The 56,372-nt window shown below is 63.7% G+C and carries 57 protein-coding genes, 4 tRNA genes, 1 pseudogene and 1 riboswitch (2 of these 63 only partly in view); of the genes and pseudogenes, 24 read left to right on the top strand and 38 right to left on the bottom strand.

Features of this window, described 5'->3' with window-relative positions; all coding sequences use genetic code 11:
* Positions 1–104 carry the end of a PrsW family intramembrane metalloprotease gene (locus tag ACX80G_RS08740; RefSeq protein WP_459307247.1) on the top strand. The gene continues 1,087 nt to the left of window position 1, outside the view, so 104 of the gene's 1,191 nt are visible here — the last part of the coding sequence; its start codon lies beyond the left edge, outside the window; it ends in the stop codon at positions 102–104.
* 46 nt (positions 105–150) lie between these two features.
* Here ACX80G_RS08740 and ACX80G_RS08735 read toward each other — a convergent pair whose 3' ends face one another.
* From ACX80G_RS08735 to ACX80G_RS08670, 14 genes are all read right to left on the bottom strand, one after another.
* Entirely contained in the window at positions 151–513 is a 363-nt protein-coding gene (locus ACX80G_RS08735; RefSeq protein WP_459307246.1) for a nuclear transport factor 2 family protein, read from the bottom strand.
* A 113-nt stretch (positions 514–626) separates the two neighbouring features.
* The gene (gene nusB, locus ACX80G_RS08730; protein ID WP_459259248.1) at positions 627–1,037 is read right to left on the bottom strand and encodes a transcription antitermination factor NusB; all 411 of its coding nucleotides are present in this window, start codon (positions 1,035–1,037) and stop codon (positions 627–629) included.
* Complete coding sequence (efp, locus tag ACX80G_RS08725) at positions 1,034–1,597, bottom strand: elongation factor P (RefSeq protein ID WP_196840554.1); 564 nt, start codon at positions 1,595–1,597, stop codon at positions 1,034–1,036. The genes nusB and efp overlap by 4 nt, the downstream gene beginning before the upstream one ends.
* Positions 1,598–1,724: 127 nt before the next feature.
* A complete protein-coding gene (gene aroB, locus ACX80G_RS08720; RefSeq protein ID WP_459307245.1) occupies positions 1,725–2,834 on the bottom strand; it encodes a 3-dehydroquinate synthase in 1,110 nt (369 codons plus the stop codon).
* A complete protein-coding gene (locus tag ACX80G_RS08715; protein ID WP_459307244.1) occupies positions 2,824–3,333 on the bottom strand; it encodes a shikimate kinase in 510 nt (169 codons plus the stop codon). The genes aroB and ACX80G_RS08715 overlap by 11 nt, the downstream gene beginning before the upstream one ends.
* 41 nt (positions 3,334–3,374) lie before the next feature.
* Positions 3,375–4,574 (bottom strand): chorismate synthase, encoded by a 1,200-nt coding sequence (gene aroC / locus ACX80G_RS08710; protein ID WP_459307243.1) that lies wholly within the window; start codon positions 4,572–4,574, stop codon positions 3,375–3,377.
* Positions 4,575–4,606: 32 nt separating this feature from the next.
* A complete protein-coding gene (locus ACX80G_RS08705; protein WP_459307242.1) occupies positions 4,607–5,518 on the bottom strand; it encodes a shikimate dehydrogenase in 912 nt (303 codons plus the stop codon).
* A complete protein-coding gene (gene mltG / locus ACX80G_RS08700; RefSeq protein ID WP_459307241.1) occupies positions 5,519–6,757 on the bottom strand; it encodes an endolytic transglycosylase MltG in 1,239 nt (412 codons plus the stop codon).
* Positions 6,754–7,350 (bottom strand): Holliday junction resolvase RuvX, encoded by a 597-nt coding sequence (ruvX, locus tag ACX80G_RS08695; protein WP_459307240.1) that lies wholly within the window; start codon positions 7,348–7,350, stop codon positions 6,754–6,756. Before ruvX ends, mltG begins: the two co-directional genes overlap by 4 nt.
* A gap of 18 nt (positions 7,351–7,368) precedes the next feature.
* Positions 7,369–10,047: an alanine--tRNA ligase gene (gene alaS, locus ACX80G_RS08690; protein ID WP_459307239.1), complete on the bottom strand. Its 2,679-nt coding sequence runs from the start codon at positions 10,045–10,047 to the stop codon at positions 7,369–7,371.
* Positions 10,048–10,146: 99 nt separating this feature from the next.
* Positions 10,147–10,404 carry a DUF6167 family protein gene (locus ACX80G_RS08685; RefSeq protein WP_459307238.1) on the bottom strand — a complete coding sequence of 86 codons (258 nt, stop codon included), beginning with the start codon at positions 10,402–10,404 and terminating at the stop codon, positions 10,147–10,149.
* Positions 10,405–10,411: 7 nt separating this feature from the next.
* Positions 10,412–10,786: a DUF948 domain-containing protein gene (locus ACX80G_RS08680; RefSeq protein ID WP_459307237.1), complete on the bottom strand. Its 375-nt coding sequence runs from the start codon at positions 10,784–10,786 to the stop codon at positions 10,412–10,414.
* 146 nt (positions 10,787–10,932) lie between these two features.
* Positions 10,933–11,559 (bottom strand): 30S ribosomal protein S4, encoded by a 627-nt coding sequence (gene rpsD / locus ACX80G_RS08675; protein ID WP_019482828.1) that lies wholly within the window; start codon positions 11,557–11,559, stop codon positions 10,933–10,935.
* A 261-nt stretch (positions 11,560–11,820) separates the two neighbouring features.
* Positions 11,821–13,221 (bottom strand): replication-associated recombination protein A, encoded by a 1,401-nt coding sequence (locus ACX80G_RS08670; protein ID WP_459307236.1) that lies wholly within the window; start codon positions 13,219–13,221, stop codon positions 11,821–11,823.
* Between the two features lie 93 nt (positions 13,222–13,314).
* Between ACX80G_RS08670 and ACX80G_RS08665 the strand changes: the two genes are divergently transcribed.
* Positions 13,315–13,971, top strand: a complete 657-nt coding sequence (locus tag ACX80G_RS08665) for an acVLRF1 family peptidyl-tRNA hydrolase (protein ID WP_459307235.1) — start codon at positions 13,315–13,317, stop codon at positions 13,969–13,971.
* A gap of 84 nt (positions 13,972–14,055) precedes the next feature.
* Here ACX80G_RS08665 and rpe read toward each other — a convergent pair whose 3' ends face one another.
* The 5 genes from rpe to ACX80G_RS08640 all read right to left on the bottom strand — a co-directional run bounded on the left by rpe (position 14,056) and on the right by ACX80G_RS08640 (position 18,906).
* On the bottom strand, positions 14,056–14,745 hold the full coding sequence (gene rpe, locus ACX80G_RS08660) for a ribulose-phosphate 3-epimerase (protein ID WP_459307234.1): 690 nt from the start codon (positions 14,743–14,745) through the stop codon (positions 14,056–14,058).
* A 28-nt stretch (positions 14,746–14,773) separates the two neighbouring features.
* On the bottom strand, positions 14,774–16,291 hold the full coding sequence (locus ACX80G_RS08655; protein WP_459307233.1) for an RsmB/NOP family class I SAM-dependent RNA methyltransferase: 1,518 nt from the start codon (positions 16,289–16,291) through the stop codon (positions 14,774–14,776).
* A complete protein-coding gene (gene fmt, locus ACX80G_RS08650; RefSeq protein WP_459307232.1) occupies positions 16,288–17,241 on the bottom strand; it encodes a methionyl-tRNA formyltransferase in 954 nt (317 codons plus the stop codon). Before fmt ends, ACX80G_RS08655 begins: the two co-directional genes overlap by 4 nt.
* Complete coding sequence (gene def, locus ACX80G_RS08645) at positions 17,238–17,858, bottom strand: peptide deformylase (protein WP_459307231.1); 621 nt, start codon at positions 17,856–17,858, stop codon at positions 17,238–17,240. The genes fmt and def overlap by 4 nt, the downstream gene beginning before the upstream one ends.
* 193 nt (positions 17,859–18,051) lie before the next feature.
* The gene (locus ACX80G_RS08640; protein WP_459307230.1) at positions 18,052–18,906 is read right to left on the bottom strand and encodes a cytochrome; all 855 of its coding nucleotides are present in this window, start codon (positions 18,904–18,906) and stop codon (positions 18,052–18,054) included.
* Between the two features lie 175 nt (positions 18,907–19,081).
* Here ACX80G_RS08640 and ACX80G_RS08635 point away from each other — a divergent pair.
* The 6 genes from ACX80G_RS08635 to ACX80G_RS08610 all read left to right on the top strand — a co-directional run bounded on the left by ACX80G_RS08635 (position 19,082) and on the right by ACX80G_RS08610 (position 21,218).
* Positions 19,082–19,155: transfer RNA gene (locus tag ACX80G_RS08635), tRNA-Gly, on the top strand.
* A 54-nt stretch (positions 19,156–19,209) separates the two neighbouring features.
* Positions 19,210–19,283: transfer RNA gene (locus tag ACX80G_RS08630), tRNA-Cys, on the top strand.
* Positions 19,284–19,309: 26 nt separating this feature from the next.
* Positions 19,310–19,381 (top strand) — tRNA-Val (locus ACX80G_RS08625).
* Positions 19,382–19,503: 122 nt separating this feature from the next.
* Positions 19,504–19,920 (top strand): hypothetical protein, encoded by a 417-nt coding sequence (locus tag ACX80G_RS08620; protein ID WP_459307229.1) that lies wholly within the window; start codon positions 19,504–19,506, stop codon positions 19,918–19,920.
* 18 nt (positions 19,921–19,938) lie between these two features.
* A complete protein-coding gene (locus ACX80G_RS08615; protein WP_459307228.1) occupies positions 19,939–20,364 on the top strand; it encodes an ImmA/IrrE family metallo-endopeptidase in 426 nt (141 codons plus the stop codon).
* A gap of 452 nt (positions 20,365–20,816) precedes the next feature.
* Positions 20,817–21,218: a hypothetical protein gene (locus ACX80G_RS08610; RefSeq protein WP_459307227.1), complete on the top strand. Its 402-nt coding sequence runs from the start codon at positions 20,817–20,819 to the stop codon at positions 21,216–21,218.
* A gap of 964 nt (positions 21,219–22,182) precedes the next feature.
* On the opposite strand, the gene ACX80G_RS08605 is transcribed toward ACX80G_RS08610, so the two are convergent.
* The 7 genes and pseudogenes from ACX80G_RS08605 to ACX80G_RS17125 form a co-directional block, all read right to left on the bottom strand.
* On the bottom strand, positions 22,183–23,037 hold the full coding sequence (locus ACX80G_RS08605) for a hypothetical protein (RefSeq protein ID WP_459307226.1): 855 nt from the start codon (positions 23,035–23,037) through the stop codon (positions 22,183–22,185).
* Positions 23,038–23,220, bottom strand: coding sequence for a hypothetical protein (locus ACX80G_RS08600; protein ID WP_459307225.1), 183 nt, complete (start codon positions 23,218–23,220; stop codon positions 23,038–23,040). It lies immediately after the preceding gene.
* A gap of 9 nt (positions 23,221–23,229) precedes the next feature.
* Positions 23,230–24,876, bottom strand: a complete 1,647-nt coding sequence (locus ACX80G_RS08595) for a polysaccharide deacetylase family protein (protein ID WP_459307224.1) — start codon at positions 24,874–24,876, stop codon at positions 23,230–23,232.
* On the bottom strand, positions 24,876–25,601 hold the full coding sequence (locus ACX80G_RS08590; protein WP_459307223.1) for a DUF3631 domain-containing protein: 726 nt from the start codon (positions 25,599–25,601) through the stop codon (positions 24,876–24,878). The genes ACX80G_RS08595 and ACX80G_RS08590 overlap by 1 nt, the downstream gene beginning before the upstream one ends.
* 807 nt (positions 25,602–26,408) lie before the next feature.
* Positions 26,409–26,612, bottom strand: a complete 204-nt coding sequence (locus tag ACX80G_RS08585; protein WP_459307222.1) for a helix-turn-helix domain-containing protein — start codon at positions 26,610–26,612, stop codon at positions 26,409–26,411.
* 439 nt (positions 26,613–27,051) lie between these two features.
* On the bottom strand, positions 27,052–27,855 hold the full coding sequence (locus ACX80G_RS08580; RefSeq protein ID WP_525929871.1) for a site-specific integrase: 804 nt from the start codon (positions 27,853–27,855) through the stop codon (positions 27,052–27,054).
* A gap of 147 nt (positions 27,856–28,002) precedes the next feature.
* Positions 28,003–28,158, bottom strand: a pseudogene (locus ACX80G_RS17125) (hypothetical protein); the annotation flags it as partial.
* 226 nt (positions 28,159–28,384) lie between these two features.
* Between ACX80G_RS17125 and ACX80G_RS08575 the strand changes: the two are divergent.
* A tRNA-Gly gene (locus ACX80G_RS08575) sits at positions 28,385–28,461 on the top strand.
* 222 nt (positions 28,462–28,683) lie between these two features.
* Here ACX80G_RS08575 and ACX80G_RS08570 read toward each other — a convergent pair.
* Complete coding sequence (locus tag ACX80G_RS08570) at positions 28,684–28,998, bottom strand: DMT family transporter (protein ID WP_459307221.1); 315 nt, start codon at positions 28,996–28,998, stop codon at positions 28,684–28,686.
* Positions 28,999–29,013: 15 nt separating this feature from the next.
* A riboswitch (guanidine-III (ykkC-III) riboswitch) is annotated at positions 29,014–29,075 on the bottom strand.
* Between the two features lie 160 nt (positions 29,076–29,235).
* On the opposite strand from ACX80G_RS08570, the gene ACX80G_RS08565 reads away from it, so the two are divergent.
* Positions 29,236–29,487 (top strand): antitoxin, encoded by a 252-nt coding sequence (locus tag ACX80G_RS08565; RefSeq protein WP_459307220.1) that lies wholly within the window; start codon positions 29,236–29,238, stop codon positions 29,485–29,487.
* A 75-nt stretch (positions 29,488–29,562) separates the two neighbouring features.
* Here ACX80G_RS08565 and zapE read toward each other — a convergent pair whose 3' ends face one another.
* On the bottom strand, positions 29,563–30,612 hold the full coding sequence (gene zapE, locus ACX80G_RS08560) for a cell division protein ZapE (RefSeq protein ID WP_459307219.1): 1,050 nt from the start codon (positions 30,610–30,612) through the stop codon (positions 29,563–29,565).
* 154 nt (positions 30,613–30,766) lie between these two features.
* On the opposite strand from zapE, the gene ACX80G_RS08555 reads away from it, so the two are divergent.
* Together ACX80G_RS08555 and ACX80G_RS08550 are read left to right on the top strand one after the other, a co-directional pair.
* Positions 30,767–31,666: a sulfurtransferase gene (locus ACX80G_RS08555; RefSeq protein WP_459307218.1), complete on the top strand. Its 900-nt coding sequence runs from the start codon at positions 30,767–30,769 to the stop codon at positions 31,664–31,666.
* Positions 31,660–32,106 (top strand): SufE family protein, encoded by a 447-nt coding sequence (locus ACX80G_RS08550; protein WP_459307272.1) that lies wholly within the window; start codon positions 31,660–31,662, stop codon positions 32,104–32,106. Before ACX80G_RS08555 ends, ACX80G_RS08550 begins: the two co-directional genes overlap by 7 nt.
* Positions 32,107–32,124: 18 nt before the next feature.
* Here ACX80G_RS08550 and ACX80G_RS08545 read toward each other — a convergent pair whose 3' ends face one another.
* Positions 32,125–33,366 carry an alpha/beta hydrolase family protein gene (locus ACX80G_RS08545; RefSeq protein WP_459307217.1) on the bottom strand — a complete coding sequence of 414 codons (1,242 nt, stop codon included), beginning with the start codon at positions 33,364–33,366 and terminating at the stop codon, positions 32,125–32,127.
* 113 nt (positions 33,367–33,479) lie between these two features.
* Between ACX80G_RS08545 and ACX80G_RS08540 the strand changes: the two genes are divergently transcribed.
* The 4 genes from ACX80G_RS08540 to ACX80G_RS08525 all read left to right on the top strand — a co-directional run bounded on the left by ACX80G_RS08540 (position 33,480) and on the right by ACX80G_RS08525 (position 36,693).
* Positions 33,480–33,971, top strand: coding sequence for a putative universal stress family protein (locus tag ACX80G_RS08540; protein WP_459307216.1), 492 nt, complete (start codon positions 33,480–33,482; stop codon positions 33,969–33,971).
* 14 nt (positions 33,972–33,985) lie between these two features.
* Complete coding sequence (gene msrB, locus ACX80G_RS08535; protein ID WP_459307215.1) at positions 33,986–34,408, top strand: peptide-methionine (R)-S-oxide reductase MsrB; 423 nt, start codon at positions 33,986–33,988, stop codon at positions 34,406–34,408.
* A gap of 129 nt (positions 34,409–34,537) precedes the next feature.
* On the top strand, positions 34,538–35,944 hold the full coding sequence (locus tag ACX80G_RS08530; protein ID WP_459307214.1) for a DUF6421 family protein: 1,407 nt from the start codon (positions 34,538–34,540) through the stop codon (positions 35,942–35,944).
* Entirely contained in the window at positions 35,941–36,693 is a 753-nt protein-coding gene (locus ACX80G_RS08525) for an SDR family NAD(P)-dependent oxidoreductase (RefSeq protein WP_459307213.1), read from the top strand. The genes ACX80G_RS08530 and ACX80G_RS08525 overlap by 4 nt, the downstream gene beginning before the upstream one ends.
* A 12-nt stretch (positions 36,694–36,705) precedes the next feature.
* Here ACX80G_RS08525 and ACX80G_RS08520 read toward each other — a convergent pair whose 3' ends face one another.
* Entirely contained in the window at positions 36,706–38,337 is a 1,632-nt protein-coding gene (locus ACX80G_RS08520) for a sulfatase-like hydrolase/transferase (protein WP_459307212.1), read from the bottom strand.
* Between the two features lie 156 nt (positions 38,338–38,493).
* On the opposite strand from ACX80G_RS08520, the gene ACX80G_RS08515 reads away from it, so the two are divergent.
* The 5 genes from ACX80G_RS08515 (at position 38,494) to ACX80G_RS08495 (ending at position 45,202) form a co-directional block, all read left to right on the top strand.
* Entirely contained in the window at positions 38,494–39,579 is a 1,086-nt protein-coding gene (locus ACX80G_RS08515) for a threonine aldolase family protein (RefSeq protein WP_459307211.1), read from the top strand.
* 140 nt (positions 39,580–39,719) lie between these two features.
* Entirely contained in the window at positions 39,720–40,328 is a 609-nt protein-coding gene (locus ACX80G_RS08510) for a DUF3000 domain-containing protein (RefSeq protein ID WP_459307271.1), read from the top strand.
* Positions 40,329–40,410: 82 nt separating this feature from the next.
* Complete coding sequence (locus ACX80G_RS08505) at positions 40,411–41,718, top strand: HRDC domain-containing protein (RefSeq protein WP_459307210.1); 1,308 nt, start codon at positions 40,411–40,413, stop codon at positions 41,716–41,718.
* A 116-nt stretch (positions 41,719–41,834) separates the two neighbouring features.
* A complete protein-coding gene (locus ACX80G_RS08500; protein WP_459307209.1) occupies positions 41,835–43,094 on the top strand; it encodes a thiolase family protein in 1,260 nt (419 codons plus the stop codon).
* Entirely contained in the window at positions 43,091–45,202 is a 2,112-nt protein-coding gene (locus ACX80G_RS08495) for a 3-hydroxyacyl-CoA dehydrogenase NAD-binding domain-containing protein (RefSeq protein ID WP_459307208.1), read from the top strand. Before ACX80G_RS08500 ends, ACX80G_RS08495 begins: the two co-directional genes overlap by 4 nt.
* 100 nt (positions 45,203–45,302) lie before the next feature.
* Here ACX80G_RS08495 and ACX80G_RS08490 read toward each other — a convergent pair whose 3' ends face one another.
* Positions 45,303–46,613: an ABC transporter permease gene (locus tag ACX80G_RS08490; RefSeq protein WP_459307207.1), complete on the bottom strand. Its 1,311-nt coding sequence runs from the start codon at positions 46,611–46,613 to the stop codon at positions 45,303–45,305.
* On the bottom strand, positions 46,610–47,278 hold the full coding sequence (locus ACX80G_RS08485) for an ABC transporter ATP-binding protein (protein WP_459307206.1): 669 nt from the start codon (positions 47,276–47,278) through the stop codon (positions 46,610–46,612). The genes ACX80G_RS08490 and ACX80G_RS08485 overlap by 4 nt, the downstream gene beginning before the upstream one ends.
* 196 nt (positions 47,279–47,474) lie before the next feature.
* On the opposite strand from ACX80G_RS08485, the gene ACX80G_RS08480 reads away from it, so the two are divergent.
* Together ACX80G_RS08480 and ACX80G_RS08475 are read left to right on the top strand one after the other, a co-directional pair.
* The gene (locus ACX80G_RS08480; RefSeq protein ID WP_459307205.1) at positions 47,475–48,764 is read left to right on the top strand and encodes a sensor histidine kinase; all 1,290 of its coding nucleotides are present in this window, start codon (positions 47,475–47,477) and stop codon (positions 48,762–48,764) included.
* Complete coding sequence (locus ACX80G_RS08475; RefSeq protein WP_459307204.1) at positions 48,670–49,353, top strand: response regulator transcription factor; 684 nt, start codon at positions 48,670–48,672, stop codon at positions 49,351–49,353. Before ACX80G_RS08480 ends, ACX80G_RS08475 begins: the two co-directional genes overlap by 95 nt.
* Here ACX80G_RS08475 and ACX80G_RS08470 read toward each other — a convergent pair.
* Positions 49,350–49,778: a hypothetical protein gene (locus ACX80G_RS08470; RefSeq protein ID WP_459307203.1), complete on the bottom strand. Its 429-nt coding sequence runs from the start codon at positions 49,776–49,778 to the stop codon at positions 49,350–49,352. The two genes, ACX80G_RS08475 and ACX80G_RS08470, sit on opposite strands and share 4 nt — an antisense overlap.
* Before the next feature lie 84 nt (positions 49,779–49,862).
* Between ACX80G_RS08470 and ACX80G_RS08465 the strand changes: the two genes are divergently transcribed.
* Complete coding sequence (locus ACX80G_RS08465; protein ID WP_459307202.1) at positions 49,863–51,626, top strand: putative bifunctional diguanylate cyclase/phosphodiesterase; 1,764 nt, start codon at positions 49,863–49,865, stop codon at positions 51,624–51,626.
* 215 nt (positions 51,627–51,841) lie between these two features.
* Here ACX80G_RS08465 and ACX80G_RS08460 read toward each other — a convergent pair whose 3' ends face one another.
* From ACX80G_RS08460 to ileS, 5 genes are all read right to left on the bottom strand, one after another.
* Positions 51,842–52,807: an aldo/keto reductase gene (locus ACX80G_RS08460; RefSeq protein ID WP_459307201.1), complete on the bottom strand. Its 966-nt coding sequence runs from the start codon at positions 52,805–52,807 to the stop codon at positions 51,842–51,844.
* 71 nt (positions 52,808–52,878) lie between these two features.
* Complete coding sequence (gene ndk / locus ACX80G_RS08455) at positions 52,879–53,295, bottom strand: nucleoside-diphosphate kinase (RefSeq protein WP_459307200.1); 417 nt, start codon at positions 53,293–53,295, stop codon at positions 52,879–52,881.
* A gap of 41 nt (positions 53,296–53,336) precedes the next feature.
* Positions 53,337–53,810: a DUF4233 domain-containing protein gene (locus ACX80G_RS08450; RefSeq protein WP_459307199.1), complete on the bottom strand. Its 474-nt coding sequence runs from the start codon at positions 53,808–53,810 to the stop codon at positions 53,337–53,339.
* A gap of 12 nt (positions 53,811–53,822) precedes the next feature.
* Positions 53,823–55,217 (bottom strand): bifunctional folylpolyglutamate synthase/dihydrofolate synthase, encoded by a 1,395-nt coding sequence (locus tag ACX80G_RS08445; protein ID WP_459307198.1) that lies wholly within the window; start codon positions 55,215–55,217, stop codon positions 53,823–53,825.
* On the bottom strand, positions 55,214–56,372 hold the 3' end of the coding sequence (gene ileS / locus ACX80G_RS08440; protein ID WP_459307197.1) for an isoleucine--tRNA ligase. The gene runs 2,207 nt beyond the window's last position; 1,159 of the gene's 3,366 nt are visible here — the last part of the coding sequence; its start codon lies beyond the right edge, outside the window — the gene reads right to left on this strand; the stop codon is at positions 55,214–55,216. Before ileS ends, ACX80G_RS08445 begins: the two co-directional genes overlap by 4 nt.

The raw sequence follows: 56,372 nt of genomic DNA, 5'->3' as shown, positions 1-56,372 counted from the left end.
ACGATGTCACGCTCAACACCGCGCGGGAGCAGCAACTGCTGGCTGACGTCACCCGGCTCCGCCACGAACTGTTGACGACGGCAGCGGGCAACGCCAGCCGCTGAGACGGGACCTGGCCTCCACGTCGCCGGCGCAGTCACCGGATCCAGCTCAGCTGCCCCAGGCTGTGACCGCTACCTGCCTGACGATCTTGCCCTCGCTGTCCAGATCGGCGGTGGCCATACACAGGACGTCCGTGCCGTCGTCGTACCGGCAGGCCTCTGTGTAGGCCAGCTGGTTCCCGCTCACCACGGGATTTTCCAACCGGTGCGTCATCTCCCGTGAGCACACATCGCGGAGGTGCTCCGCGATCTGTTCACTGCCCCGGTAGGTGCGCGGTCGCGCCGGTGGGTGGTCGTTGTCCACCTCGGTGAGCTCCGCGTTCTCCGCGTAGAGCGAGGCGAGGAGGGTGGCGTCGCGACCCTCAAGGCCGCGACGGAGCGTATCGACCCCGAATGCAGATTCAGTTTTCATCACATAACTCCCTGCCAGTGATTCCAGTAATAACCAATGTTATTACCGATTTCCGGGCAAGGCTATCGTGATATTCGCGGACCCGGGCGACGAAGGATGAGGCAGGGGTGCTGTTAGGCCAGTAGGGTCGGCTTGAGCTGCTGCAGGCGCCCCAGCAGGCCGTTGACGAAGGCTGGCGATTCGTCGGTGGAGAGCATTTTGGCGAGTTCAACTGCTTCGCTGACGGCGACGCCGTCGGGCACGTCCGCGTTGTAAAGCAACTCCCAGGCACCCACCCGGAGGATCATCCGGTCCACTGCTGGCATCCGGTCGAGGGTCCAGCCCTGCGAGTAGGTGCCGAGGAACTCGTCGATCTGCTCGCCCTGGGTCATGACGCCCTCGATGATGTCCACCGAATAGGGGGCCACCACCGTGTCGGTCTTCTCCCGCCGGGCTTTGAGCGCCTCGAGCGGTGAGACGGAGCGCTGCTCCGCCTCGAAAAGGATGTCCAGTGCCCTGCGGCGGGCTTTACTGCGGGCACTCACTCGTTGACGCGTCCCAAGTAATCGCCGGTTCGGGTGTCGACCTTGACCTTGGTGCCGGTCTCCAGGAACAGCGGGACCTGGATGTCGTAGCCGGTTTCGACGGTGGCTGGCTTGGTGCCACCGGTGGAGCGGTCGCCCTGCAGGCCGGGCTCGGTGTAGGTCACCTCAAGAACCACCGACGGCGGCAGCTCAACGTAGAGGGCCGATCCCTCGTGCATGGCGATCGTGACCATGAGGCTCTCGAGCATGAAGTTCTCGGCCTGGCCGACGGTCTTGCCGGGAACGGTGAGCTGATCGAAATCCGAGGTGTCCATGAAAACGAAGTCTTCTCCGTCTTTGTACAGGTACTGGTAGTCACGGCGGTCCACTGTGGCGGTCTCGATCTTCAACCCGGCGTTGAACGTCTTGTCGACTACCTTGCCCGACAGGATGTTGCGCAGCTTGGTGCGGACAAAGGCACCACCCTTGCCCGGCTTGACGTGCTGGAACTCGAGAACGTTCCACAAGTTGCCTTCGAGCTTGAGCACCGTGCCGTTTTTGATGTCGTTTGTGGTAGCCACAGGGTCTCTTTCGTGTTAACACATCGGCGTCCGGGCAGGAGTATCCGGAGGCCACATGCGGTGAGGTGGGAAAAGTCCAGAGCCCATTCTACCTTGTGTGGTGTGGACTCCGGGTGCGGTGCGGTAATCAGGAGGCAATCTCCTGGTAGGCGGCAAACAGCAGTGAGGTGTCGGGCACCTCGAGCATCCCGGGGCGGGCGACGTCGTCGAGCACCACGAACCGCAGGAGGTCACCGCGTGACTTCTTGTCCCGGCGCATCCCGTCCAGCAGTGCCGCCCACCGGTCCCGGCGATAGGTTACCGGCAGTTCGAGGAGCTCAAGAACGCTGCGGTGGCGGTCGGCTGTCTCGTCGCTGAGCCGGCCGACCATGCGGGAGAGCTCGGCAGCGAAAACCAACCCTACCGACACGGCAGCGCCGTGCCGCCACGAGTAGCGTTCAGCCAGTTCGATCGAATGGCCCAGGGTGTGCCCGTAGTTGAGGAATTCCCGGCGACCCTGATCCCTAAGGTCCTCCGATACGAACTCGGCCTTCACCGCGACGGCGCGTTCGATGAGTTCGCGGACCGTCGCGGAACCGGCGTCGGACACCGCCGCGGGATCAGCCTCGATCAGCTCCAGAATGCGCGGATCGGCGATGAAGCCGCATTTGACCACCTCGGCCATGCCGGTGAGCAGCTCGTTGCGCGGCAGTGTCGCCAGGGCGTCGAGATCCGCCAGGACGGCTGCCGGCGGGTGAAACGCTCCGACCAGGTTTTTGCCCTCGGCCGTGTTGATGCCGGTCTTCCCCCCGACGGCGGCGTCCACCATGCCGAGCAGGCTCGTGGGAAGGTGCACCACCTTGACGCCACGCAGCCAGGTGGCAGCGACGAAGCCGGCCAGGTCGGTGACCGCTCCCCCACCCACCGCGACGACGGCGTCGGACCGGGTGAAGTCGTTCTGCCCCAGAACCTGCCAGCAGAAGGCCGCCACCTGAATGTGCTTGCCCTCTTCGGCGTCGGGAATCTCTGCTGTCACAGCGGTGAACCCGGCGTCGGCCAACTCGGCGCGCACCGTGTCTCCGGTGCTCCTGAGCGCCCGCGGGTGGATTACCAGGACCCGTCGCACCCGCTCGCCCAGGACAGCAGGGAGCCGTTCGAGTAGCCCGTGGCCGATGACCACTTCGTAATTCTCGGCGGCGGTGGTCCCCGTAACTCTGATGGTTGTCGGTTCATTGGTGACTATCGGCTCATTGGCCATGGCTGTCCCCTCCTTTGTTCTGGTTCAGCTGAAGATGTTCGGTGAGCTCGGTGACGAGCTGATCAATGCTCAGGCCCCGGGTGTCGAGCACATGATCGGCCAGGCGCTCGTAGATCGGCCGGCGTTCCCGATCCATCCGGGTCCAGGCTTCGAGCGGGTCGTCCGCCAGGAGTGGCCTGCTCCGGTCGCGGGTAATCCGGCGTCGCACGGTGGCAAGGTCAGCGTCGAGGAAGACGACCCGCGCGCCGGCAAGTAGGATGCGGGTGCCATTGTCGAGGACGGCGCCGCCGCCCAGCGAGACCACCTGGTTGGCGGGGGCGCCCCCGAGCACCTCAGCGACGACGCGTGCCTCAAGCGCTCTGAACGCCGGCTCACCCTGCCGAGCGAAGATCATGCTGATCCGCCCGTGCCGCCGGACGATGAGCTGGTCGGTGTCCACGAAGGTCCAGCCGAGGCGCGCGGCGAGGCTGGCACCGACAGCTGATTTGCCGGTAGCCATCAGTCCGATAAAAACCACCGGCCCGACGGCGGGTGAGGGCATCAGTTCCCGGCCGAATTCAGCGATGTTGGGATGGCCGTCAGGTAGGATTCGAGGTTGCGTGAGGTCTCCTGGACCGAGTCCCCGCCAAACTTTTCGGTCACCGCTTCGGCGATCACGAGGGCTACCATCGCCTCAGCGACCACGCCCGCCGCTGGGACGGCACACACGTCGGAGCGCTGGTGGTGGGCGCGGGCCGCGTCCCCGGTGCTGACATCGATGGTGCGCAGTGCCCGTGGGACGGTAGCGATCGGCTTCATGGCGGCGCGCACCCGGAGGGTGTCGCCGATACTCATACCCCCCTCGATACCGCCGGCGCGGTTGCTGGTGCGTTCGATCATGCCCGAGTCGCCGCGCACCATCTCGTCGTGGGCTTTGGACCCTCGCCGCGCCGCGGTGAGGAACCCATCGCCGACCTCGACGCCTTTGATGGCCTGGATGCCCATCAGCGCAGCAGCGAGCCGGGAATCGAGCCGCCGGTCCCAGTGCACGTAACTTCCCAGGCCCGGTGGCAGTCCATAGACCACTACCTCAACCACACCACCGAGGGTTTCGCCCTCCTTGTGGGCGGCATCCACCTCGGACACCATAGCCAGGGAGGTTTCCCGGTCAAAGCAGCGCAACGGATCCTGGTCGAGCGCGAGCACATCGGTGGGGCGGGGCAGCTCCGAGCCTTCGGGAACCGCAACCGAGCCGACGGCCACCGTGTGACTGACGAGGCTGATGCCAAGTGCCGAGAGGAACCGTGCGGCTACTTCCCCCAGGGCAACCCGCGCGGCTGTTTCCCGGGCGCTGGCACGTTCGAGGACCGGCCGTGCCTCGTCGAACCCGTACTTCTGCATTCCGGTGAAGTCGGCGTGGCCCGGCCGCGGGCGGGTGAGCGGCGAGTTCCGGGCCAGCGCGGCCAGATCGGAGGGATCCACCGGGTCGGCTGACATAATCTGGTCCCACTTGGGCCATTCGGTGTTGCCCACCTGGACGGCGACAGGTCCGCCCTGGGTGATCCCGTGACGGACGCCTCCGATGATGCTGACCTGGTCCTGCTCGAATTTCATCCGGGCACCCCGACCGTAGCCGAGCCGTCTGCGGGCCAGTGCCGCCTGGATGTCACTGCTCGTGATCTCCACGCCTGCAGGCATTCCTTCAATAATTCCCACCAGTGCCGGTCCGTGGGATTCTCCGGCAGTTAACCAACGCAACATGCTTCCAATCCTGCCACGGTAACTGTACTGTTTCAGCGCGCGGGGGCCCCGACTGCGTCACACATGACTTTTAGGACCGTTGCATCACCGGTGAAAGCGGCTCCCGAGAACAGTCTGACCTGCTCCACCGCCTGGTAGATGAGCATCTCCAGACCCGGAACGATGACACCTCCATGGGAGTGCCAGGCGCTGGCGAGGGAACTCGGCCAGGGAACGTAGGCGGCGTCGAGCAGTACCGGCGGCATCGTCGCCGGTGCCTGGGGTGTACTGAGGAGTTTTCCGGCGAGGTCGTCGGCTCCGTGCGGGGGGAGCGTCGAGATGACGACGTCGGCGTTCCGGACGCTGTGGAGTGCACCGCTCCATTCGCGGAGCTCGACGCTGAGGTTCAGGGTCCGCCCCAGGGCTTGCAGGGGGGCGGCCCGTTCCAGTGAGCGGACGACGACAGTGGTCTGGCCCGCGCCAAGTTGCTGCAGTGCCGCCAGCGACGCTGCAGCAGTTCCCCCGCCGCCCAGGATGACCGCCGAGCGGGGCGGGTGGACTACTCCGCCGTACCTGAGGGCGCCGACGATGCCTGCGACGTCGGTGTTGTGGCCGGTCAGCACACGCTCCGGGCCGGCGCCGTCGGCTGTCACGGTGTTCAGGACGTTGAGCACCGTGGCTGGTCCGCTCAACCGGTCCACGAGGGGAACCATTGCCGCCTTGTGCGGCATGGTGACCGACAGGCCGCACCAGAGCTCGTCGGCGCGGAACTGATCGACGAATGACGCCAGGTCCGGCGGCAGCACCTCGATGGCGTCGTAGCTGCAGTCGAAGCCCAGGGAGGCGTAGGCTGCGCGGTGCAGAGCGGGTGATCGGGAGTGCCCGATGGGGCTCCCGATCACTGCGGCCCGCCGCTGGCGGGTGCCGTCAGGGGTGCCGGCGGCGGAGTGCGCCGACAGGAGCACCTAGCTGCACCTGCCGGGGTTGTCGGAGCACCAGGCCTGATATTCGGCAACGTAGACAGCATGTTCGGCGAGCGTCTCGGAGAACTTCGTTTCGCCCGTGTCGAGGTCAACCGTGACCCAGTAGTAGAAGGGCACGTCGGCGGGGTTGACCGCCGCAGCGATCGCCTCGGCTCCCGGGGACCCGATCGGTCCGACCGGCAGCCCCGGGTTGGCGAACGTGTTGTACGGGTTGGATTCATCGGCCCGTTCCTCTTCGGTGAAGTCGAAACTCCGCCGGTCCAGGCCATATGTGACAGTCGCGTCGGACTGGATGAGCCCGTTCGTCTCGGTGTTGTCTTCCTGCAACCGGTTCTCGATGGCACCCGACACCGCAGCGTAGTCGGCTTCACCCGCCTCGGCTTCGATGATGCTGCCGATGGTGAGGATGTCGAACTGCTCCGCTGGTTCGGTGACCCCGGCGTCCGCCAGCAGGGCAAACGAGGCATCAACCATGATCTGGATCATCTCGGCCGGCGTCGCGTCGACGTCGAACCTGTACTCCCCGGGGGCGAGGTAGCCCTCAAGGCTCGTTGCGTCGTCGGGCAGACCGAACTGGGCGGGTGCCGCGGCCAGCTCATCGAATTCTTCACGGGGAATGGCTGTCGATTCAGCCAGAATGTCCAGGGTTTCGCCTTGACGAAGGCCCTGCGCGACGGCGGCGTAGTTCACCTGATTCGATTCGACGTCGAGTAGCGCGAGGGCGGCGCCCTCGGAGGACATCTGGTAGCTCAGCTCATACTCGCCGGGCTGCACCTCACGACCGTCTGCCACCTGTTGCAGCGCCGCAACAAATTCAGACCCGTCAGCGACAATGTCTTCCGTTTCGAGGCCCGTGCCGATAGCCAACGGACCGGCACCCTCGGGAACTGTGAAGACCACGCTGCCCTCACCGGGTCCTGCGTAGTCGGTGATGTCGTCAAGACCGAGCAGGTCACGCAGCATGAGGGACACGGCGACAACCACGCCGATGAACGCGAGGACAACCACCAGCATGACCACAGTACGGCGTCGGCGGCGTCGCTGTTTGGCCTTGGAGGGGCGGCGGCTGCGCCCCTGACTGGACCGCGGTTCGAAGAACTGCTCCACCGGCTGGACTGCGTCGTCGTGAGGACCGTCCGCCACGTCGTCGTGCTGACCATCGTCGGCGTGACGACCAGGTTCGCTGTCGGCGGCCGGGAACTGGGGGTGGTGATGGCTCACAGTTCCAGGTTCCTTTCGCGGCTGTTCTCCGTAATGTCTGGCTCCTTGGTAAGGGTCAGCGGATCCCCTGGTGAGGAGGTCCGCTGTCGTGCTGCGACGGGATCCCCCACATCCCGCAGCTGTGACCGTTGCATGTCGATGGCGTGCTGGAGGATTTCCACAGCTGCCACCTGATCTACCACCTTACGATGGTTGCGGGTATTCAAGCCAGCTTGACGCAAAGACCTGTGCGCTGACACTGTGCTCAGCCGCTCGTCGATGAGCCGGACGCTGACGGGTAGACCGGCCCGTTCAATGGCATTCGCGAGCTCCAGCGCATACCCCCGCGCCATCTCGGTCGACGCCGACTCGGTTCCGCTGAGGTTCCGTGGCAGACCGACAAAAACCTGGACCGCTGCGCGCTCGGTAATCTCCCGGACCAGGATATTGAGGTCAGACTTCTTCTTCAGGTCCCGTTTCATGGTCCGCACCGGGGTGGCGATCAGGGATCCGCTGTCGCTGCTGGCCACCCCCACCCTGACCATTCCGACGTCGACGCCAAGCTTGACGCCGCGGGGGTAGCCTTCGGTGGGAGTGCCTGGGTGGTCGGTCATTGACGCCTCGGATACCGGTCAGCGGGACGCGACAGCGGCCCGGATGGCCGTCAGGGCGGCGCCCACCTGGGTGGGATCGGAACCGCCGCCCTGGGCGACGTCGTCCTTGCCGCCGCCGCCGCCGCCGAGAATCCCAGCGGCCACCCGCACCAGGGCGCCGGCCTTCACTCCGGCCGCGCGGGCTTCCTCATTGGTCGCCACCAGCACCATGGGCCGGGCGTTGCTTACCCCGGCGGTTGCCACCACAGCGGCACCCGATCCGAGCCGGTTCCTCAGATCCAGTGCCAGGGTCCGCAGGTCATCGGCACCGCCGATTGTTCCGGCGTCGTGGGCGAGGAGGCGGACACCGTCGACGTCGACGGTGCTGCCCGTAAGCGCGGCAGCCGAGGCGCTCAGGGCCTCCTTGCGGAGCCGCTCGAGTTCCTTTTCGGCGGCCTTGAGCCTGGCCAGGGTGGCTGCCACGCGTTCCGGGAGCTGCACTGACGGCACCCTGAGCAGATCGGACAGCTCGGTGACCAGTGCGCGCTCGGCCGCAAGATGACGGAACGCATCCATGCCGACCAGGGCCTCGACCCGGCGGTTGCCTGAGCCCACCGACTGTTCGCCGAGCAGGGTGAGGGAACCGATCAGCGACGTCGACCCGACGTGGGTGCCGCCGCAGAGTTCGCGTGACCAGTCGCCGTCGATCTCGACCACCCTGACGGTGTCGCCGTAGGCTTCACCGAACAGGGCCGTCGCGCCGAGGGCTTTCGCCTCGTCGAGCTTCATCAACCTGGTTTCCACCGTGTGGTTGTTGCGGATGGCGATATTGGAGACCTCTTCGATCTCCGATCTGGCGCCCGCGCTGATGCCCTCGCCCCAGGAAAAGTCGAACCGCAGGTAGCCGGCCTTATTGAAGGAGCCGCGCTGCAGCGCCTCGGGGCCGAGGATCTGATGCAGTGCGGCATGCACAATGTGGGTACCCGAGTGGGCCTGCTCCCCCGCGTGGCGACGCTGCCGGTCCACAGCTGCCACGACCGGAGCGCCAACCGACAGCTCGCCCTCCCTGACGACGGCGCGGTGGACGCTCAACCCTTTGACGGGGCGCTGGACATCAAGCACCTCGACGACGAAACCGTTGCCGGTGATCAGTCCGACGTCGGCGGCCTGGCCACCGGCTTCCGCGTAGAACGGCGTCTGGTCGAGGAGGAGGTCGATTTCTTCGCCCTGGGAGGCTACGGGCACGGCCACGCCGCCACTCACTATCGCCACGACGAGCGACTCGGTCGTGAGCTCGTCATACCCGGTGAAGACGGTCTGGCCGCCGGCCAGCAGCTCAGTGAAGACCGAAAGGTCGGCCTGACCGGCTTTCTTGCCGCGGGCGTCGGCCTGCGCACGCTGACGCTGTTCGAGCATCAGTGTCCGGAACCCGCCGGCGTCGACGGCCAGACCCGCTTCGGCAGCCATTTCGAGGGTCAGATCGATGGGGAACCCGAACGTGTCGTGCAGGGCGAATGCGTCCTCGCCGGACAGGGGGCGGCCGGCAGCCTTGGATTCCTGGACCGCTCCCTCCAGGCGCGCGGTGCCCGAGGCGATGGTGCGCAGGAACGCGCGCTCCTCGGCGTAGGCGATCCGGCTGATCCGCTCGAAGTCTTTCTCCACCTCCGGGTAGGTGCCCTTCATGGCATCCCGGGACGCTGGCAGCAGCTCGGGCAGGCAGGCGCGTTCGACGCCGAGCAGGCGCATGGCGCGCACGGCGCGGCGGATGAGACGGCGCAGCACGTATCCGCGGCCCTCGTTGGAGGGGGTGACGCCGTCGGCGATGAGCATCAGTGCTGACCGGATGTGGTCGGCGACGACCCGCATGCGGACATCGTCGGTGTGGTGCGGGTCGGTGTCCGATTCGGCGCTCGTATAGGCCTTGCCCGACAGCTCGGCGGCACGATCGAGGACCGGACGGACCTGGTCGGTTTCATACATGTTTTCGACACCCTGCAGGACCAGGGCGAGACGCTCCAGGCCCAGGCCGGTATCAATGTTCTTTGCTGGCAGCTCACCGGCGATATCGAAGTCTTCCTTGCTGCGAACCGCGGACAGCTGGTACTGCATGAAGACCAGGTTCCAGATTTCAATGTATCGGGGCGAGTCGGTCTCGGGTCCGCCAGCAATGCCGTACTCGGGTCCCCGGTCGTAGAAGATTTCCGAGCAGGGCCCGCCGGGGCCGGGCTGGCCGGTACTCCAGTAGTTCTCGGCTTCGCCAAGCTTCTGGATCCGCTCGGCCGGAACGCCCACCTGGTCGCGCCAGATGGCGAGGGCTTCGTCGTCGTCCTTATAGACGGTGACCCAGAGGCGGTCGGGGTCAAGCCCGAAACCGCCGTCGTCGAGGGACGAGGTCAGGAGTTCCCACGCCATCGGAATGGCGCCTTCCTTGAAGTAGTCACCGAAGGAAAAGTTGCCGCACATCTGGAAGAACGTGCCGTGGCGGGCCGTTTTGCCGACCTCCTCAATGTCTCCGGTCCTGATGCATTTCTGGATGCTGGTGGCTCGGTCAAACGGCGCCTTCTCGCGGGCCGTCAGATACGGGATGAAAGGAACCATGCCGGCGATGTTGAACAACAGGGACGGGTCGGTCGACACCAGGGACGCCGACGGCACAACCGTGTGCCCCTTGCCTTCGAAATAGGCGAGCCAGCGGCGTGCGATCTCATGGGATTTCATGGAAGCTATCAGTCCTTACGATCTGTTCAGTGAGGGATCCCGTGGATAGCGTCTCACTGGATCCGCAGTGCAGGGCCGGCTGAGGAGCCAGCGGACGGGTTACTGGCTGACCCGGTCGGGACGGGTGGCGGCTGGGTCGATACCGAGGGCCGCGCGGAGGTCCGACTCGCGCTCCTGCATTCCGGAGCGCAGGGTGTCGGCGAAATGGGCGATACCGTCCGTGACCTCGCCCATCGCTCGGTTCAGCCCGGCTGGTCCGTAGCTGTCGGCAACCGAAGACAGCTTGCGCACGGCGATTACACCGATAGCGACACCAGCGCCCATCCAGATAACTCGCATAATCATTGTATTTTTCATGGCTTCCTCAACGGCTGCGACGGCGGGGGGCGGGCCTGCTTCGACCGGCCAGGGCGGTACGAACCCCATAGGAGAACGCCGCCACCTTGATCAGCGGCGCACCGACGGTGGCGGCGACCAGTGAGGACAGGGCGGAGAGGTTGGCTGTCGCGTCGGAGACGTTGGACGTGATTCCATCAACATTCTTCAGCTGCTGATGCGTGGTGGTAACAGTGCTCGTCACCTCTTCGATCAGGGGCGTGGCCTCGTTGCTGAGGCTCCTGATGCTTGTCCGCAGTTCGTCAAAAACCTTACCGAGCTTCCACACCGGCACAGCGAGCAGTGCTACCAGCACCGCAAACACACCGGCTGCGATGAGGCCGGCGATATCTCCACCAGACATGGATCGTGTCTCCTTTTGAATCAGGTAGGCCGCCTGGGCCTCGATAGCTCGGCGGCGATAACTTACCTCTGTACCTTACCTACTCAAAGGCCCGCGGCGTATGCCGCGGGCCTTTGAACAGGGTCCATGCTGAAATAGCTCAGGAATCAGCGTGCGTAGTACTCCACCACGAGCTGCTCTTCACAGGTCACGGGGACCTCGGAGCGCTTGGGCCGGCGCACCAGGCGAGCCTGAAGCTTGTCCAGCTGAACCTCGAGGTAGCCGGGAACTGCTGGCAACACGTCGCGGTGCGCGCCTGCGGCGGCAACCTGCAGCGGGTCGAGGACCTCACTGCGAGGGTGAACGTGAATGAGCTGTCCTTCGGCGACGCGGTAGGACGGACGGTCAACGCGTGAACCGTCAACCATGATGTGACGGTGAACAACCAGCTGACGGGCCTGCGCGCTAGTGCGGGCGAAGCCGGCGCGGAGCACCAGAGCATCGAGACGCATTTCGAGCAGTTCAATCAGGTTCTCACCAGTCAGGCCCTTGGTGCGGCGTGCTTCTTCGAAGACCCGGGTCATCTGGGCTTCGCGGATGCCGTACTGGGCGCGCAGACGCTGTTTTTCGCGCAACCGTACAGCGTAGTCACTGTCCTGCTTGCGGCGGGCGCGTCCGTGCTGGCCGGGCGCGTAGGGCCGACGTTCCAGATACTTTTCAGCCTTTGGGGTCAAAGCGATGCCGAGGGCTCGCGAAATGCGAACCTTACGGCGGGCACGTGTGTTGTTAGCCACGAATACCTTCCATTATTTTTGCGGCAAAGCAGCTCTCCCATTCAGCCGGTCTGACCCAGCTGAACGGTAGGCACTTTCAGTGTCGCTGGCCTCCACTTGCGGAGAGCCGGGAGTAGCCGCTTCCCGGTACTACAGTTCGCCCGCACACAGACCACACCGAAGGGAGACCGCCGAAGCGGATATCCAGTAGATGATGGGCGCGCTCAACGCGACTTGCCAGTCAACCAACAATCCTAGCAGTGCCAGACGGGCACTGGAGAATCACTTCCCCCTGATGATCCGCCGGAGCCGCGCCAGCCGCGAACCGATGTCCCGTTCAGCACCCCGGTCGGTGGGCAAGTAGTAGTCGTGCCCTGCCAGATCGTCGGGGGCGTACTGCTGGGCGGCGATGCCGTGGGGCTCATCGTGCGAATACACGTAGCCGCTGCCGTGGCCCAGTTGCTTCGCTCCCGGATAGTGGGCGTCCCGTAAATGTTGTGGGATGCCCTGGCCTCGGCCCGCCCTCACATCGGCGACAGCTGCGTTGATTCCGTTATAGGAGGCGTTGGACTTGGGTGCGGTGGCGATGTGCACCACCGCCTCGGCCAGGATGATCCGGCCCTCGGGCATACCGATCAGCGCCACTGCCTGGGCGGCAGCAACAGCCGTCTGCAGCGCCGTCGGGTCAGCCATACCAACATCCTCGGCCGCCGAAATCATGAGCCGCCGAGCCACGAACCGGGGGTCCTCCCCCGCCTCGAGCATCTTCGCCAGATAGTGGAGCGCAGCGTCGACGTCGGACCCCCGCAAGGACTTGATGAACGCACTGGCGACGTCGTAATGCTGGTCTCCGGCGCGGTCATACCGCAGCGCAGCCACGTCGACTGCCTTCTCGGCGTGCTCAAGCTCCACCACTACCGGTGCGCTCGGATCGGCGGAGGCCGAATGGGCAACTCCTGCGGCCGCTTCCAACGCCGTCAGACCACGGCGGGCATCCCCGGCGGCGAGCCTGACCAGGTGCTCCATCGCGCCGTCGCTGATCCGCACCGACCCGTCGAGGCCCCGCGGATCCTCGGCTGCCCGGGCTAGGAGGTTCGCGATGTCAACCTCGGTGAGGGGTTTCAGGGTCTGCAAAAGCGACCTGGACAACAGCGGCGACACCACCGAAAACGAAGGGTTCTCGGTGGTCGCCGCGATCAGGACCACCCACCGGTTCTCAACCCCAGGCAGCAATGCGTCTTGCTGCGCTTTGTTGAACCGGTGGATCTCGTCGAGGAACAGCACTGTGGTGGTGCGGTGCAGGTCGCGGGCGGTCAGCGCCTCGTCCATGACCCGGCGAACGTCCTTCACACCCGCGGTGATCGCCGAGAGTTCAACGAAGGTTCTGCCGCGACCCCGCGCAATGACATGGGCGAGGGTGGTCTTTCCCGTTCCCGGGGGTCCCCACAGGATGACTGACGACGGTCCGGCCGGCCCCGTGCGGTCGGCGTCGCCGGCCAGGCTGCGCAGCGGTGAACCCGGGCCGAGTAGATGCTGCTGACCGACCACTTCGTCGATGGAGCGCGGTCTCATTCTGACGGCGAGCGGGCTCCGGTGGCGTTCAGCACTGCTGGCGCTGCGGGTGGGCGCGGCGTCGTCGTCCTCGTCGTCAGCTCCGTAGGCGGCACTGAATAGATCATTCACACAGCCAAGGCTACTGTGAAGCACTGACGGCAGGAGCATCGGCGGCCGCACTACAGCGGGGGTGCACGCCATCGGCGTGGAGAGGGAGTAGTCATGGGATCACCGCGCCACGTGTTGGTGCCGCCCGAACGGCTGCCCGGCTGGGTGGACCGGTTCGTCGCCGGGAACGGCGGGTTGGCGTGCACGGCTGAGCTTGATGCGGAGGTCCGCTCGCGCGGCGGGCTGATGCTGCGCGGGACCAACGGGTGCGTAGCCCTCCTGGAACCGCCCGGGGAAGCTGCTGCCGGCTCCGGCCCCGACAGCACGACCGTCGATGACCTGATTGCCTTGGCCACCAGTCAGCGCCTCGTCGGGCTGGTGCTGGTGCGGCGGGGCGGTTACGCGGTGGGCGTTGCCGAGAATGGCAGGTTGATCGCGTCGAAGACCGGCACCAAATATGTGCAGTCCCGGACCGCTGCCGGTGGCTGGTCACAGCAGCGGTTCGCGCGGCGTCGGGCGAACCAGGCGTCAGGGCTGGCCGACGCGGCGGCGACGCACACGGCACGGCTGTTCGGGGAGCATCGTCCGGGTTTGCTGCAGTTGGGCGGCGACCGGCCGCTGTCCGCCGAGACCCTGGCAAACCCCCTGCTGCGCAGCTATCATTCCCTGCCGCAGCTGAAGTTTCTCGTGGTGCCCGATCCGCGGCTCGACATCCTGCAGCAGGCGGCAATCGATGCCCGCTCGATCAGGATCACCATTATTGATGCCTGACCTCCCACAGACGCAGGGCGGTCTCCCTTGGCCCGGTTCCGACTGGCCTTGATTCTGTGCGGCCCTGTTCCGTGCGGCGAGGAACTATCGGCGCTCGTCTGCAGCGCGCTTTTCTGCGGCGCGCTGCGCCGCAGCGCGGAGACTCACGACGGCGGCGTCGGGATCTGCTGCGCCGTAGACGGCCGACCCTGCAACGAAGACAGTGGCCCCGGCGTCGGCGGCGCGCAGGATGGTGTCCTCGGTGATCCCGCCGTCGACCTGGATGGCAACCGCGAGGCCGCTTCCTTGGACCGCGTCGGCGGCCCGGCGGATCTTGGGCAGCATGACGTCGAGGAACGGCTGTCCGCCGAATCCTGGTTCGACGGTCATGATGAGCAGGAGGTCCAGTTCACCCAGCAGGTCCAGGTACGGTTCAACCGGCGTTGCCGGGCGCAGCGCCAGCCCTGCTTTCGAGCCGATGCTGCGGAGTTCACGGGCCAGCCGGATCGGCGCGGCGGCAGCCTCGGCGTGGAAGGTCACCGAGGCGGCACCCACCTCGGCGTAACCGGGGGCCCACCGGTCGGCGTCGTCAATCATCAGGTGGACGTCCAGCGGGAGAGCACTGACCTCCTGGATCCGTTTGACGACCGGCAGGCCCAGCGTGAGGTTGGGAACAAAGCTGTTGTCCATCACATCCACGTGCACCGCATCGGCCGAGGCGATACGTGCCAGCTCAGTCTGGAGGTTCGCGAAGTCGGCGGACAGGATGCTTGGGTTGATGCAGCAGGCGGTCATGGCGCTCCTTCGGCGGGGGTCAGTGTTTTTAAGCGGTGCGACGGATCAATGCGAGATACATGGCGTCGGTGCCATGAATGTGAGGCCACAACTGGGCTGTGGACCCGTGACCGGCCGCTAGCGCACCGGTGAGGCTGACGCCGTCGAGCGCCGCCCCGGCGTCGATGAGTTCGACGTCGTCGCGGCGGCGCAGGCAGTCCTGAATCACCGCTGAGGTCTCGGCCGGGTGGGGTGAACAGGTGACATAGGCCACCACCCCGCCGGGTCGGACGGCCCGAAGGGCCGCGGCGAGGAGTTCACGCTGCAGTGTCCCGAGGGCAGCAATGTCGGAGGGCTTCCGTCGCCAGCGGGCTTCCGGCCGACGGCGGAGCGCACCAAGTCCGGTGCAGGGGGCGTCGACGAGGACCCGGTCGAAGGTGTCGGGAAGCTCGTCAGCGACGGTCCGACCATCGCCGACGCGCACGGTCCAGACTGCGGGATCGAGCGGCCGGAGGGCCTGCCGCACCAGTTGGGCGCGGTGCTCGGCCGGTTCGTTGGCCACCAGGGTGTGGCCGCGCTGCTGAGCGAGGGCACCGAGCAGGGCTGATTTCCCCCCCGGGCCTGCGCACAGGTCGAGCCATTGCTCGGACTTGCGCCCGGTCTCGACGGCGCCGTTCAGTTCCACGGCGGCCAGGGCTCGGGCGACCAGCTGGGACCCGGCATCCTGCACCCGGGTGGTGCCGACCCGGATGCTTTCCAGTCGGCCCACGTCACCGGCGGAGAACAAGGCTGACCCTTCGGCGAGTTCACCGGGTTCGGCTCCCGCTTCGATGGCCTCATCGAGGGACCCCAGTCCGGGGAGGGCCAGCAGGTTGACCACCGGTGCAGCATTGTTGGCGGCCAGCAGGGTCTCGATCTCCGAGACGTCGCGGCCGTGGTCCACGAGAGCCTGGCGGAGGGCGCGGACAATCCACTCGGGGTGGCTGTGCGTGAGTGAGCTGATTTTGGTGGCGTCGGTCAGGCCGGTCGTAAGTTCAGCAATCCATTGGTCAAGGGTCTTCGCTGAGACCCGGCGCAGGACCGCGTTGATGAGGGCCGACGGTCCGGCGCCAATCACCGCGCGGGCCAGGCCCACCGTCTGGTCCAGGGCGGCGTGGGCTGGTACCCGCATCGCGAGCAGCTGATGAGTGCCGATCCGCAGGGCGTCGAGGATCGCCGGGTCAAGCTTCTCCAGGGGTCGATCGACGCAGGTCGCCAGCACCGCGTCATACGTGCCCTGCCCGCGCAGCGCCCCGTAAGCCAACTCGGTGGCGAACCCGGCGTCACGTTTGTCAAGGCGATGCTTCCTGATGCTGACGGGCAGCACGAGGTTGGCGTAGGCGTCATCGGCAGCGACAGCGCGCAACACTTCGAACGCCACCAGCCTCGCCGGGTCGGCACGCCGGGTCCGCTCCGAGGGCGCAGCGGTGGAGAACCCACGCGGTTCTGGCCGGTTGCGCTCACGGCCGGCAGCGTTACGACGCCGTTCCGGTCCGCCGGTGCTGCCTTGTCCCTGTTGGTTGTTCACGAGAAAACCAGCTCTCCTTGTTGGAGGGCGCCGCGCGCCCAATCCTGTGCACGCATTGGCTTTTTCCCGGCGGGCTGGACATCGCCGAGGACGACGGCGGTCGAGCCTGTACCCACCAGCACTGAAGTCCCGTCGAGTGTGACTTCGCCCGGCGCCAGGTCCGGGACTACGTCCGACGCCGGCGCGGAGTCCGATACTGACCGGGTTGCTAGTGAGACCGGACCGACCTTCACCCGCTGGTCACCGAGCCGGGTCCAGGCGCCCGGTTCGGGCGTCACCCCGTTGATCCTGCGCCGGACGGTAAGGGCCGGCTGGGACCAGTCCACCCGTGCGTCGTCGATCATCAGCTTCGGAGCCAGACTGACGGCCCCCTGCTGGGGAACCGCCTCGGCCCGGCCCGCGGCGACAGCGGACAGGGTCTGTACCAGAAGGACAGCCCCGCTGTGGGACAACCGGTCCAGCAGCTCGCCGCTGGTGTCGCTGGGCCGCACGGCTTCGGTCATGGTCCCGTAGACCGGCCCGGTATCAAGGCCCACCTCAAGGCGGAAGGTGGATGCGCCAGTGAGTTCGTCCCCGGCGATCACCGCGTGCTGCACCGGAGCCGCACCGCGCCAGGCCGGCAGCAGCGAGAAGTGAAGGTTGATCCAGCCGTGCACCGGGAGGTCGAGGGCACCTGACGGAACCAGCCCGCCATACGCGACAATCGCCGCCACGTCGACGCCGAGTGCGGCGATCTGTTCAATGATGGGGCCGTCGATGCGGTTGGCGCGAAGAACCTGAAGGTCCAGTTCCGCGGCCCGGGCGGCCACCGGGCTGGGCGTCATGACCCGTTTCCGCCCGAGTGGTGCGTCTTCGCGGGTCAGCACAGCGACGACGTCGAACCCTGCCTGGACCAGCGCGTCGAGGGACGGCACCGCGACGGTCGGGGTGCCGGCGAAGATCACCCTCATGGCTGCCTGGTTCCGTGGCCGGTTGGCCGTCCGGTTGGCTGTCCGGCGGCCTGCGCCGTGGCAGATCCGAATCCAAAACTGGAGCCGATGGACTGCGCCCGTTCCCGTGCCGTTCGGTCTGCGACGGCCGAGTAGGTGGAGCTTCGGATGGCGCGCATGGCAGCTTTCCGGTGCTCCCCCACCAGCCGTTGAATGTAAAGCGAGCCGTTGAGGTGGTCGGTTTCGTGCTGGAAGCACCGGGCCAGCATACCCGTCGCTTCGTACTCGACCGCCTGTCCATCGACGTCCAACCCGGTCACCCTGGCCCAGTTGGCCCGCTCCACCGGGTAGCCGAGCCCGGGGATGGACAGGCAACCTTCTGTGTCGTCGGGTGCCACCTCGGCGCCCACGTTGAGGAGTGGGTTCACTACATACCCCGAGGCGTTGCCGATCCTGAAGGTGAACACCCGCAAACTGATCCCCACCTGGGGGGCAGCAAGACCGGCGCCCTGCACATCGTCCATCGTTTCCGTCATGTCAGCGACCAGCCTGGCGAGATCGGGGCCGAACCCGGTGACCTCTGCAGCAGGGGTTCTCAGTACCGGGTCGCCGATGATCCGAATGCTCAAGACGGCCATGCTTTACGTGGTCCTAACGTTTGTGGAGGCTTCATATATGGAGACTTCATGTGGGAACTTTGCTGCGAAAACTTCACCGGGTGTTGACGGTTCACTACTGCCGATTGTTCACCGGCTGATAACTTCCGGGGCTCACTGCCATTCTAGGCGGGAACCAGGAGGCTCCTGAGCTGGCCAGTGGTTTGCCCGGCTGTCAGCCCGCGGCCGGCACCGGTGGTGGGCCAATGGGGAGCAGCGCGCGCCCGGCGGCCGCGGCGTCAAGCCCAGCCTCCCACGACCGTCTCAGCGCGCAGAACCGGAACCAGTGCTCTTTCAGGACGTCGGGGTTGGCCCGCATGGCCCGCACTTCAGTCTTCCCGATCGCCACTCCCAACAGGATCAGTTCGTGGTCGTACTTCCACGGCTCCCAGGACCCCGCTTCGCCGTCGATCAGGCTCTCCTGAGCCTTCATTCCGGCGACCAGTTGCATCACCACTTTGTCGTCCAGTGGCTTGACCTGGCCATCACGATCGGTGTTTTTGGTCTTGAAGTCGATCAGGCACATCCGCCCGCCGATCTCGGCGAGCAGATCAAGAGTTCCGGCGTAGCCCACCTCCTGATTCCACACGGTCAGCTCCGCCGCGATGGGCCGCACCTGGTACAGCGTCCACCATTCGTCGAAGCGGGCGGCGAAGGCCTCCTCGCCGTTTTCGACGAGGGCCAGCCGGGCGGCGTCGACGTCGTGAGACTGTTCGAGATCCCGCAGCGCAACCTGCTCGCAGTAGTAGTGCACTCGGGTGCCGCGACCGGCTGCCTCATCCCGGTACCGTTCGGCGGCGACCGAGGCATCCTTGACCACCGTCCGAAGCTGTGACGGATTGCCGAGCGCCGCGGGCACCCGGGGATCATTGGCGACGGCGTTGGCGGCCATATAGCCGATCCACCCATCAAGCGACGTCGTCGCCTGAGAGATGACGGTGGTGATCGACGGAACGATTGGGCGGTCAGAGGTCGATCGGGAGTACATGCGTCCGTGCTCAGTCGAATGAGCCAGCAGCGGTTGAGTCATGCTTCCAGTCTGACACCGGACACCGGACAATCTACATTCGGCCGGTAGCCGACGCTGTCGGACGCGGATTGGACGAACCCCATTTCCTCCTATAGAGTTTTTACTCGTTGGAAAGCGACGAATAACCCCGCAAATCAAGCGATTTACCGTGGGTTATAAGACCTAACCCAACAATGCGGACGTAGCTCAGCTGGCTAGAGCACCACCTTGCCAAGGTGGATGTCGCGGGTTCGAATCCCGTCGTCCGCTCGCAAGTCACTGTAACCGCTGAAGTACATTCGGTGGTCCTGGTTTACCAGGCACGGTGGGGTGGCCGAGAGGCGAGGCAGCGGCCTGCAAAGCCGTATACGCGGGTTCGAATCCCGTCCCCACCTCCAGTACGCGATCTTGCACCCATTTAGATGGGCGATTGGCGCAGCGGTAGCGCGCTTCCCTGACACGGAAGAGGTCACTGGTTCGATCCCAGTATCGCCCACTAGCATTACCCCTAGTCAGAACCTCATTTCGGATAATCTGACTCGCACCGTGCAACACACGTGCAATACAGTTCCGGTGGCAGCCGCGTAAATCGCCCGCCACGACAGGAACAGGTGCCCCATGAACAGCACAATCGCCTACGATCCCACCGCCGCGCAGCTCGCCAACCTGGAGAGTTTGGGAATCAAGACAGTCCAGGATCTAATCAGGTACGCGCTGAAACGGGGAATGAACCCATCCGCCTTACTGGAACAGGATCTTGGAGCGCCAAGCGTGGACTCGATCCCAGAATCAGCAGATCACCCCGTATGGTGCACTGATCCAGAGTGCGAAGGCCCTGGGGATCACTCCGCCTCAATCAAGTCCGGCCTCTTCGGCTCGGAAGGTCAGTCAATCGATGCGGATATCAACATGCGTGACGGCAAGCCGGTAGTCGCTATCTTCGGTCTGGATGACGACTTCGGACGGCCTGTTGAGCACATGAAAGCCGTTGCCCAGTTCCTTACCGCCGTCTGCAACAAGGTTGAGGCCGGATGAGCGCCCCCGCCCCAGTAAATGTATGACCCCTGGCAAGATGTTGAGTCGAACCTGAACCTTGAAGTCGTCTTGACGCTTCTACCAGAGGGCATGGCCGGCTGTACTGACGGCCAGACCATCTACATGGAAGAGCGACTGACGGCACGGGAACAGCGCTGCGTCCTCACGCATGAACTTGTCCACGTGTTCGCGGGGCACACTGGCACCCAGCCGGAAACCGTCGAGGAATCGGTGCGGCAAGAGACGGCGCGGATCCTGATAAGCCATGAGGCGCTGTCTAGTACACTGCGCAGGTCACGGTCGGTAGCCGAGATAGCCGAGGACTTGGACGTAACAGTCCTAGTGCTGAAGGATCGGGCGAAGTTTCTCAGCCCGCTTGAGCAGCATTGCATCGAAAAAACGCAAGACGGTCGAGATAATCTTCGCGCTCTACGGAATCAATAAGAACGTTCGGGCAGGTCAACCGGAACTGTCACCGGCGAGAACTACAGTCAGGTGCCGTGGGAGATAGCAAACGGTACGGCGCTGGGTACGTCGATAAGTGGATTGACGGCTGGGTGATGCGGGAAGAACCCATGATGCTCACCGCCGCCGAACTGGACCTAGACCGCAACCCGTCCCACGACTTCCCAGAGCCGCGCCGCGTCTACGCCTGGATCCGTTACCCATCACGGGCAGTCCAGGTGAAGGCTCATGCCGTTGCTTGGACCCGCACAGCAGTAAAGATACGGTTCACAGAACCCAAGGTACAGACGCAGCGAGAGGGATGGGTATGGACTAATGCGGTAACGCCGGGTAGCCACAAACCGGCCCCACGCCATCCGCTCTAAACTGCGGTCGGGCCGGCGGTAGGTGTACGCTGCGAAGGCAACTCAATCAGACCTACGTGGAGAATCATGAGCATTGATCCTGTTCTATCAGCCTTACTGGCCGGAATCGTTGAGGGCGGAGACGGCGACGGAAGCATCTCGCTCTCCGTTGTCACCCCGGGCGCGATTGTAAGTGGCAGCGCGACCTCAGCAGCCGACTGGCAAACGAGACAGATCCAAGACGCGGATGCTGGCGGGAACGAAAAAGCGGGCGGGATACTTCACCATGTTCATGCGTCGATAAATGAACAGCTCAATTCGACCAAGACCAATCGCGAAGATCGGAACCGCGTCTTCGGCAACTACATCCATTTTGTTGATGCAACGATATTCAGTGGCGGGCAGGCTCTGCGGGCAGGTCACATCAGGATTGCGGCAGATAGCGTATGTGGATGGACTCTCATTTCTTACACAACCACGGGTACCTAACCTGTCACACCCTCCGTATAGCCTGATTGGATGGACCTTACAGCCGGACCCCTTCAAGTAGAACTAATTGGTGCTTGGTGGGAGCAAATCATCCCCGTCGCCGCTCTCCTTATCTCCCTATTTGCTGTCGGGCTTACTTTGGCATTCCGCTACAGTGACCGTCTCCGCCTCAAAGTCGAGACAGCCTGGTCAACCATGCTTGACCACGATATGCGGACCGTCGAGGGCTACGATCGCGTTTCGGTAGAAGTTACAAACATGAGCCGCGCTACCACAACCGAAATCACCCGGCTGACGCTACAAATGAAGGGGCGAAGCGCGTTCGCTTATATGGAACCGGGACCCGGTGATTCGGACCTACCCGCTGTAATCGGGCCGGGACAAAGCGTCTCACTTAGCTATCGAGCAAGGGGCCTCGGGATCTCTTTGAATAACCGGGCGAAAGACTCATCTTGGGTGCGGGCGATGGCAGTCAGCGGCCACAGGGTTGTGCTCGGTAAAAAGGACCGAAAACTTGCTACATCGCTGCGGGAGTACGCAGCTTTGAATCCATACGACGGCAGCTAGCACCCCTAATACCCCCGGGGCCCGGACACCCTTCCCCCTCCCTAGACTTCGCTCCTCTGACATAGCGCAATTCGCACTCATGACATTTTTTCCACACGCCCTCAGAACCCGCAGTGGCCCTCAGTACGTGGAAAAAACATACGGGGGGATATTCTTCGCTATGCCAGAGGAGCGAAGTTTGGGGGCGGGGGCAGGGTGGGTGGCGTGGGGGTCGTAGGGAGTCGTCTCACGCGCACGTGAGAAAGGTTTGGATATCGTACGCACTGTCAGGCCCTATGCCGCTAGTGCCGGCGTAATGGTGCTGGAAGGGTGGTGTGCCCTGTCGTTGGTTGGTGCCTTTTTCGGCGGGTTGCCGTCCTGCTAATGAACACGGCAACCCGCCGAATCTCGGATGCGGTTAGTTGGTGACGAATCCGCGTGTGCGAGGCGAATTGATGCCCGGTGCTACTTGGTCGGCAGTTGGTCCGCTGTGCTTCACAGTGTCTTCAGGGTCGGTTTCGATGGGCATCCATTGCCCTCTGCCGACCTCTTCGTACCGAGTTTCGATTGGCTGGGTCTGGCGATATTCGGTGTAAGTGGCGAGGTCGCAGGCTCGGATGGTCGCACCGAGTTTCACCAGCGCGGCCCACCGTCCGGTCCTACCCTCTGCCTCCCATGCTTCCCATACCCGGCGGCGGTGCAGTTTGCCGGGGTTGACTGTGAGGGCTAGCAGTCCGTCATTGTTGGTGATTCGAGTGCCAGCGAGTTTCGCCGCTGCTGTGAGGGCTGGTATTTGGGCGTCCAGTTCCGCTGCGGTTACCCCTGCCACGGTCCAGGCGTCCCGCTTTTCCTGGGTGGCGTGCAGTAGTTGCTCGGGCGGGGTTTCCGGGTCGAGGATAGTGGCGGCTTCGGTGTACCTGGTTGCGGTTTCGTTGAACCGTTCGGCGAGGGCCTCATAGTTGTCCTCTGCGGTTTTCTCATATTCGCGGACCAATACCGGGTAGACGGCTGCGGATGTCGAGTTGTGGACATCGGCTGTTGTGGTGCTAGGTGCGAGTTCGGCTAGGGCTAGGGCGTGAAGTTCCGCGATCCGATCCGGTGACGCCTTCGCAAGGATTGCGGCAGCGAGCTGCGCCTGTGCGGTGGACTCCCGTCCGGTGTAAGCGTGCCACCTGTCGAGGACCCGCTGGTATTCGGTGGTGACCGTCCCGCCGGCCTCGGTGATGACGGCGATTTGGGAAGTGAAGTCCTGAAGAGTGCTGATGACGTTCATTTAGTTGTGTTCCTTTATTGTCGGTGTGTTCAAGTGCTCAAGGATCATTCCGGTGAGCGTTTGGTCATCGTTCAGCGCGACGGCTGGCGGTGTATCGAGCGTTGGTTCGGTGTGTGGTGTGACGCCGCGTAGGGCGTGGTCAATGAGTTGTTCCACGCTGTGGCAGGTGCAGGTTTCTGGCATTGTGACTCCTTAGATGCTTCGCAGGCGAATGTCGGCTACGTCAACGATTCCGCCCGACACTCTGCCGACAGCAACAGTGAGGTCGCCGGTAAAGTTGGCCGGGATGGTGATTGGCTTGCGGACTTCGACCCAGTTCGGCGACGCGGCGAGGGTGTGATCCTTTGATGCTGTAATGCCGGTTCCGGTGGCGGCAGTTCGGACGACAGCACCAGTAGCCGCACGAACCTGATAGACGAGTTCGCGTGTCCCGCCGAGAAACGCTTCTTTGCGTGAGAAGCCGACAGCCTGAGTGATCGGCGTCCCAGTGGTTGTCGTGGCGTAAGTGATGCCGCTGACAGTGGTTGTCGCCCATGCGACAGTGTTTAGCCAGCCGATAAACGCATCCTTGAAGTACCCGTTGCTCATCAGATTGTGCCGGTAGTCGGATTCCGGGTCAGCCAGCAGCATCCCGGTAGGCGTGAGGACTTCAATCTGCCCGCTGTCCCGAAGTGATGCGACATTCGCGAATACTTCGTCAACCTGGGCGGTCGTCATATTGCCGACCGTGTCAACGTTCGCCGAATGCAACATCAGTTGAACACCCATGCGTGAGTTCACTGCCCCACGGATTACACCGTCAACCCATGCCGGAGTCTGCGCGTCAATTGTCGCGTGCCCAAAACCAATAGGCATGTCAGCCGGTAGTGGACGATACAGCCCGGGAAGGTAGCCACTCACTGCCGCATGGTAGGCGAGTACCAGTTGGCCGGCGTATGTGTTCCAATGCTGCTCAAGTGTTTCGGCAGGCGCGTATCCATCGAACCCGCCAGCAGCAACGCCAGGTGGTGCCCAGCCCTCAACAGTCAAGGCAGGCATACCGGCTTTGAGCTCATCCAGTGCGGTGACGATTTCCTTCAAGATCGGCTCGGGACCGGATGCGCTGATGTGATCCCTGCCGTGGTTCCAGACTTCCCCGCCGTTATCGACGCACCACGCGGAGAGTTGCGCGAAGGTTGACGCGTTGCCGGGGTTAGCGATCTGCGCCGAGTTCGTAGCCTGCGACCATGGCAGGTTGTACTTCTGGAGTAGCGGCAGGATCTTGGTGCCGAAGTTCGTCAGCCCGTGATCGAAGCGGAAGGAAACGGCAGACTTACCACTAGTGCCGATGACACCGCCGCGGCGAGCCTTGAACGCTGAGATGAGCATCGTCCGGTGGGACTGCGCTTCGCCGGCGTGGAGCTTGTCAATCTTGTCCCACTTAGTCCATAGCCCAGTTGAACCCTGCGACCTGTAGAAAATACCGGCGCCCGCGTAACCGACGAAGAGATGCGTCGCTGCTGGAGAATTGGGATTCTCACTACTCCCGACAATCAGCCGACCCGCGATGTCGCCGGGGGCGTTGGTGAAGTTTTGGCCGGTATAGGGAACCGGATACGAACCAGTCTCGGTTAGCGTATTCCAGTCCGTGTTGGCCGCGATGAACGGGCGGGCGAACTTCTTAGCCGCCAGTTCAGCGTCCGTGTAGGCCTTGGAATCTGCTGTGGACTGTCCCTGAGAACGCCCGAGCGCGTCATCGGTAGCGATCTGTATTGCGCGGGTGTCAGCAACTGTTGCTACCTGCTGATCGCCCGCAATGGTTAGCAGGCCCTTGGTGCCAATAGGAATCAAGTTGGGCATTAGATAGCCTCTTTCAAAGTTGGGATATTGGGCGTCGGTTCGGCGGTTCCGTCAGTCCCGTCGGTTACTGGGAGAGGGGTGATGTTCATCCGACGGAAGGCGACGGTAAACTGATGTCGGAAGTAGCCACGCTTAGAGTCACCTTGCCGGGTGGAATGAATCTTGAAAGCTTGGACGAGCATTCTTCCGAACCTTTGAACAGTTAGTGCTTTCCCGAATTTCGACATCAGACCCCACATTTGTGGGTTGTGATAGATCAGTGTTTCGACGAGTCGAGCGGATGAAACGAAGGTCTCCCCTTCCGGCCATATCCCGTGAATGTCTTTCAGGAGAATTACGGCTGGGGGAAGACTGGTCATTCCGTCTTCCCTATCCATTTCGACTTCTGCAATGTCGCGGATAATCAATTGACGGGCTTTGTCTACCCATTCGTCACCCGCAGCGGATGCAACTCTCATAATTGGGTTCCACCGTTCTTTGATGCGTCCAATGCACCCGTCCGGGAGTGCTGGGCGAACTGCTTTTACGTATTCACGCACTTCATCGGCTGCTGCTGCCAGCCTGGATCCGAGATGTTGCGCGTGCTCTTCGATTTCTTCCCAATCGGACGACTCGACTACCCCTTGCAGGTCAGGCATGAGGAGTACACGGATACACCTGGATTTGGTGTCGTCGGGAAGTGCCGGCGAGTTTCCGGCCATTGCCACGGGTGAGAAAGTCGGCATCTCCGCTACCTCCCAATTCCCTCCCTTACTCGGCACGAGTACCGGGCGAGTTGCGCCTCGCTTGTATCCCGAGTTGAGGACTGCAATTAGTTCCCCTACGCCTTCTTTCTTGGGATCCAGTGACCGGTCTACTTCATCAATGAGAATGGTTCGTATCCCATTGCTGAGCATCCGGGTTAGGAGAGCTGGTGAAGATAGGGACGCCGCTTGAATTGGATTCAGACAAAGCCTGTTCAGATGTTCCAATACAGTTGTTTTGCCCGATCCGGGCATTGTCGAGTCAAGTTGGAGTCTGGGCGTGGAGTAGGTTTCGTAGGCAAGGTGTGTATGGAAGGCCCAGAGGGTGAGTAGGTCTAGGTCGAGGTCTTCCATGACGCTTACGAAGCGTGCCAACCATGCCCGTATCTCGGTCAGTAACTGTCCTGTCGGTTCAACCGACGGACCCCCTTCAGGAACCGACGGGACCGACGAAAGCGACGAACCGACGGGCGAATTGCCCGTGTCTCCCCAGTAATCGGGTGGTGGCTCATCCGTCCACGGCTCAAAATTCGGCAAGTTGCGGTCCTCCTGTCGCTGCTTCAATCCAGGCATTCAGAATGTGACTGTCGTTGCCTTCGACTTCCCAATAAAGATCAGCTCGAAGAAATCCGGCGCTGACTTGAGGCATGTGTTTGCCTACCTTCAATCGGACTAGTGAGCCCGGTGCGAGTTCTTGGATGGCGTCCCGGTTCCGGCGCTCGAACTCGTAGAAGTTGTATCCGTAGTTGCTGGGGTAGGCGGCAAGGTCTAGGTTCAGTACCGCCCGGATCAATTGCCGGTGCCTGTCGTTGGCATTGCGCGGAACATTTCGTCTAGTTCGTTGAGGTCTACCCTGATTTGCCGGGGTCCGACTCGGTAGCCGGTGAGTAGCCCTTGGGCAATGTAGCGGCGGATGGTGCGCGTTGAGAGGTTGGTGTATTCGGCGGACTCGGTGAGAGACACATACCGCGTCGAATGCGATGCGTTTTTCATTTTGGATCCTTAAATGACGAAGGCCGGAACGTTGCCTGTTCCGGCCTGGTGATGGTGTTTATCCGTTAAATGCGAAACCCCTCACGGCGTGCGTAAGGGGTGTTAGGTGGGGTCTAGGTTTTGGGCATAAAAAATGCCCTCATCTCCGACGCGAACTGTCGGGCGATTTGGGCTAGCTTTAGTGGCTTACAGCCTTGCGGCTTGCCGTGAACGACGGACCTGGCACTACTGGCACGTAAATAGAATCATTCTGAGGCGGTGTGCCTGCTGCCAAACGGCAGTCTTTATTGCTGCTCCGAGGGACGAACCCAAAGGGTGGTGTTGAATCTCCCGGCAAGGTACACGGGGTAGTTTTTCCGACACTTACGGCTAAGCAAGACCAACATTACCGGAAGCCGTCGATAACTGCAACGATGTCATTCAATGTCCTGACACAGCGTTACTGGCCACCAACTGCCAGCTCCGACAATCGGGCGGCAATGATCGCATCACGCCCGTCTGCTGCGTGCTGATACCGGAGCGCAGCAGACGATGTTGAGTGACCGAGACGGGCCATAAGTTCGGCCAGTGTTGCGCCCGTAGACGCCGCCAGAACCGCGCCAGTATGCCGGAGGTCATGCCAGCGCAGATCGTCACGGCCAGCGACCTTCCGGGCCTTATAGAACGACTTGTAGAGGGTCGACGGTGCAAGGTGCTCGCCGGTTACAGTCGGAAAGATCAGCCCTTGCCGTCCGGGTGCAGCGAAGTTATCCACATGCGCCTGCACAAGCGGAATAAGATGCGGCGGAATCGAGACATCGCGAACGCCGGCATCAGATTTAGGCTTGCCAACTTCAATGCGCCCATCAACACGCACCACTCCCCTACGGACGTGAATCACACCGCGCTTTATATCGATGTCGGCTCGCCGCAGCTCGGTCAACTCACCGAACCGCAAACCGCACCAGGCCGCTAACAACGTCAGCGCCCGATACTTTTCAGGCATCGCGCTAACCAGGGCTTCAATCTGCGGAAGAGTAGCCGGCTTGATTTTGTGGACCCGCTTTGAGTTCCCTGCGCCGCGAATATGGCAAGGGTTCACCGCAAGCAATTCATCCTCGACGGCGGTCTGCAAGATCGTTCGCAGGAGCCCGTAGGCGTGCGCCCTGTAGGTCGGGGTGTCGTTGCCCATTCCGGCGTACCACGTGCGCACCAGAGGCGCTGTGAGGGCTTTCAATGGGATCGCTTCGAGGGTTGGGTTCAACCGTGTTTCTAGGAGCTTGGAATAGTGCTGACGGGTCCGTGGTGCTAGGTCTCGCTGGGCCAACCATCTCTCCGCGAATGGCCCAAACGTCTCCACGGCCTTTTTCATTGGCTGCGCACCCGTCCATTCCTCATTTTGAATCTGGCGGCGGACGCTGACTAGCCAGCCTTCAGCATCTTCGCGTGTTTCGAAGGTGTGGGGCGCGTTGTGTTTTTGCAGGTCTGGGCCAAGATAGTGGGCTTGATACCGCTTAGAGGGTAGCTTCCTGATTGCTCCGAAACTTCGACGCTGACGTGATGGCATGATGCCCCCTGGTTCGTGCAACTATCGTGCAATAACAGAGTAACCCTATGTCCATTTGTGTCTGAGCGTGTCAGGCGATACTGTTTAGGAACGGTGCAGGTCACAGCGACTTTCACCTACTGCCACCAAGTGATCGCGATACTAAACAAAACTGGTTCGATCCCAGTATCGCCCACTCAAAGCGGTTCCCAGTGATTCTCCGGAATCCACCGGGTACCGCTTTTTCGCGGACGTAGCTCAGCTGGCTAGAGCACCACCTTGCCAAGGTGGATGTCGCGGGTTCGAATCCCGTCGTCCGCTCCACATCCCCAGCACACGGGCTCCGATCGACACAAATGACCGCCAGCACGCGGTCTCACAGGTCATGAGCGTCTATGCCCAGCAACTGTCCGCTGATAGTGGGCACCTGTGCTGCTCCACGGCCGGGAATCCCACTCACCGGCACCCATCATTGGGAATATCTAGACATTCCCAATGACCACGCCCCATGGGTGGGAAACCCTGCACGAGAACGCCACACGGATGTCAGTGCAGCAGCTTCAAGCCGATCACGCAGGCAACAATCCCCAGGACCAACAGCACTTTAACGACTGACGCAGATTCGCCGTCGAACATCATCGCGTAGGCCACGGTCAGGGACGCGCCGATCCCTACCCAGACCGCATAGGCGGTCCCCACGGGAAGGGTTCGCATGGCCCACGCCAGACCGGCCATGCTGAGCGTGACCGCGATACCGAAAATGATGGTGGGGACTAGCCGGGTGAACCCTTCGGACTTCCCCAAGGCCGTAGCCCAGACGGCTTCGAGCACACCCGATACCACTAAAACGATCCATGCCATGACTGTCTCACTCCTGAAACGCCGTCTTGTCGCTGACCGGGTACGGCGCACCTCGTCCGGGTGCCATCTGGCCCTTCAAGGCTGTCACACCCCTGGCCCCGGAGCAATCTCCGGCCCGAATACGCCCATGGCGGATACCCAGCTACAGCACAGGCTTTCTCCTTGGAACTGTCACCCCGGCGTTCTAAGATACTTATCAGTGGGAGCATCAGGTTCCCGGATCGAAAGGAGGTGCCTGTGTCTATATTTGACGGGCTCAAGGGCAAGGCCGGGATGCTGAAGGAAAAGGCAACCGAACTGGTGGGCGAGAACTCTGGAAAGATCAAGGACGGTATCGGTCACGCTGGCAACTTTGTTGACAGCAAGACCGGTGGCAAGTACGCCGACAAGATCGACAAGGTTCAGTCCAAAGCCTCCGAAATGGTCGATAAGACCGACCGCGGGGACACCAACCGGCCAGCTGGCCCCGGGACTCCCCCGGCCGTATAAGACCTGTTGCTCGAGAAGAAAGTGCCGGTCCTGCCGCGAGGCAGCGCCGGCACTTTCTGCGTTCAGGAACAGTGCCTACGGGCTGGTGCGCTCCAGCTCGCTGCCCTGACGCGCCAACGCGGTCAACCGTGATACCGCGCGGTGGTACTTCTTCATGTACCCGCCGGTCATCATTTCTTCGGTGAAGAGCTGGTCGAAGGCGACGCCGCTGGCCAGCACGGGGATATCCTTGTCATAGATCCTGTCGGCGAGGACCACGAAACGGAGTGCGACAGCCTGCTCCGAGATGGTCGCCACGTGGTGCCAGGCGATGAAATCCACCCCGTCGATCAGCTGCCGGTACCGGCTTGGGTGCACGCCGGCGAGATGCTTGACCAGGTCGCTGAAAGAGTCCTCGGCGAGCAACCCGTCGGGGCCGCCCTTGAGGTCGCGAACCCGGTCGTGGAGGCCTGCCTCGGTGAAGGGAACCGGCGCCTCGGGGAGCCCACGGTGGCGGTAGTCCTCACCATCGATCCGGAGCACATCAAACTGGTCGGCGAGCACCTGGATTTCCCGTTGGAAGTCGACGGCGGCGAATCGTCCGTCGCCCAGCGAGCCCGGGAGGGTGTTCGACGTCGCAGCGAGCTTCACTCCCGCGTCGGCGAGTTCGCGCATCAGCCGGGACATCAGGACCGTGTCGCCTGGATCGTCGAGTTCAAACTCATCAATACAGACCAGCGCATACCCGGAGAGGGCGTCGACCGCCCGCCGGAACGACAGGGCGCCCACCAGGTTAGTGTACTCGACGAACGTCCCGAAGGCCTTCTTGCCGGTGGTGGCATGCCAAAGTGACGCCAACAGGTGGGTTTTTCCCACCCCGAAACCGCCGTCCAGGTAGATCCCCGCCCGGGCCCGAGCCTTCTTCGCGCCGAACAGCTTACGCAAGCCCGTCGGTTCCGGCTGGTTGACCATGTCGGCAAACTCGGACAGCGCTTTGACTGCAGCGGCCTGCGACGGCTGACCGGGATCCGGGCGGTAGCTGTCAAAGGAGACGTCGCCGAATCGTGGGGACGGATAGAAGCCCGTCAGAAGTTCGTCGACCGAAACTTTGGGGGTCCGTTGGGAAAGCTGTTCGATAGTTGCCACGGTAAGCAAGAATACGGCACTCCCCCCTGGCCGGGCGCCCTCATGCCGCCCGCCGGTGAGCAATCATGGCGCACTGTGGACGCCCCGGAAAAAATTGTGGGTGCCCGTGGTTAGGCTAGTAGAGACCACACATACATCACGAGGAAGGCCACGGATGTCAGTCGCAGCAGATCCCAATGAGAAATTCGCTCACTATGCCCACCCGGAACGGCTCGTCACCACGGACTGGCTGGCGGAGAATCTTGATACCCCGTCGCTGGTCGTCGTCGAATCCGATGAGGATGTGCTGCTCTACAACACCGGCCACATCCAGGGAGCGGTGAAGGTGGACTGGCACACCGATCTCAATGATGAGGTCACCCGCGATTACGTTGACGGCGCAGCGTTTGCCCGGTTGATGTCAACCAAGGGCATCTCCCGGGACTCGACGGTGGTGATTTACGGCGACAAGAGCAACTGGTGGGCCGCCTACGCGCTCTGGGTGTTCACCCTGTTCGGCCACGAGGACGTCCGGTTGCTCGACGGTGGCCGCGACAAGTGGTTGGCCGAGGGAAGGCCAACCACCACCGAGGTGCCCGCCGCCCAGACCACCGACTACCCGGTAGTGGAACGCAACGACCCTCCCATCCGCGCCTATCTGAGTGACGTCCTGGATCATTTCGGAAAGCCTCTGATCGACGTCCGCTCAGTGGAGGAGTACACCGGTGCACGCACCCATATGCCTGCCTACCCCGAGGAGGGCGCACTCCGGGGGGGCCATATTCCATCGGCCGCGTCGGTGCCGTGGGCCCGCGCCGCCGCCGAGGACGGCACCTTCCGAAGTAGGAGTGAGCTCGACGCCATCTACCGCGACGAGGTTGGCTTGAAGGATGACGACGACGTTGTTGCCTACTGCCGGATCGGGGAACGGTCCAGCCACACCTGGTTTGTCCTGTTCCACCTGCTGGGGTTCACCAAGGTACGCAATTACGACGGGTCCTGGACCGAGTGGGGCAACGCTGTGCGGGTCCCCATCGTCAAAGGTGAAGAGCGCGGCGAGGTTCCGGTATCGTGACCACGCCGCTTCCCAACAAGTTGGAAGAGATTGTCGAGGACTTTCAGGCTCTCGACGAACCCGACCGGCTGCAATTGTTGCTCGAGTTCTCTCAGGGGCTCCCCGAACTCCCACAACACCTTCGGGAGCACCCGGAGTTGCTGCAACAGGTGGTCGAATGCCAGACGCCCCTATTCCTTAACGTCGAGATCGGCGGGGACCCCGAGCGGATTGTGCACCTGCACTTTTCAGCGCCACCGGAGGCGCCCACCACCCGTGGGTTCGCTGGCGTGCTGCTGGAGGGCCTGGACGGGCTGCCTTCCGCTGATATCCTCGCCGTCCCCGACGATGTACCGGATCGGCTGGGGCTCACCCGGGCCATCACCCCGCTGCGCATGCGCGGAATGACCGCGATGCTGGGTCGGATCAAACGGACGGTGCGGGCCGGGCAGCCGGCCTAGCCCGGCTTCCTCGCGCGGTCAGGCCCGGACGCCCGGCCGGGCACGACCGTGAAGGACCGGGGCGAGCCAGGCGGCCACCGTCTGCTCCCACTTCACCGGGTCGACGTTCCACTCCTTGGTGTGCCGGGCCCGGTGAAACCGTTCGAAGGTCACGAAAGCCGGGTTTTTTTCGGCTAGTTCGGCTGATGGACCCACCGGGACGAATTCGTCGTCCTCGCTGTGAATGATCAGGGTCGGGATGGTCAGCTGCTCGGCGCGGGCCACCCAGTCCAGACTCTTCAGGTCGAGCGGCGCCGCCAGCCCGGTGACTTTACGGCCCGCGCGGTTGGTCAAGAGCCATTGGCCCAGCCGGCCGATCGACGCCGGGATGCGGTTGAGCTGCGCGTGATGTGCGAGGACCTCGATCCAGTTGACCACCGGACCATCGAGCACAAGTGCCTTGATCCGCTGGCGGTGCCGGGAAAGGTCGGCGGTCTGGAGGCAGATCGCGCCGCCCATCGACCAGCCGAAAAGCACCACGCCCTCGGCGCCGTGGGCCACTGCGTAGTCAATGGCCGCCTCGACATCGCGCCATTCGGTCATCCCCAGCCCATACCTGCCGTCGGCAGCGTACGGGGCTTCGCCGTCGTTCCGGTACGAGGCCAGCAGGCAGGTCATCCCGAGCGAGCGCGCCAGCCGCACGGCCCGCAGGCCCTCGGTCCGCTGCACTCCCCGGCCATGGACCATCACCGCCCAATCTTTAGATAATCCCTCCGCCCGGATCAGCCAGGCGGGGGCTACTCCCCCCTCGACAGGAATACCCACCTCCTCCTCGGCGAAGCCAAGCGATGACGGCGAAGGGTAGACCGCACCGCTCCACCATCCCCGGGTAGCGCCGGGCAGCCGGCCCGAGTAGACGGCCTCCACCTCGCGCTGAACGGTTCCCTCACGAGGAACGTAGGACCGGATTGCTCCGATCCGGGCGTGCCCGCGGCCGCCGTCGAAGTAGAGGCTGTACGTTCCCTCGACCGTGGTGTCGTCGTTTGCCGGGAGGATGACCTGTTGTCCCGTGCCTGTTCCGATCACCGCAAGAATGTCGAGGTTCTCATCTCTCACGCGTGCCGGTGTGACCACCTGCCGTGCGAAGTGGGCGGCAAGACCTGAGGTGGCGGCAGCGACCGTTGACCCGACGGCACCACCAATCCCGACCCCAAGCATGGTCCATTTGACCCAGGGTGCGGTTTCGGTCGGCGCCGACGACGGGACGCGAAGTTTAGGCATACCCCATTCTTGCCTGACGTTCCACGGATCGTCGACACACAGGGCGGGGTGTCGCGCCGGCCCCATGGTGCCGGTTGCTAGGGCGCGGGCGGCTTGAGCACTAGTCTTGGCTCATGGCCGAGACGATAGTGGTACTGACCGAAGAAAGCCTCAACGACGCTGATGCAAAGAATCTGTCGACCCTTGTCGGTGACGAGCCGGCCACGTTGCTGGTGTTGATCCCTGACGACCGCCACAAGAATGTGCTGGCCGAGTTCTTTCACCATCTGAGCCTCCTGGAATTTTCCGGTGCGTTCCGCGATCTGTCCCAGGGGCAGCCTTCGGCACAGGAGTCACGGGTCAGCGCAGAGGCGGCGCTTGAGGCATCGATGCGGGTGGCTGAGTCCCACGGACTTCCGGCGCGCGGGTTCGTCGCGTCTGGCAACGCCGTCGAAGCCTTGGTGGAGGCAGTCGCCGAACATGACGCCCGCCAGGCTGTCGTTATCACCCGTCCACACGCCGTCGCCGACACGCTGCACACCGACTGGGCTAATCAGGCACAGGACCGGCTGGGAGTGCCTGTGCTGCACCTCTACTCCGGTTCGGGATTTATCGGCGGTTCCTAGGCGTTGAAGAAACCATGAGCACAACAGAACCCAGCGATGTCCCTGTCCAGAAGACCGACGACGAGTGGCGTTCAGAGCTGACAGCTGAGGAATACCGCGTCCTTCGCCAGGCCGGCACGGAACGTCCCTATACCGGCGAGTACTACGAAAACGACACCAAAGGTGTCTACCAGTGTCGCGCGTGCGGCCATGAGCTGTTCACCAGCAACGAGAAGTTCGATTCGCATTGTGGCTGGCCGTCCTTCTGGGCCCCGCTGGCTGAGGACACCGTCCGATACCTGCATGACACGTCCATGGGCATGAAGCGTACCGAGGTCCGGTGCGCGAACTGCGATTCGCACCTGGGCCACCTTTTCGAGGGCGAGGGTTACGGCACCCCCACCGATCAGCGGTTCTGCATCAACTCGGTCTCCATGAAACTGGTCGAACAGGCCTAGGCCGCTGGCGATCGGGAGGTCCAGCACATCTGGGCCTCCCGTCCGGGCAGAGCCCGAGCTGCATAAGAGTTACTTAGGCTTGCAGTCTTTTTCGGTAAGTAAACCTTTTTAGTTGCTACGCTCGCTTCTATGACCTCGACGACCATAGACACCAGCCCCACCGCGGCCGGACCCGCCACGCTTCCTGCCGTCTCGTGCGCTGAGGCGCCCGAGAAGTCACTGGCCTGGCATCAGCTCAAGACCGCGGCCTCGACGTTGCAGGCCCTCCAGGTTAAGGACGGGTCCGTCCCGGAGCCGTCGGACCTCCCCGCCGCAGCTGGGTTGGTCACCGCCATCATTGACGCCATCGAGACCCTGTCGCCGGCCTTCCCTCACGACGCCGCCTACCTCGGCGCCCTGGTCGGGGATTTCCGCGCCTGGCAGGCGACGAGTTTCGGTGTGCCCGACTTCCTCAATTCCCTCCTGCAGTTCCAGCCACAGCAGCACCGGGTCGACGGTCTGCGGCATCTGGTGGTGTTCCCGATGTACACCCAGAACGGAAGCACCAACCGACTGGTCGAAGCAGTCCTAATCGAGGTGCTCTGGCCGGAATTCATCGCCGAACTGGAAGCCGGCGATTACTCCAACAGACTCTTCGTCCCGATCCGGTTCCTCGACTTCACCGCCGGATATGACACCAACTCGGCTGTCCTCTTCCCCGAGACGGTTGCCGTCAGCACCACTCCGCAGTTCACCTGGGGCGCCATCTTCGCCGACCGTGAAGCGGCACGCTTCCGCCGGGTGGTCACCGCCGCAGCCGACATCACCAAACTGGAGCTCCCGGCAGAAGCCGCTGAACTGGTTGCGGACCAGCAGCTCGCCGAGCGCACCTTTGTCATGTGGGACCTCATTCACGACCGCACCCACATGCGCGGGGACCTGCCCTTCGACCCGTTCATGATCAAGCAGCGGATGCCCTACTTCCTGTACTCCCTCGAGGAACTCAGGTGTGACCTGACCGCCTTCCGCGAATCGGTGAAGATTGCCCATAACGAATCAGAGCCGGACGAAACCCGCCGCCACGCCCGGCTGGTGCAGTACGCGGTCATCTTCGACAGGATCTTCCGCTTCTCCATCACCGGCAGCAGGGTCAGGAACTACGACGGGCTGGGGGGTCAGCTCCTGTTCGCATGGCTGCACCAGCACCACGTGCTGCACTGGACCGACAGCCGCCTCAGCATTGACTGGGACGAGGTTCCCGACGTCGTCATTGCCCTCGGTGAGAAGATCGAGGAGCTGTACTGGCGGTCCATCGACCGCCCGAAGACTGCCCACTGGCTTGCCGCCTATGACCTGGTCACCGAAACGGTGACGCCCCACCCTGCGTCGGTGTGGGCTAAAGGTCCCGACGCTCTCGAACTGACCGGCCCGCCCCGCGGGCTGACCGACGCCGTCCTGGACGACGAATTCCCGCTCTCCATGTTCTTTGAGGCCCTTGACCGCAAGATGAAGCAGGTTATCGAGTCGACCGCCGGGATCACCGGAACCGCCGCGTGAACGCCGGTGCCCCCACGCTGGACGGCCTGACCGTTGTCGTGGCCGGCGCCGCGGGGGCATCGGGCATCGCCTGCGTCACCCTGCTGAGGCAGCACGGTGCTTCAGTGGTGGCCGTCGGCTCGGATAAGGGCAGGCTGGACCGCGCCCTGGGACACCTCAAGGAGGTGGACCGCAGGGTCTGCGACCTCGCCGACGCACCGGCAGTCGATGACCTGGCCCGCGCGCTCACGGCCGACTACCCCTCGATCGATGGCCTCATTCACTTGGTGGGAGGGTGGCGCGGCGGCAGCGGGATCACCGGACAGTCCGACGACGACTACGAGGCCCTTCACACCAGCGGGCTCACCACCCTCAGAAACACCAGCCGTGCCTTCTACGCAGCACTTGTTGCCTCCCGGACCGGCCGGCTGGCGATCGTCTCCTCCACCGCCGTGGACAGCCCGACGGCGGCTGTCGCCTCCTATGCGGCGGTCAAGGCGGCCGCGGAAACCTGGACCCGGGCGGTGGCCGACGGATTTCGGCGCGACCAGCAGACAGCGGATGGCTCCAGCACCACCGCCTCGGGCCCGACGTCGGCGGCCACCATTGTGGTAGTCAAGGCACTCGTCGACGACGCGATGCGAACCGCCCACCCGGACCGCACGTTCCCCGGCTACACCCACGTCGATGACCTCGCGGCGGCGGTAGTCGGACTCTTCGCCGAGGACGCGCCAGCCATCAATGGCCAGCGCATCGTCCTGGCGGGCTAAAGACGGGCGGCGCTATTGCTCGGCGGCGTCCTCGCCAGCCCAGGCATTCGCGTAAAACTGCTGAGAGAGCGACTTCACCAGCTCGGCATAGGGTCCCGGCCGCAAGGCCTGTGCTGAGTCGGCCGGGACCTTCGAAGCGAAAGCTGACACGCCCAACCCTGCCTCCTGATCTACGGCGGTCAGTCCGACGGCGTCCAGGATTGTCGGATACATGTTTAACTGGTCCATTCGGGGCCGCAGGATGCCGCCCCTGTCCCTGCCCGGAACCCAGATCCGATTGAAGATGGTGCGGTCGGGGTTGTTCGCCAGCTGCTCCTGGAAAGCATGTCCGCCTCCCAGCTGCTTAAGGTGGTCACCCATAATCACCACGGCGGTGTCGTCGAGATAGCCCTGCCGCCGCAGATGGTCCACAAATCCGGCCACCTGCGTCAGGGAACAGGCGAACACGGAGGTGACCTCACTCTGCGTATCCACAGAGCAGTAGTCAAAGATATGCACCGGCTCATGGGTATCGAGCGTCAGCAGGGAGAGGTTGAACGGCCGGCCGGTCCTTTCCGCCTCGGCGTGCAGTTCGTCGACCTCGTCCCTGGCGTTCGCCAGGAGGCGTTCATCGCTGAGGCCCCAGTCACTGCGGAAGGCCTTTTTCGGCTCGCCGGCGGCGCGCCAGTGGGATAGATCCTTTACCCTCGAGTAACCGTGGTTGCCCAGGAAGACGTTCTTCGCGGCGAAGGAAGAGTTGGCCCCACCCAGGAAAACGTTCGTGTAGCCGTGCCCGGCCAGGACATCGCCCAGGCAGGTGGATCCACCGAGGTAGGTGTCGACGTTGCCGCCGAGAGCGTTGTATGCGCCGCCGCCCGAGGCGGCGCCAATGCCCTTCAGCGGGATGCCGCACTGCGTCGAGACGAGTCCGGACATGGTCCAGCCTCCCCCCTCGTACTGCGTGAGGTCGGCCACGCTCTGCCAGCCGTCTGATGCGTCGGTCACCGCCTTGAGGGGAGCAAAGGCGTCCTTCTCGAAGAGCTGGTCGTCTGCGAGGGTGGCCTCACCGGATTCGAGATAGATCAGCACCAGGTTGCGCTTGTTGGCGTCGTCGGTGACGATTGGCTCCACATAGAAGTCACCGACGTCGTACTCGGAATTGGCCGCGTCAATGTAGTCCCTCACGCCCACGGTGCTGGCAAAAGCGCTGGTACCGCCGACAACTATCGCGGCGACCAGGCTGGAGGAGATGGTGCGCGTGATCCACGGCGAGCGACGAGGACGGAGGCTGTCGCCGGTGCGGCGGCGCTTGCGGCGCCGCACCGATCGCCACAGGGCTATCCCGACCGTGATGAGCAGGGGCAACACCCCGATTCCCAGAACACTGATCCAGACAATGGATCCGCCACCGCCGTCGGTTTCCACTGACACAATGTTCAGGAGCATCTGGTTGACGGAAATTTCGCCCCAGTGGGAACGAATGATGACGGCGGCCATGAGCAGTGCGATGCCCGCGCCGATGAGAAAGTGCACCACAATGAGTCCCACGACGACGCCGGTTCGTCGGATCACGTGAAGAGTACGGTCGAGCATGGCACCCCCTGCCGTCCAGGTGCCTGCATAGTCACCGAACACCCTTGACATCCGGCCCGTCTTCGGGCTCACAGCAGCGTAGTCCCGTTTCCCGTCTTGTTCAACAGAAATTCAACTGTTCGTCGTGAATCGTTCACCGCGCCGTTATGTGAGTGGTGTGACCGGCCGTGAGTGGACTTATCTGCCGAGGACTTTTAACGGACACGCCAGCTGAGTGATAATTGAGACGTGACTGAAACAATTGCGCCCTCTGCCTCCCTTCACAACCCCCACGTTCGCGGCTTCGCGTCGGATAACTACTCGGGTGTTCACCCCGAAGTCCTCGCTGCTCTGGCCGCCGCGAACGGCGGCCACCAGACCGCCTACGGCGACGACGTGTACACCCAGCGCCTCCAGGAAATCATGCGGGAACACTTTGGCCCGGGCACCGAAGTGTTTCCCGTTTTCAACGGAACTGGCGCCAACGTCCTCAGCCTGCAGTCCCTGCTGCCGCGATGGGGTGCTGTCATCTGCGCCCAGACCGCTCATATCAATAAGGACGAGAACGGGGCGCCCGAGCGTATCGGCGGGATCAAGCTCCTTGCAGTCCCCACCCCCGACGGCAAACTCACCCCGGAGCTGATCGACAGTGAAGCCTGGGGCTGGGGCGACGAGCACCGGGCGCAGCCCCTGGTTGTGTCCATCACGCAGACCACCGAGCTGGGAACCCTTTACACGGTTGAAGAGATCAGGGCGATCGCCGATCACGTGCACGCCCGTGGCATGCACCTGCACCTGGATGGTGCACGGATTGCCAATGCTGCGGCGGCCCTGAACCTGCCGTTGAGGGCCTTTACCCGGGACGCCGGCGTCGACATACTCACCTTCGGTGGGACCAAGAACGGACTCCTGTTCGGGGAATGCATTGTGGTCCTAAACCCTCAGGCGTCCACCGGGCTGACCTACCTCCGCAAAATGAACATGCAACTCGCCTCCAAAATGCGCTTCATCTCGGCCCAGCTGATCGCACTGCTGGAGGACGGGCTGTGGTTACGCTCAGCAGCCCACTCCAATGCAATGGCGGCCCGCCTCACGGCGCTGGTCAGCGAAATTCCCGGGGTGCAGCTCACGCAGCAGACAGCAGCCAATGCAGTCTTCGCGGTACTCCCCCGAGACGCAGCAGACCGGGTCCGCGAAGAGTTCACGTTTTACGACTGGGATGTCGTCACCGGCGAGGTGCGCTGGATGTGCTCCTTCGACACGACCGCCGAGGACGTGGACGCCTTCGCTGCCGCAATCCGCAGAGAGACAGCGGCCAGCGGGGACCAGAGCTAGGGCGCCCCCGCCCCCGCCCACCATCCGGATCGCTCCACCCCGCTGGCCCCATCTGGCTTCCTCCACCGGCGAGCCTGCCCGACGCGAAGGGCTGCATGCCATAGCCTTCGTGAGTGAGCGCAATTGGCGATCTAACCACGATGCCCCGTGACTTCCGGTCAGCCCTGACGGAACTCCGGCAGGCGAACTGCCGCAGCGAGATCCGGCTTGACGAAATTCCAGCCCCCTCGCGGCTAGCCCCGTATGCAGTGGCCCTGGGCGCGGAGGTCTTCCAGGCGGGACCGCAACGACTTCCGGTACACGGACCATCGAGAGCCGCATTCGCTGGAACAGAGCAGGAAGAATTGGCGACAGGGCGGTTCATCCTCCTTCATGACCCGAACGGTTCTGAGCTATGGGACGGCACCTTTCGGATTGTCACCTACATTCGGGCGCAACTCGAACCCGAGATGGGCAACGACTCGCTCCTGGGCTCGGTCGCGTGGACCTGGCTGGTGGAAGCCCTCCAGAACCACGGTGCCGAGTACGGATCCGCGGGCGGGACAGCCACCCGAATCCTGTCGGAAAGCTACGGGACCCTGACCGACAGACCGGACAGCATCGACATCGAGCTGCGTGCCTCTTGGACTCCTGACTCATCGATGGTGGCGAATCATCTTGAGGCCTGGGCTGACATGGTCTGCACCTTCGCGGGCCTGCCACCGCTCCCGGACGGTGTGGTGTCGCTGCCAAACCGGCGCAGAAACTAGCGCCAACGCACCGATGACCCATCCGAAGCTCGGCGAGATGCTGGCACGGCCGCCCAAACCGCGCGGCTAGACTGGATCAATCATGACCTCGCAGACTTCTGAGCCCACTGACGATCCCATTCCAGGTAGTGACGCACCCCTGCCGGACGTCGCGGAGCCTCTCCCGCTCCTCAAAGAACCCAAAGACGGGGTGCCGCTGGTCATCGACACCCAGGCCGGCCTCGAACGAGCGGCGCGGGCTTTGGCGCGGGGAACCGGCCCGGCCGGAGTCGATGCAGAGCGGGCTTCAGGGTTCCGCTACGGGCAACGCGCGTTTTTGGTGCAGATCCGCCGTGAAGGATCCGGCACCTGGCTGATCGACCCTGAGCCCTTCACTGACCTGCGCATCATCGATGAGGCGCTGCAGGGTGTCGAATGGATCCTTCACGCAGCGACCCAGGACCTCCCCTGCCTCTCAGAGCTAGGCATGTGGCCCGACCGCTTGTTCGACACCGAACTCGCGGCACGCATTGCGGGGCTGCCCCGGGTGGGACTGGCAGCGGTCATCGAAAGTCTGCTGGGCTACACTCTCGCCAAGGAACATTCTGCGGCCGACTGGTCCCGACGCCCTCTCCCCGAGCCATGGCTACGCTATGCGGCGCTCGACGTCGAAGTGCTCACCGAACTGCGCAGCGAACTGATCGACCTCCTGGCCCGAGAGGGCAAGCTCGACTTCGCCGAGCAGGAGTTCGAGCACATCCGCAACACCCCGCCCGCCGAGCCGCGCGTCGATCCCTGGCGTAGGAATTCGGGGCTGCATCAGATCCGTGACCGCCGCCAGCTGGCGGCGGTGCGTCAGCTGTGGTTGGAACGGGAGGATTTGGCGAAGAACCGGGACATTGCCCCCGGCAGGCTGATCCCCGATTCGGCAATCCTCGCGGCCGCCAAGGCCATGCCAGCGACAGTTCCCCAACTCCTGGGCACCAGCGGGTTTCATGGCCGCGCCGCGGCACGTGAGGCGCCGCGCTGGCTGCGCTGCATCAGCGACGCCCGATCACAAACGGAGCTGCCCGAACTCCAGCTTCCCACTAACTCACCGCCGCCACCGCGGGTCTGGGCCGACAAGGATCCCGAGGCTGCGGCGCGACTGGCAACCGCACGCCCCCGGCTGGCAGCCATCGCAGAGTCCCTGAATCTGCCGATCGAGAATTTGCTGACGCCGGATTATCTGCGGCGAGTGGCCTGGCGGCCGCCAGCCGAAATCACCCTCGAGTCGCTCAGCGCGGCGCTTGCGGACCTGGGCGCCCGCCCGTGGCAGGTCGAGACGACCGCAGCAGTGCTGACCGTGGCCTTCCTTGATCCCGATCCCCTGCCCGAGAAAGTCGCCAGAACCGCCAACTCCTCCAGCTAGAGCGGGCTCAACAATGGCTGTCTCTCCCTGCCGTCCTTGCGGCCTAAGTTACCCGCTAGTAACATAGGGTCGAATCGTCATCTCAGATCGAACAAAGATTCAATGAGGAGCAACAGGTGAGCACCACTACAGTGCCAGCACAGACCGGTGCAGGCCGCCGGATCAGGGACGTCGTTTTTGTCGACGGCGTCCGGACTCCGTTCGGCAAAGCCGGCGAAAAGGGCATCTACGCGGGCGTCCGTGCAGACGACCTGGTGGTGAAGTGCATCCGCGACCTGATGCGTCGCAACCCCACGCTTCCTCCAGAGCGGATTGACGACGTCGCCATCGCCGCCACCACTCAGACCGGGGACCAGGGCCTCACCATCGGGCGGACCGCCGCCCTCCTGGCAGGTCTCCCCCGTTCGGTCCCCGGCTTCGCTATCGACCGGATGTGCGCCGGCGCCATGACCGCGGTGACGACGACGGCGTCGGGCATCGCGTTTGGCGCCTACGACGTGGTGATCGCTGGCGGCGTCGAGCACATGGGTAACCACCCGATGGGCGCTGACACCGACCCGAATCCCCGATTCATGTCCGAGCGGCTGGTTGACCCTGCCGCCCTAAACATGGGCAACACGGCTGAGAACCTGCACGACCGCTTCCCCGCCATCACCAAGGACCGCGCCGACGCGTACGCCGTTGCCAGTCAGACGAAGCTTGCAGCCGCCTACGCCAGCGGCCAGATCCAGCCTGATCTGGTTCCCGTCGCCTCCCGGAAGGACGGCACAGGCTGGACCGTCAACACCGTCGACGAACCGCCCCGCCCCGGCACTACCACCGAGGACCTTGCCGCACTGCGCACCCCCTTCCGTTCCCACGGCCGGGTCACCGCTGGCAACGCTGCCGGGCTGAACGACGGCGCCACGGCCGCGTTGCTCGCCTCTTCGGATGCCGCGGCGGAGCTGGGTTTGCCTGCCAAAATGCGCCTGGTCGCCTACGCTTTCGCCGGCGTCGAGCCTGAGGTGATGGGGATCGGCCCGGTTCCCGCCACGGAGAAGGCACTGCGGCAGGCCGGTCTGTCCATCGACGACATTGGCTTGTTTGAAATCAACGAGGCGTTCGCCGTCCAGGTGCTCTCGTTCCTGGACCACTTCGGCATCGCCGACGACGATCCCCGCGTCAACCGTTACGGTGGCGCCATCGCCGTCGGGCATCCGCTGGCCTCCTCGGGTGTGCGGCTGATGCTGCAGCTTGCCCGCCAGTTCGACGAGGACCCATCGGTGCGGTACGGCATGACCACCATGTGCATCGGCCTGGGCATGGGTGCCACCGTCATCTGGGAGAACCCCCACCACCCCGACTACTCGTCGACCGCAGCGGAGGACGCAGCATGAGCTTTGACCGTTATGAAGAACTCGCAGCGCTGGTCCCTGACGAGGTGATCACCCACTCCTACGTTCAGGACATTCCGCTAGCCCACGACGCCGGTATCCTCGCCCTCATCACCCTGGATAACGGGCTGGACCACACCAAACCCACCACCCTCGGCCCGAACACGCTGATCGGGCTGGGCCGGGTCCTTGAGGGGCTCAAAGCCCGCGCCGCGAACGGCGAACTGGCCGCCGTGGGCATCACCGGAAAACCACACTTCCTGGTGGCCGGCGCCGACCTGTCGGCGGTCAAGTCGCTCAGGGCTGCCCACTACGGCCGGCTGATGGCCGAACTGGGCCACGAAGCCTACAACCTGCTCGGCACTCTGGGCGTCCCCAGCTTCGCCTTCATCAACGGTGTGGCACTCGGTGGCGGCCTGGAGGTTGCCCTTGCAGCCGACTACCGCACCATTTCCACCGGGGCCAAGGGCATTGGTCTGCCCGAAGCCTTCATCGGCCTGGTTCCGGGCTGGGGTGGGGTCTACCGACTTCCGCGCCTGATTGGACCCGCCGCGGCGGTGAAGGTCATGATTGAGAACCCACTGAGCAATAACCGGATGCTCGACGGGCGGGCCGCTTTCGGGATGGGCATCGCCGATGTCCTGCTCGAGCCGGCCGACTTCCTTGAGCAATCACTCGCCTGGGCGGCCGAGGTGCTCAACGACCCGTCGGCTGTTCATACCCGCCGCGCCGGCCCTGCCACGTACACGGACGGCGACTGGGATGCGGCGGCCGCCGCGGGGCGTGCCTTCGTTGCTGCCAAGACCTCCAACGCTGCACCAGCACCGGGTAGGGTGCTGGACCTGTTTGAGGCCGGGAAGAGCTTCACCGGCGAAGAGTCAGCCGCCGCCGAGTGCGCGGCACTGACCGAGCTCATGCAGACCCCAGAGTTCCACTCGACCGTCTACGCCTTCCTGGATCTGGTTCAGAAGCGGGCCAAGCGCCCGGCCGGCGCACCCGACCGCAAACTGGCGCGCAAGGTGACGAAGGTCGGCGTCGTTGGCGCAGGCTTGATGGCCGGACAACTCGCTCTGCTGTTCGCCCGTCAGCTCAAGGTCCCGGTGGTCCTCACCGACATCGACCAGCAGCGCGTCGATAAGGGCGTGGCCTATGTTCATGCCGAGGTGGACAAGCTGCTGTCAAAGCAGCGGCTCTCTGCCGATGCGGCAAACCGCACGAAGGCGCTGGTCACCGGGTCGGTCTCCAAGGAGGCGTTCGCCGATGCGGACTTCGTCATCGAGGCCGTCTTTGAGGAGCTGGGCGTCAAGAAGACTGTCTTCGCCGAGGTGGAAGCTGTGGTGTCGTCCGAGTGCATTCTCGCCACCAACACCTCCTCGCTGTCCGTCACTGAGATGGCGGCGGACCTGGGCCACCCGGAGCGGGTGGTGGGGTTCCACTTCTTTAACCCGGTGGCTGCGATGCCACTGCTGGAGATTGTCAAGGCTCCGCACACCGACGACGCCGTCCTGGCGACGGCCTTTGCACTGGCCAAGGAACTGAAGAAATCTGCGGTGCTGGTCCAGGATGCGACAGCGTTTGTGGTGAACCGGATTCTTGGCCGGATGTTCGGTGAGATCACTGCTGTCTTCGACGAGGGCACCGATGCGGCGACCGCCGATGATGCGCTGCGCCCGATGGGGTTGCCGATGACTCCGTTCAGGCTGCTAGCCCTGGTGGGCCTGCCGGTCGGCCAGCATGTGCAGGAGTCCCTGCATGCTGCGTTCGGCGACCGTTTCCACGTTTCAGGGAACCAGCAGAAACTGATCGACGCGGGGATCAAGGGCCTCTGGGTGAAGGGGGACGACGGCGCTGAGACGGTTCCGCCGTCAACTCTGGCGTTGATGTCGCGCGGAGATTCGGCGTCAGACAGCGCCGAGGTGCTGCGCCGGACCCAGGATGCGCTTGCTGATGAGATTGGCCGGATGCTTGCTGAGGGTGTGGTTGCTGCTCCCGAAGATATTGACCTGTGCGTCATCCTGGGTGCTGGCTGGCCATTCCACCTCGGCGGCATCACCCCGTACCTGGATCGGGTGGGGGCCTCCGAGCGGGTCAACGGGAAGACCTTCCACTAGCCGGGCTGGCACGACACCCCCACCACCAAACGACCCGGCGTCCGCACCTGTCAGATGCCGACGGCGGGTCGTTGTCGTTCCAAGGCGGACCTTACCGGGTCTATTCGTACCGCAGCGATTCTACCGGATCGGCTTTCGCTGCCCGTGCTGCGGGCAGGGTGCCCGCGAGCAACGCAATGCCCATCACCATCAGGATGATGACCCCGATGGACAGCGGGTCGAATGCGATCAGAGTGAGCCCGGGCAGGTCGGCCAGCAGCGAGCCGGCGAGAGCAGCGCTGATACCTATCCCCGCGAGAATCGCTCCCGCGGCTCCGATCGCGCTGCCGAGGAATCCGATGAAGGCTGCCTCAAGGCTGAAAAGACCGAACACCTTGCCGCTGCCCATCCCCATGGCCTTCATCAACCCGATCTCACGGGTGCGTTCCTGCACCGACGTAAGAAGTGTATTGACGATCCCGCAGCTGGCCGCCAGCAGCGCGATGACTGCGAAGGCATTCAAAACGAGCACTATCCCATCGATCACCGTCTTGACTGTTCCCAACTGGTCGGCGGCCGTAGCGCCCGTATAGCCCGCATCCGCAAGAACTGTTTTCAGGTCGGCGATCTGCTCCTCGCTTGCGGCCGGGTCGAACCAGACCGTTGCCTGGGCATACAGCTCCGCCTGACCCGCAGGCACCCCGATCTTTTGCGTCTGAAACAGTTCCTCGGTCAGTGAATCATTCGGCACAATCGCGGGCCCCGCTGGCGAGGCGATACTCTCCTCAGCTACGCCGCTGACCGTCGCTTCGATCACGTGCTGGGTGCGCAGCGAATCGGTCAGGGCGATCGTGACGGTCTGCCCGACGGCGTCGTCGTTGCCTGTAAATCCGAGCGCCTCCACATAGGAGGCAGGCAGCGCGAACTGGAACTCGCTCCCACTGGTGGACGGCTCGACGCCGGCGAGGAGATTGAGCGTCTGGCCGGCGACCAGACCGCCGATGCCGACAACATATCTGGTCCCGTCGCCGGCCTGAATGTAGTCGGCGGAGATTGCCTTGGTGGCCTCGACGTCGAGCACTCCGGCTATCCCCGCCAGCCCCTCAAGGTCATCCGGGTTCAGGGCCACCACTGTGGCACCGGGAGGACCCGGCTGGGCGCTTTCGATGGAGTCCGGGTTGTACTCGGTCGGACCCGAGTCAGCGGCGCCGAAGGGGGAGCCGGCATCTGATGGTTTCGTGACTGTCATGGTGTCGGAGGCACCCACGCCCGAGACGGTGTCGTCGATGTAGGAGTTGATGCCGGTACCCAGGCCGTTCGTGAGAGTCAGCGTGAACGCACCGACGAAGATCGCGAGGATCGTCAGGATGGTCCGGGTCTTCGACCGGAAAGTGCTCGACACAGCGGTTCCGACCAGGTCCACGATCCTCATGCCGCCACCGCTTCCGACCTGTTGACCAACTGGCCATCGCGGATGAGGATGCGGCGGTCGCACCTCGCTGCCAAGTCCTCGTCATGGGTCACCACGACCAGGGTGATACCGTTCTCGCGGTTGAGGGTAAGCAGCATGTCTTCGACCACCGCGCCAGTGCCGGTATCGAGATTGCCCGTCGGCTCATCGGCGAAGATGATGCGGGGAGTGTTCACCAGGGCACGGGCGATCACTGCCCGCTGTTTCTGGCCACCCGACAGGGTGGCCGCCTTACTGGTCGCCTTGTCAGCGAGCTCCAGTTGCTCCAACACTGCCATCGCCCGTCGCCGCCGTTCCACGCGACCGGCACCGGCAATCTTCAGGGGCAGCACCACGTTCTCCAGGACCGAAGCGTTGGCTGTCAGGAAGAACTGCTGGAAGACGAATCCGAAGATCCTATTACGTGTCCGGTCCAGCTGGCTGCCCCGGAGGGTGCTGGTATCGATGCCCTCGAGTTCCACCGCGCCGGAGCTCGGAACGTCAAGCAGGGCAAGCACATGCATCAACGTCGACTTACCCGATCCGCTTTTGCCGACAATCGCCACGCTTTCGCCTTCGAAGACGTCCAGGCTCACGCCCCTAAGAGCATCGAAGCGGTTTTGTCCGCGCCCGTACGATTTACTCACGTCCTTGACCGACATGATCGGTATCATCAGTGGTTCTCCTCACCAGATCCAGGCGTTTCCTTGACCCTTCCAGTGTCCCCACCGGAAACAACCGACGCGTCCCCCAACTGCGGACACCTGGCGTACCCTGACCGCGGTAGGTCGGGTACTCCGTGGGGTTGAGTCGCCCTGAGTAGATTCCCGGCATACTGAAGGAATGACCGACGCAAAGGAGTGGCCGCCTGAACGGCGCCGTCCACCCCGTCGTCCACCGTTTTGGGTGGGCGATCTCGGTGCAGCTTTGCTCATCATCGCCGCAGCGTTCGCCCCGTTTCCGGGGTCAGAATTCCGCCCGGGAAGCGGACTGGCAACCGTTCTGGTCATCGCCCCGGCCCTCGTGTTGCCTCTGAGACGCCGGTGGCCTGTTCCGGTGTTGGTTGCAGTCGTCGCGCTCTACGGTGCGGCGTGCCTCGCCGGCACCCTCTCGCCGGGCATAGTTGTCGCCGCCGCTATCGCGATCTTCGGGGTCGCCAGCACAACCACCCGACCAATTACCCTGATCGTGGCGTTTGCCACCCTGCCCGCCGTCGTCCTCTTCAGTCAGTTCGCTTCCGTCGGGAACATCGGTGAACCACCAGTCCTCCAGTTTGCCTTCATGATCGCTTTCGCCTCGGCGGCTGGAGATGCCTCGCGGTCACGGCAGGAGTACATCACGGCCATGACCGAGAGAGCGGAACGAGCCGAACAGACACGGGACGCGGAGGCCAGCCGCCGCGTGGCGGAGGAGCGGCTGCGGATCGCCCGCGACCTGCACGACGCCGTCGCCCATCAGATCTCGGTGATTAGTCTCAACGCCGGTGTCGCCTCGTCGGCACTCGAAACCCGTCCCGAGCGGGCCCGCGAGGCACTCGGGACCATCCGCAGTGCGTCTCGAACGGTGCTGAGCGAAATTGGGACACTTCTTGAGGTACTCCGCACCGACGACCGCAACGAAGACGCGAACATCCCGCAGCCCGGGCTTGATCGGCTTGATGATCTTCTGGCCCAGTTCTCTACTGTGGGACTTGTCAGCACCACCCGAGTCGATGGTCAGCTGTCGCGAGTAGGCAGCGCCACCGGGCTGGTGGCCTACCGCGTGATCCAGGAGGGCCTGACCAATGCGCACAAGCACGGCTCGGAGCACCGCGCGCACGTCCTGATCGTCGTCACAAAAGCCGATGTGACAATCATTGTCACTAATCCGGTTCACCCCGACGTAGCCCCACTTCATGACGACCAATCACCTCCCGGAGGTCACGGACTGCTGGGGATCAGTGAACGTGTCGCCGCTGTCCGCGGGACTGTCCAGGCCGGGAGCACCCCTGACGGCTGGCGCGTCTTGGCGACACTGCCCCTCACCACGAGGAACCCTCTTGACCACAGTGCTCGTCGTCGACGATCAGGCTCTGATCCGCCAGGCGGTCACCGACATCCTCTCGTCCGAGCCCGATATCACTGTGCTTGGTGAGGCAGTCAACGGGGCCACAGCGGTCACTCTGGCGCTGGAGCTCCGGCCCGACGTCGTGCTGATGGACATTCGGATGCCGGAACTCGATGGGATCGGCGCCACCGCTGCCATCTGCTCAAACCCCGATCTGACCGAGACCCGGGTACTCATCCTGACCACCTTTGAGGAGGACGAATACCTCATTGCCGCCCTTCGCGCCGGGGCCAGTGGTTTCATCGGCAAGGGGTCGGAGCCGGAGGAAATCGCTCGGGCAGTCCTCGCTGTACACGCAGGCGATTCCCTGTTGTCACCGACTGCCACCCGCAACCTCATCACCCGCTATGTGCTCCCCCCAACACCCGTTGCCGGCACTGGTACTACAACACCAGTGCCGCCGGAGCTCCGGCATCTGACCGACCGGGAGCGCGAAGTGCTGCTGCTGGTTGCCGGCGGACGTTCGAACCAGGACATCGCCGACCAGCTGGTCATCTCACCGCACACGGCGAAAACCCACATCAACCGGGTGATGACCAAGCTGCACGCCCACGACCGCGCCCAGCTCGTCATCACCGCCTACGAAACTGGGCTACTTTCTCCGGGGGAGCACTAACTATCGCCCCTCCTCCCAAGATAGGTGGCGCCGGAAACGGATCCGGACGGCGCGAGATCGGCAACGCGAAAAGGGCCGACGATGGCGAAGACCGGTACCCCTACCGTGCTGACAAGAAGAAGCGTGTCGATCATCGATGACGGCTCACCATTGTTGGCCACCGCGATCCCCTGTCCGAATGATGCCATGGAGGTGACCACCAGCAGCCCTGCCAGGCCCAGGGAGCCAGTGCTGACCCACACCGCCCAGGGCTGGTGGCTGCCACGGCTCCATACGTGACCAAACAGGACAACAGTCGCGGCGTACCCGAGTACCGCGGCAACCAGAAGAACCGTCACCACAGCCTGGGGTGCGATAACAATGCGTACGGCAATGGCAGCGGTTGTGAGGCCCACCGTCAGGCCAGCACCCATTTCCTGCGACATCCGGCGACTCGGCACCCAGCGCCGGCGTTCGAAGACTTCTTGAGTGTTCAGGTTCCGTTTGCTTTCGACTGATACCAAGGACAGGTGAACCCTGCAGCCAGTCTTCCTCCCAATGCACCTCACCTGACTCCGACCACGCTGGGTGATCTGGGTTTCGAAGCTTTAGTGCTACCGGGCAGCACTCCCTCAAGTGAAATTGAGGCCGCGTTTCGATCCGACCGGGGGCTTCGCGCCGTCGTCGTGGACGTCGAGGGCAATCAGTTTGTCCTGACCCGAGACCAGGTTGATGATCAGATGACCGGGCGGCTTGGATTTGGGCGGGCCCTGAACACACGAGCGACGGCAGCAGCATTGCTTCCCCGAGCATCCTTCAGCCTTCCTCCCTCACTGGATCTTCGTGCTGCCGCGGCCGCGTTGCTGGAGCGGCCAGAGGAGTACCGGTACCACGATCTGCTGGTTACTGCCACGGTTCCGCGCATCGTCCCAGTGTCGGAGGTCTTTGAGGCGCTTTCCCACGTCTTTCGGCATGCCGCCCACCACGATCCGTTGACAGGTCTCGCGAACAGGTTATGCCTTGACGAACTCGGGCCGACCCTTCTCACCGGACATGACCCACTCAGGATCGCGGCGCTCTATGTCGACCTGGATGACTTTAAGGTCGTTAACGACACCTTCGGGCACCGGGCCGGAGACAGCGTGCTCGCCGCATTCGCCGGCAGGCTCCAGGCGTCCACCACGCCCTCGGCCACGGTTGTCCGACTAGGCGGGGACGAATTCGCGGTGCTGCTACAGGACGTCGGTGAGATCGAGGCGCGCGACGTCGCACACCGGATTCTGCAGTCCTTTAGCGCCCCCTTCAGCTACGACGGACACGACCTCCGCCTGTCCGCTACGGTCGGGCTGGCCATGGGAAGCGACGCTGACGGGCTAGACCCTGAAACACGCCTCGAGTACCTCCTCCGTCATGCGGACACGGCGATGCTTCAAGCCAAACGTGAAGGTAAACGCCAACTGGGTCGAATCGATCCCTCGCAGCCTGCCACCCGTTTCGCACGCCAAGCCCTCATTCGTCGTCGTCTGCCACACGCCTTGAATAACAAAGAGTTCAGTCTCCATTACCAGCCGCTAATGGATGTTCTGACCGGTTCATGTCACGCCGTCGAGGCACTACTTCGCTGGAGAGACCCCGACCTCTGCGCTGTCTCACCCGACCAGTTCATCCCCATCGCCGAACACACAGGCGAGATTCACGCGATAGGCCGGTGGGTCATCGATCAGGCCTGCGCCCAGGCCCGGCTCTGGGCGGACAGCGGCACACCGCGAGCGATTTCCGTCAACGTTTTACCACTGCAGTTGGCCGCTGGCAGCCTGATCACCGATCTCAACGAATCGGTGCGGCGGCATGGGATTCCACCAACACTGCTGAACATCGAAATCACTGAAAGTGCCCCCATCGCCGACATCCCCTCCGCGGCCGCACAACTGCGGACACTGATCGATTCCGGCATTGGGGTGGCACTGGACGACTACGGAACCGCCTACTCTTCCCTCGCCCTGCTGCGGGAACTTCCCCTGACCGGACTAAAGCTGGACAAGTCCCTGATTGACACCATCGATACGGATCCCATCTCTGCAATTCTCGTGGCAGGCGTCATCACCCCCGCCAGGGCCATTGGCCTGAGAACGACGGCGGAAGGTGTGGAACGGGAGGCGCAACTGGATGTCCTGAGAGAACTCGGATGCGACACGGCCCAGGGCTATCTCATTTCGCGGCCGTTACCTGCGGCCGACCTCGACGCCGTGGGGCACTTCGGGGGTTCCTTCCACGTGCTGACCCGAAGCGCTTGATCATTCCTGTCTTGTCCGTTTGAGTAGCCACTCAGCTATGGGGGCGCTTTGAACGACCGCTCGGGAGAATGGTCTGCGGTAGCTGGATACGAGACGGCACCATTCCACTCGGATTTCACCCGATGGACCCGGTCGCCGTCGTTGACGAGGGAAAAGCTAACGAGGACTGTGGCTCGGAAGAGAAGCGTTCCGGGCGCCTGTACTCGACCGGAACTCTAGCCCGCTGTCCGGGGGAAGATTCGGTCGAGTTCCTGGAGCTCCGTTTCGGAGGGCACCCAGCACACCGCGTCGGCGTTCTGCTGGACCTGTTCCGGCTTGGTAGCCCCCGCAATCACCGATGCCACCGACGGTTGGGCCGCCAACCAGGAGAACGCCACCTGCAGTTCGGTCAGGTCGCGGGCCCGGGCGAACGCACGGAAATCGGCCAGCTGGTTCCAGTCGGCACCGTCAAGCAGGTTGGTGCGGGAATGGGTGAGCCTGCTACCCGCAGGAACCTTCGAGGCGGTGTATTTGCCGGTCAGCAGCCCGTTGGCTAACGGGAAGAAGGGCAACACACCGATCCCGTAGGCTTCGGCGGCGGGAACTACTTCGGCTTCGATCTTGCGTTCCAGCAGGTTCCAGTGGTTTTGGGCGGAGATAAACGGCGTGTACCGGCCGAGCTGGGCGACAAACTCTGCCTCGGCGATCTGCCAGCCAGCACGGTTTGAGTGCCCGATGTACCTGACCTTGCCACTCTGGACCAGTGCATCAAGAGCGGACAGCGTCTCGTCGATCGGTGTCAGGGGGTCGGGCGCATGGAACTGGTACAGGTCGATCCAGTCGGTGCCCAGGCGCCGCAACGAGGCCTCGACGGCCTTCATGATGTAGCGGCGTGACCCGCGGGCTCCCCAGTCGGGCCCGTTAGCGCCCTTAAGATCAAGCCCGAACTTGGTGGCGACCAGCACGTCGTCGCGGTTCTTGACCAAGGCCTTGCCCAGCATCTCCTCGCTCAGGCCGGGAGTCTTACCGTAGGAGTCCGCCACATCGAAGAAATTGATCCCGGCGTCGACGGCCGCGTTGATCACCGCGTTGGTGCCACGCTGGGTTTCCGTTGGCGTCCCTGAGCGGCCCAGGTTGTTGCACCCAAGCCCTACCACTGAAACGTTCAGGCCGGAGTTACCAAGTCTGCGATATTCGGTCATGGCACTACGCTACAACATCCGTTACCCGAGGCACCTTTCGATGCCCGGGGTAACGGTACGTCGCTGGGGAATCAGGAGAACCAGATTCCCATTTCGCGCTGGGCCGACTCGGCGGAGTCGGACCCGTGGACCAGGTTCTGCTGTACCTTCAGGCCCCAGTCCCGGCCGAGATCCCCGCGGATGGTGCCGGGTGCGGCAGCAGTTGGTTCGGTCGCGCCGGCAAGGGAGCGGAAGCCTTCGATGACCCGTTCGCCTTCGAAGATGGCAGCGACAATCGGCCCGCTGAGCATGAACTCAACAAGTGGTTCGAAGAAGGGCTTGCCGAGATGCTCGGCGTAATGCTCTTCAAGGACCTCACGGGTGGCGGACACCAGCTTCAGGTCCACGAGGGTGTACCCCTTGGCTTCCACCCGGGACAGGATGGTCCCGGTCAGTGCGCGGGACACGCCGTCGGGCTTGATCAGTACAAGAGTGCGTTCAGCGCTCACAGAAGTCCTCCAAAGTGTTGGGTATGGCCAGTGGAACTCTACTAAAGATTAGCCCCGGGCTCTGACCCGCCCTCGGGGTTGGCCCGTTCCCATTCGGCTTGTTGGCGGTCCCGCTCAACGTTCTCGGCATCGAGTCGCCTGCCGGTCCGGATCCCATACAGCCAGGTGAGGGCGAACAGCACACCGATCAGGAACATGGTGGGCTCAATAAACCCGGTGGCAATGATCAGCAGCTGAAGTGCCCAGCCGATCGCAATACCGTAGGGCTTGGTGAGGAAGGCGCACGCACCCACGAGCGCCAACGCAAGGACGACGCCGACCGCCAGGATCAGTGCGGGTGGAATGGTGTCGCGGAGGAGACCAAAGGCGGCGAGGGTGGCAAACAACACCACGAGGGCCTCCAGGGTGAGAACCACCGAGGCGAAGGTCACCTTAATGGAACGACGCTTCTTCGGCGTTCCGGGCCGCCACTCCCGCTGCGCCTTGGTCATGCGGCGCTTTCGATTGTGCTCCATAGTCAACCCGCCTTACTTGCCGAGCAGGGTGCGGGCCTCCCCCACCACCGTGATGGAACCGGTGATGAGGATGCCTCCTGCGAGGTCGTTGTTTTCCTCGGCCTTCATGACCGCCCATTCGAGTGCGTCGTCGAGGCGTTCGGCGATGTGGACATGTTCTTCGGCGAATCCTGCCGCCAGGGCATCCTGGAGGAGGTCGGCGGCGGGGATTGCGCGGGGCGAATTCGACTGGGTCAGGCAGATGTCCTCGAGAATTCCGCCCAGCTCCTCGTGCAGCTCCGCCAGGATGGCTCCAGCGTCCTTGTCCTGCAGCACACCCACGACCAGGATGAGCCGGCTGAAATCGAAGGCCTCCTTGACGGCCGCCGCGGCCGCCTTGGCGCCGGCCGCGTTGTGGGCGGCGTCAACGATGATGCTGGGGGCGGTGCGGACCACTTCAACCCGCCCCGGGGAGGTAACGGTCCGCAACCCTTCGCGGACTACCGCCGCGTCCAGTTCCCGGCTGCCACCACCGATGAACGCCTCCACGGCCGCGACCGCGACGGCGGCGTTCTGTGCCTGATGCGCGCCGTGCAGGGGCAGCAGGAGCTCTTCGTACCGGCCCGCGATGCCGTTGATGGACAGGACCTGCCCTCCGACCCCCACTGTCCGGGTTTCGACGCCGAACTCCACTCCTTCGAAACGGAATTCGACGCCGACCTCCCTCGCCCGTTCCAGGAGCACCTGGGCGGCCTCCTGGTGTTGGGCGGCGCTGATCAGGAAGCCACCGGGTTTGATGATGCCCGACTTCTCCAGTGCAATGTCGTATTCGGTGTCGCCGAGGAGCTCAGTGTGGTCCAGCGAGATCGGCGTAACCACCGACACCTGGCCGTCGCCCACGTTGGTGGCGTCGGTGATTCCGCCCAGGCCCACCTCGATGATGGCGACGTCGACGGGTTCGTCGGCGAAGACAGCGAACGCGAGGATGGTGACACTCTCGAAGTAGGTCAGCCGGGGGTCCCCTTCCGCCTCCAGCTCGGCGTCAATGATTTCCAGGAACGGCCTGATCTCATCCCAGATCCTGACGAAGGTTTCGTCGGAGACCGGTTCGCCGTCGATGCTGATGCGCTCGGTGACCCTGCTCAGGTGCGGGCTCGTGTAGCGGCCCGTCCGGAGCTCGTGCGCCCGAAGAATGCTTTCGACCATCCGCGCGGTGGACGTTTTACCGTTGGTACCGGTGAGGTGGATGATCGGGTAGGCCTTGTTCGGTTCACCCAGGATTTCCATGGCCCGGAGCATCGGTGCCATCCGGGGCTCCATCTTGTTCTCCGGTGCACGGCTCAACAGTTCCGCATAGACGCTCTCGACCGAAAACTGGTCGAAAGCTGCTGGTTCTGAGCCCGTCGGCTCGGGGATCTGTTGGCTCATGGGTGCCTCTCTACTGTCACTGTGAACTCGCCGGTTACTGGCTCGCGGTCTGCCGACGCCGCGGCGACGACCCGTAGCTCGTGGGTGAGCGTTTCCGCTTTGATGAGTGCTGCGTTCGACGTCAGGGCGTCGACCAGCTCGGGTGCAGCGCCCAGGGTGGTGATGATCCTGTCGCTGATGTGGAGGTCCGCGTCGCGCCGGGCTTGCTGGATGGCACGGATGGCATCCCGCGCCGAGCCTTCGGCCGCAAGTTCTTCGGTCACCACGGTGTCGAGGACCAGGAAACCGCCGCCCGGCAGGACCGTCACGGCCTTGCCGGCGTTGTCGCCGTCGTCGGCAACAACGGTCTCGAGCATGTATTCGTGGGATTCCAGCGACAACCCTCCCGCAGTCACGGCACCGTCCGCGGAGACCGACCAGTCGCCGGACTTGGCGGCCTTGATCGCTGCCTGCACGTTCTTGCCGAGGCGCGGTCCTGCCGCGCGGGCGTTCACCACCAGCTGCTGCACGATCCCGAATTCCTCGGGCGACGCGTCCTTCGCATCGAGCAGCCGAACGGTCTTGATGTTCAGCTCATCAGCGATGATCCCCTGGTATTGGCCCAACAGGTCACCGGCCGACGGCGCTACGACCGTCAGGTTGGACAGCGGCAGCCGGACCCGGAGATTCGCTGCCTTGCGCAGGCTGGACCCGGTGGAGCAGATCTGGCGGGTGCGCTCCATATGTTCGACAAGCTCCGGAGCGTCAGGGAACGCTGTTGCCTCGGGCCAGTCCGTCAGGTGCACCGAGCGACCGCCGGTGAGTCCACGCCAGATCTCCTCGGTGACCAGCGGCAGCAGCGGGGCCGCGGCACGGCACACGGCTTCGAGGCACGTGTAGAGCACGTCGAACGCATCGGTGTCCTCGTCGAAGAACCGCTGCCGGCTGCGCCGCACGTACCAGTTGGTCAGGGTGTCCAGGTAGCGGCGCAGCGCCTCGCAGGCGTCGCTAATGTTGAACTCATCCAGCGCTGCGGTGGTATCCCGCACCAGGTTTCCGGTGTAGGCGAGGATGTAGCGGTCCAGTGGCTCGGCGAGGCGCTCAGCCTGTTCCGGGCTCACCGGTTTCGCCTCGTACCCGGCGCCGCTGGCAGCGGCGTTCGTGTACAGGCTGAAG

The organism is Arthrobacter glycogeni (assembly GCF_054510815.1).
The sequence above is the reverse complement of the archived record's forward strand: the minus strand, read 5'-3'. Positions and strand labels throughout refer to the sequence as shown.

What these genes read in the sequence shown, in the direction of transcription:
- ACX80G_RS08595 (WP_459307224.1), bottom strand. Translation starts at nt 24,876, where the DNA reads ATGCCCAACTTGATTCCTATTGGCACCAAGGGCCTGCTAACCATTGCG.
- alaS (WP_459307239.1), bottom strand. Translation starts at nt 10,047, where the DNA reads ATGAAATCCCATGAGATCGCACGCCGCTGGCTCGCCTATTTCGAAGGC.
- ACX80G_RS08480 (WP_459307205.1), top strand. Translation starts at nt 47,475, where the DNA reads ATGACCGACGCAAAGGAGTGGCCGCCTGAACGGCGCCGTCCACCCCGT.
- ACX80G_RS08680 (WP_459307237.1), bottom strand. Translation starts at nt 10,786, where the DNA reads ATGTCTGGTGGAGATATCGCCGGCCTCATCGCAGCCGGTGTGTTTGCG.
- ACX80G_RS08620 (WP_459307229.1), top strand. Translation starts at nt 19,504, where the DNA reads ATGAACAGCACAATCGCCTACGATCCCACCGCCGCGCAGCTCGCCAAC.
- ACX80G_RS08460 (WP_459307201.1), bottom strand. Translation starts at nt 52,807, where the DNA reads ATGACCGAATATCGCAGACTTGGTAACTCCGGCCTGAACGTTTCAGTG.
- ACX80G_RS08570 (WP_459307221.1), bottom strand. Translation starts at nt 28,998, where the DNA reads ATGGCATGGATCGTTTTAGTGGTATCGGGTGTGCTCGAAGCCGTCTGG.
- rpe (WP_459307234.1), bottom strand. Translation starts at nt 14,745, where the DNA reads ATGACCGCCTGCTGCATCAACCCAAGCATCCTGTCCGCCGACTTCGCG.
- ACX80G_RS08640 (WP_459307230.1), bottom strand. Translation starts at nt 18,906, where the DNA reads ATGACTCAACCGCTGCTGGCTCATTCGACTGAGCACGGACGCATGTAC.
- ACX80G_RS08545 (WP_459307217.1), bottom strand. Translation starts at nt 33,366, where the DNA reads ATGCCTAAACTTCGCGTCCCGTCGTCGGCGCCGACCGAAACCGCACCC.
- ACX80G_RS08445 (WP_459307198.1), bottom strand. Translation starts at nt 55,217, where the DNA reads ATGAGCCAACAGATCCCCGAGCCGACGGGCTCAGAACCAGCAGCTTTC.
- ruvX (WP_459307240.1), bottom strand. Translation starts at nt 7,350, where the DNA reads ATGACCGACCACCCAGGCACTCCCACCGAAGGCTACCCCCGCGGCGTC.
- ACX80G_RS08605 (WP_459307226.1), bottom strand. Translation starts at nt 23,037, where the DNA reads ATGAACGTCATCAGCACTCTTCAGGACTTCACTTCCCAAATCGCCGTC.
- aroC (WP_459307243.1), bottom strand. Translation starts at nt 4,574, where the DNA reads ATGTTGCGTTGGTTAACTGCCGGAGAATCCCACGGACCGGCACTGGTG.
- ACX80G_RS08585 (WP_459307222.1), bottom strand. Translation starts at nt 26,612, where the DNA reads ATGAAAAACGCATCGCATTCGACGCGGTATGTGTCTCTCACCGAGTCC.
- ACX80G_RS08715 (WP_459307244.1), bottom strand. Translation starts at nt 3,333, where the DNA reads ATGGCTACCGGCAAATCAGCTGTCGGTGCCAGCCTCGCCGCGCGCCTC.
- ACX80G_RS08450 (WP_459307199.1), bottom strand. Translation starts at nt 53,810, where the DNA reads ATGGAGCACAATCGAAAGCGCCGCATGACCAAGGCGCAGCGGGAGTGG.
- ACX80G_RS08685 (WP_459307238.1), bottom strand. Translation starts at nt 10,404, where the DNA reads ATGAAAAATACAATGATTATGCGAGTTATCTGGATGGGCGCTGGTGTC.
- def (WP_459307231.1), bottom strand. Translation starts at nt 17,858, where the DNA reads ATGGCCGTCTTGAGCATTCGGATCATCGGCGACCCGGTACTGAGAACC.
- ACX80G_RS08610 (WP_459307227.1), top strand. Translation starts at nt 20,817, where the DNA reads ATGAGCATTGATCCTGTTCTATCAGCCTTACTGGCCGGAATCGTTGAG.
- ACX80G_RS08470 (WP_459307203.1), bottom strand. Translation starts at nt 49,778, where the DNA reads ATGTCGCAGGAAATGGGTGCTGGCCTGACGGTGGGCCTCACAACCGCT.
- ACX80G_RS08530 (WP_459307214.1), top strand. Translation starts at nt 34,538, where the DNA reads ATGACCTCGACGACCATAGACACCAGCCCCACCGCGGCCGGACCCGCC.
- ACX80G_RS08555 (WP_459307218.1), top strand. Translation starts at nt 30,767, where the DNA reads ATGTCAGTCGCAGCAGATCCCAATGAGAAATTCGCTCACTATGCCCAC.
- ACX80G_RS08615 (WP_459307228.1), top strand. Translation starts at nt 19,939, where the DNA reads ATGTATGACCCCTGGCAAGATGTTGAGTCGAACCTGAACCTTGAAGTC.
- ACX80G_RS08505 (WP_459307210.1), top strand. Translation starts at nt 40,411, where the DNA reads ATGACCTCGCAGACTTCTGAGCCCACTGACGATCCCATTCCAGGTAGT.
- ACX80G_RS08600 (WP_459307225.1), bottom strand. Translation starts at nt 23,220, where the DNA reads ATGCCAGAAACCTGCACCTGCCACAGCGTGGAACAACTCATTGACCAC.
- ACX80G_RS08510 (WP_459307271.1), top strand. Translation starts at nt 39,720, where the DNA reads ATGCCCCGTGACTTCCGGTCAGCCCTGACGGAACTCCGGCAGGCGAAC.
- ACX80G_RS08495 (WP_459307208.1), top strand. Translation starts at nt 43,091, where the DNA reads ATGAGCTTTGACCGTTATGAAGAACTCGCAGCGCTGGTCCCTGACGAG.
- ACX80G_RS08590 (WP_459307223.1), bottom strand. Translation starts at nt 25,601, where the DNA reads ATGCCGACTTTCTCACCCGTGGCAATGGCCGGAAACTCGCCGGCACTT.
- ACX80G_RS08540 (WP_459307216.1), top strand. Translation starts at nt 33,480, where the DNA reads ATGGCCGAGACGATAGTGGTACTGACCGAAGAAAGCCTCAACGACGCT.
- ACX80G_RS08490 (WP_459307207.1), bottom strand. Translation starts at nt 46,613, where the DNA reads ATGAGGATCGTGGACCTGGTCGGAACCGCTGTGTCGAGCACTTTCCGG.
- ACX80G_RS08735 (WP_459307246.1), bottom strand. Translation starts at nt 513, where the DNA reads ATGAAAACTGAATCTGCATTCGGGGTCGATACGCTCCGTCGCGGCCTT.
- fmt (WP_459307232.1), bottom strand. Translation starts at nt 17,241, where the DNA reads ATGAGGGTGATCTTCGCCGGCACCCCGACCGTCGCGGTGCCGTCCCTC.
- ACX80G_RS08665 (WP_459307235.1), top strand. Translation starts at nt 13,315, where the DNA reads ATGGGATCACCGCGCCACGTGTTGGTGCCGCCCGAACGGCTGCCCGGC.
- aroB (WP_459307245.1), bottom strand. Translation starts at nt 2,834, where the DNA reads ATGGCCAATGAGCCGATAGTCACCAATGAACCGACAACCATCAGAGTT.
- msrB (WP_459307215.1), top strand. Translation starts at nt 33,986, where the DNA reads ATGAGCACAACAGAACCCAGCGATGTCCCTGTCCAGAAGACCGACGAC.